Below are 57,671 nucleotides of genomic sequence, written 5' to 3' on the forward strand. Positions count from 1 at the left end.
TTGAACGTTTTGCTCAAGCAAAAAATTTCCCTATTATTCCCTGTAATCTTTGTGGCTCTCAACCTAACTTACAGCGCCAAGTGATCAAAGAGATGCTAAGAGATTGGGATAAACGTTACCCTGGGCGCATTGAAACCATGTTTAGGGCAACCCAAAATATTGTTCCGTCGCATCTATGTGATACCCAATTATTTGACTTTGCTAATATCAAACAGGGTGATGAGATTATTAACGGCGGTGATCTAGCATTTGATAAGGATGATATTCCAACAAGCCCTATTCTTTCCGATGATGAAGATGAGCGTCCTGATTTTAGCCAAGCTAGATTGGATGTTGTTGAGGTAAAATAAGCATAGCCAGTATTATCCCTAGCAAACCATCGTCGTTGCGCTGGGGTTTAATATGCTTTACTTATGACGAAAATAATAAGCAAAAAAAAACCGATGTTTATTTAACATCGGTGTAATAATGGTCAATTATTCTGTATTAAGAACTCAATATGAGAAAAACTACAATTATGGAGCACAACGTTCATCGCTCAACGTTGTATTCACCTGCGAGAGTTATAATGCCAGATGTTGGCATTTAAAAAATTGATATATCTCAAACAGAGTTAGAGAATTCTTTTTTAAATCCATTTAGTTACGATTAATTTGCTGAAATTTCACAACCACCTACTACGCTTTAACCACCAAGCAACAATCACAATCAAGAAAAACAGTGAAAAGCAAAATATAGCAAAGCCATAAGGAAATTCATTACCGGGGATCCCCCCTAAATTAACCCCAAATAGTCCTGTCAAAAAGGTCGTGGGCAAAAATAGCATCGCCATTAATGACATGGTATATGTTCGCCTGTTCATCGCATCTGCCATCATTGAAGTAATTTCATCAGCAATAACGGCTGTACGAGAAATACTACTATCTAAATCTTCTAATCGACGCGAGAGACGTTCTGATATTTCAACCAAGCTAATGCGATCACTGTCGCTCATCCAAGGTAATTTTTCGATAGAGAGTCGGGAGAATACATCACGTTGTGGCGCCATATAACGACGTAACACAATCAGTTGCTTACGTAGCAATGCCAATTCACCTCGAGCCGGAATTTGCTGATCGAGGATCATATCTTCCAACTCAATTAATTGGTCATGAAGTGTTTCAACAAAATCACCTATTTCATCTGTCACTGCATCGGCCATAGTGATCAACCAACTACCACTATTTTCTGGACCATCACCCACTTCTAAAGAGTGGATCACCGAATCAACGGAATTAACGCGACGATGTCGGCTCGAAATAATCATTTGACCATTAATATAAATACGATACGCAATCAGTTCATCCGGCCGATCATCGGGGTTGTTATTAATCGTTTGCAAATTAATAATAACCCCTTCCCCGATACGCTGTGCCTTAGGTCGAACATTTTCAGCTAAAAGCACATCTTTTGCGATAGGAGGAAGTAACTCAGTCTGATTAATCCACTGATCACTTTTGGGTTTACGATAATCGAGATGAACCCAAAAAGGCCTTTCATTACTTGCTATGCTATTAGCCGTGATCGGCATAATTCCGCCATGCCCATTAAGCTGAGCCATATAGATAGCATCAGAATCTTCGATTATAGCGTTATTGACACTTTTCATTATTCGTCCTCCTTGATACCATCATTTAAAATATAATTTTATGCTTTTTTCTAAAATCATGTAAACAATCAATAATATTGCCTTTATTTGATTATGTTGCAAGAGGTTAAATCAAGCCACTATTTAGCCTAGATTAACGCCATCACATCCTTCCATCTACAACAACATTATTGAGTAAAATATTTTCTACTTTAAGATTTTTACACTAAAATAAGCATTAATTATTAGGTTATGATAGATTTTTCAATATATGCCTATATTTAGGTTATCGATTAGCACTAGATATTAGTCATAAAAATGAAATTTACTTAAAATAAACGCAAATATTTAATTAATTTGTCGCCCCTGAAATAAGGCTACTAATATGAAAAAGTTTCTCACCATTCCTTTATTTTTACTTTTAGCAGGATGCAATACAGCGACAGGAACCAACACCCAAGTTATGAACGATTCGACAAAAACACTACTTATTGACTCTCAGCTTTATGATTGTGTTGGTGTTGCGCCAATGAAATGCATGAAAGTAAAAGAATTACCTGCTGGTGAATGGTCTCTCTTCTATCAAAATATCGAAGGATTTGATTACCAAGCGGGAACGCAGTACAAAGTAAAAGTCAAAGTTACAGATATTCCTAATCCTCCTGCGGATGCACCAAGCATCAAATATACACTGGTTGAGATCTTAGATAAAAAGTAAGTAACTCACTAGCTAAACAATGGATTTTCGGATCCATTGTTTATTTCGCTATTATTACGCTTTCCTTTAGCTATAAATTATAAATAAGATCCAATAATAATAACGATTATTTATAAAATATCTTATATTATCTAAAATTATAGTAATTACCCTTCTATTAATACCAAAATAATTTCTTTTAACTCAATAAGAATGCTAGTTTTTTTTAAGAATCATTCCAAAGAAATTAACTTGAAATATGTTATTAACTCACTAAAAATATCGCCATCTCCAACAAATTAGATACGCGATAATGAAAAAAAATCTTATTTTATTTATAAGCTTTATTTTACCTTTCTCTCCATCACTACATGCTTTTGAGAATAATCAGGCAATTTATGGCGGTTACATATATGGAAAAATAAAAAACCACAAAGCAAATGGTGCAATAATAAGTTATCACTATGGATCCGATATTCACTGGGGAATGTTACTTTCATTACTGCATATCAAGTCAACACATCAAAGCCATTTTATAGACGCTAGCTCACTTAAGCTAGGCACAAAAGATGAACATGCAAAGGTTTCTGCATTATTAATAGGCCCAACGTATCGAATTACACCTTCTTTGGCTATCTACGCCCAAATGGGGCCTAAAAAATTAAAATATCGAGTTGATAAAAGTTATTCAGGCGTTGCGGTAACCGATACCATTATCGTCGACACCACCAATGTGATGTTTCAAGCGGGTATTGATTATAGCCTTAGAAAAAATGTAGGCATTAATCTTGGCTATTTACATTCAGATACTGAGTCAAACAAACATAATATTAGACTAAATAGTATCCAATTATCCTTAGGCTATCGTTTTTAATGTTTTATAAATATGCGATAACATAAGTTAAAAATAATCTTATCAATTTTATTTGTTGTTAAAATACGTTTACTGACCACTGAAATTATAATTATAAAGCTATATTAAGTAGTTATACCTATAAATAAAAAGTATAAATTTATACTTTGCATCAACTGCACGATTAGTCAAAACATTCATGCAAAATTATATTAACATAATTTTGCAATGTTTATTCCTTTTGAGTCTCCTTCTGTTTCATAACAGAGGGATTTTTTTTCTCTATCTCTCTTCCCCTAAAAAAAAGTACGCAATAATCATTACGTACTCTTTGCTAATATTTTGGCTTTCTTATCTTATTGCCTGTAACACTTATTTAATGCTTTATAACATACAGCATATGGCTATAAGCGACATCTTCAGGATTCTCAATGGGATAACCTTTTAGCCAAGGTTTGATTAGACGACCATTAGTATACTGATAGATAGGGGCAATAGGCGCCTCTTCCGCAATAACCTGTTCTGCACGATTATAGAGACGATTTCTTTCCTCTTCATCTGTCGTCATATTGGCTTGGACTAAAATCTCATCATATTGCTGGCTCTGATATTTTGGGATATTTCCAGCATGCTTAGAACCTAATAAAGATAAAAATGTGGAGGGTTCATTGTAATCGCCTATCCATGACGCTCTTATCACATCAAAATCACCTGAATTACGACTATCAATATAAGTTTTCCACTCTTGATTGCGTAAGTTTACCTTTACGCCTAACTTTTTCTTCCACATAGAAGCGACAGCAATGGCGATCTTTTGATGATTTTCTGAATTATTATAAAGCAGAGAGAGAGTTAAAGGATTATGAGGACCATAGCCGGCTGCTGATAACAATATTTTTGCTTGGCTATCTAATTCATCCTGACTGTATTCATCATATAGTGTTGGCTCAGGCGTAAAATTAGCCGTCACATCAGGAGTAAAGCGATTCGCTGATTTTTCTCCAGTACCAAGGACTTTGTCAGTAATAATTTTTCTATCAATTGCCATAGCTAACGCTTTGCGAACCCGAATATCTTTGGTAGGCCCTGCTTGTGTATTAAATGCATAATAGTAAGTACCTAACTGCTCAGGGATATACACTTGATCAGGAATATCTTTCATCAATTTGTGATATAAGTGTTTAGGAAAAGACTCTGTAATATCAATATCCCCAGCTAAATAACGTTTAGTCGCTTGTGATTCATGATTAATAGGCACAAAAGTGACTTTGGTTAACACCGTATTGTGGTGATCCCAATAGTAAGGGTTTGGCGTTAACACAATTTTCTCATTCACAACGCGATCTTTTAGTATAAAAGCCCCATTGCCGACTAAATTACCTACTTTGATCCATTCTGAACCGTATTTTTCGATTGTGTGTTTAGGTACAGGATAAAGTGAAAAATTGGTCGCTAAACTAGGGAAATAAGGAACAGGTCGTTCTAAGGTAACTTTTAACGTTTTTTCATCAATGGCTTCCACACCTAACGCGGTTGGTTTTAATTTACCATCAATAATTTTTTGGGCATTCTCAATAGAAGCTAGGGATGCATACCAAGCAAAAGGAGAAAGATTTTTTGGATCAACTAATCTTTGCCAACTATAAACAAAGTCAGAAGCCGTCACCTTTTCGCCATTTGACCATTTAGCATTATCACGTAATGTAAAAATCCAAACCCGGTTGTCTTCTGTTCGCCATGATTGTGCCACTCCAGGAATGGGACGCCCTCGCTCATCTTCTATCACTAATCCTTCAAATAAGTCTCGTTGAACTTGAGCCTCCGTTAAACCTACGGCATTAATGGGATCAAGTGATGCGGGTTCATCTTTTAAATGTCGCACTACTTCCTGTTTTTTGTCGAGTATCGTTCCTGATGGCACCACTGCCGCATTAGCCTGTGATATGAGCAATCCTTGAACGACAAGTGCACATGATATAACGAATATTTTGCGCATGTCTGTTTCGTCCTGTAGTCTATAAGCGAGTTAACTTAATAATTATAAAAGCCTGATAAAAAGGCACAATCACTGATTGCAAAAATTTTATCAATTTTACCGTTTTCACTCTTTTATTTTAGAGATGTAGACAAATTTTAATCATGGTTACGCATTAACGAATATTATCGTTAATAATTTAGTATTAATAATGGTTAGTTCAATAAGTAACAAAGGAGAACAACAATGGCACATCAAGTGACTTTACAAGGTAATGCGGTGACTTTAGCTGGAAATTTCCCCACTGTAGGCCAAAAGGCAGCCGATTTTTCTTTAGTGGGTAAAGATCTAAATGATGTTTCTTTAGCGCAATTTGCCGGCAAACGTAAAGTATTAAATATTTTCCCAAGTGTAGATACTGGTGTTTGTGCAGCGAGTGTTCGCCAATTTAATAAAGTCGCCAACGAATTAAATAATACCGTTGTACTGTGTATTTCAGCAGATTTACCTTTTGCTCAAGCGCGTTTTTGCGGTGCTGAAGGTTTAGATAATGTTGTCACATTATCAACAATGCGTGGTGCGGAATTTAAAGAAAACTATGGTGTCGCGATTACGTCAGGTCCTTTAGCGGGATTAACTAGCCGTGCTGTGATTGTACTTGATGAAAGTAACAACGTTATCTACACCCAATTAGTTGATGAAATCACCACTGAACCTAATTATGACGCAGCATTAGCTGTACTAAAATAATTGACAATAACGTTATTCATACCGAGTAATGTAAAAAACAAACGGGCTAATATAGCCCGTTTATTTAAATAAAAACCATTAACACATTGTAATATAATATTATTTCTCTGTTTTATCCGCTTTTTTACTTGTTAAATCATATTCACGTAATTTATTTGCGATCGCGGTATGAGAAATACCTAAACGTTTAGCCAGTTTACGTGTACTTGGATAATCACGATATAAACGCCTTAAAATAGAAGCTTCAAATCGCTTAGTCATTTCATCTAACGAGCCTTCAAGCAAATCTTCATCAAATAAAGTATCCGCAGTATGCTCAGGCAAGGCGATATCTTGAGGTCGCAATGTATTGCCTACTAACTGAGCCATGGCTTGATAAATTGTATTTCTTAATTGACGAACATTACCAGGCCAGCCATATTGTACTAAATAAGCAGATAAATCAGGGGAAATAACAGGTTTTGATGCTTTCTGCTCTAAACAATATTGATTAATAAAATGCAGTGCTAACGGCATGATATCCGCTTTTCTTTCCCGCAACGGTGGTAGAGTTAATGTCAATACATTAAGTCGATAGTAGAGATCTTCCCTAAATAGCCCTTTTTGTACTAATTCCCATAAGTTTTTTTGTGTTGCACAAATTATTCGAACATCAACTTTAACTTCGTGCTCTTCACCAACACGACGGAAAGTACCATCATTTAAAAAACGCAGGAGTTTAATTTGCATTTGTGGCGACATTTCGCCAATTTCATCCAGCAAAACAGTGCCTCGATTGGCTTGTTCAAAAAAGCCTTTTTTACCTTCGATAGCATTAGGATATGCACCTGCCGCATAACCAAATAACTCACTTTCAACCACATCATCAGGCATAGAGGCACAATTGAGGCCTAAAAATGGCTCTCTGGCTCGAGGACTTAATAAGTGGCAAGCCTTAGCAAATAGATCTTTGCCCGTCCCCGTATCCCCCACTAATAATAAAGGATCATCCATTTTTGCCATTTTCTTAGCGCGTTCAACTAATTGTTTCATGGGGGTGCTAACAGCAATAACTTGTTCAAATCCCGAATTATCATTAACAATTAATTTCGGATGCTCATGAATTATTCCGCGATATTTCAATAAAATGAGTGCACCAACACAATGATTAAACTGATTATCATCAGTCAGTTTTATTGGCACAATCTCCATATCAAAATGTTGTTTTTTTAATTTGATGGAGATAATTTCAGCATGAGGATCTTTTTGTTCTAACCAGCGATGGATATTAAAGTTAGGTATCAGTTGGTTAAAAGATTTTTCATTTTTATCATTTTCATCTAATTCAAACAGATGCCGTGTAGCTGGGTTTAATAACTTAATTTGACCTTTGGTATTAATAGAAAAGACAGGGACAGGTACTGATTCTAATAGTGTCCACATAGCTCGATGCTCTTGCTCTGATGGCATAAAAGCCACAGTACGAACATCGATAACCCCCTCAATTCTTCTGATTTCAGCCATTAAAGGTTGAAATATATTAAAATCGATTTGCGAAAAATTTAGATAAATAAGACCAATAGGAAAGATTTCAATTCCACGCAAATCGATATTTTTTAATACAAGCAGATCGAGTAATTCGCGGGTTAACCCGATGCGATCTTTACAGGTAACTTCTAAGCGCATTTTAAACCTTCTTAATACTGAGTGCCCCTGAACTAATTGCTGATATTATACATTAATATCAATTAAATAAAGGGCTTTGTCAGCAAAAGTTGACACTATTAGCATTTATTTTTACACAAAAGAGGTGATATTTTGATTATAAATGCTTTTTTAACGCTTTTAAAAAATTAAAACAGAAAAATGTTGAAGGTTGAATGATCTCTTTTAACTCATAAGCGATAAAATGCTTGATCCTTTCCAATAAAAACATAAGTTCTCTTCTTATAAATTTTTTGATTGTACAACAACCATGAGAAAAACAAAAAATGAGATAATCTAGTGCATATATCGCTGCTTTCTTTTTATTATTGTTTTTTACATACTCAAAGATCTGTGCCGTTTCTTTAATTGGTGATAATAGAGCTTGCTTTTGTTGTGCATATTTTATTTTATCAATTGCATCATCCAAAATAGGCGTTAAAAAGGCCAATTGACGGTTAATATGAGTAATATTCAAAGAAGAACCAATATAAAACTTGCGTCTTTGTTTTGAAAGTTTTTTTATTGTTCCAATCTTCATTTTTCTTTCCTCGTACTTTAGATATAAACTAATATAAAAACACTATTATATAAAATACTAACCAGCTAATAATTTAATATTAAACATCATGGCAGTTATACATTTATATTATGTTGACGCTATTTATCATACTAAAGTAAATAAGCTTTACTATCAAAAAAAGAAAAAACGTTAGCTAAATGTTAAAAAAAGAAATAAAAACAAACAAATACAATGAGTTAACCAAGCACCTTAAAGCTATTAATCTTTACTTATAACTATTTTTTTACCAATGTAATACCAACTAACTTTACAACAATAAAATGTATATTTTTTGATAGAAATAGATTATTCCCTTGCACTCATGCACACATCACTTTTATATACACTAACAATTAATTTAGCGATAAAAAAACCTCAACAATAATACTTATTGTTGAGGCTATTCAATTTATATTGAATTAAAGAATATATTGATAGGTAACTCACTCTTTCTTCTTATTACCTAATGTATTTTTTAATTGACCGATAAGCTCTTTTCTAAAGTCACTCAATTTAGGCTTATTATCAATCCAGGGTAATGGACGGCATAACTCCATTGCTTTAATTCCCAATCGGGCAGTTAATAATCCAGCGCCAATACCTTGAGCAGCACGCGTGGATAACCGAGCAGCCAAATCTTGTGAAAGCCAATCCATTCCCACTTCTCTCACTAATTCAGTCGCCCCAGCAAACGCAATATTGACGAGTACCAAGCGAAATAGCTTTAGTCGGCTATAGTAACCAAGTTCAATACCATATATTTGTGCAATACGATTAATTAACCGAATATTTCTCCAACCAATAAACGCCATATCCACCATTGCTAATGGACTTACTGCAATCATAAGGGTTGATTCCGCTGCAGAACGACTAATTTCAGCCCGTGCTTGCTTATCTAAAATCGGTTGTACTAATTGGCTATATAATTCTAAAATTTCTCTATCGTTATGCGTATCATGTAATGTACTTTGCCAACGAATATAAGCAGGATGTTGTGAATTAATACCTGCTTGTTTGGCTAAATCTTCACAAAAAGGGCGACCATTCCCTATTGCATGACTATAGAGTAATTCTCTCGCTTTATCACGCTCGTCAGCCCGTTGGCGTAAACGATAAATACGACGCCACTCAGTAATTACCGATCCCATACCCGCAATAACAATTAATCCTCCCGCACTGGCTGCGCCTAAAGCAATCCAATCAGAATTTATCCATGATTGATAGATCCACTGTCCCGCTTGAGCAATAACACTAACACCTAAAATAGTACTCGCCACTGTTATTAAGCGTTTCCATAAACTTTTTCTAGGCTTTAGGGCCGATTGGATCTCACCTTCTAAACGCCCTTCATTTTCCTGTGCCTCTAATTGCGGATTGTAGGGAACAAATTGTTCATCTTGATTGAAATCAAGCCCTTTTTTTAAGCTAATTTCTTCGTTTTGTAAGGTTGATTGTTTAAAATCAATACGTGATTTTAATGGCTCATTCATTTTAGTTTATCCCCTAATAAAAACTCCAAGGCACTATCCATACGAATATGGGGAACGGCACTGTCTCTCGATATTTGTTGAGGCCGGAAAGATTCAAAACTAAATCCTTGCTTTTGCCAAAATGCCTTTTCAGGCAATCTCTTAGGAACTTCTCCTGGAAAATAAACGAGCGGCTGATTATCCGTTAGTCGGTAGCCTTTTACGGCTGGGATTTTTTCACCATGATGATCGACAATGCCACTTTCTGTGGCAGCAATAGAAGCAAGCCCCATACAATCAATGCTTATTCCTTCAAAAATAGCATTCTGTTTCGCATCTTGAATAAGTTGCTGTAACAAAGAGACTAAATTTTCATGCTGATCTGGCGTGATATGGTCAGCCTTAGTGGCTGCAAATAGCAGTTTATCAATACAGGGGGAGAATAAACGTCTTAATAAGGTTCGTTTGCCATAATGAAAGCTGCGCATTAATTGTGTGAGCGCTTGTCTCATATCATTAAAAACATCCGCACCTTGATTTAGGGGTTGTAGGCAATCGACTAAGACAATTTGTCTGTCAAACCCTTGAAAATGGTCGCGATAAAATCCTTTTACAATATGTTGACCATAATATTCATAGCGCTTTTTTAACATACCAATATTCGTTTTTTTATCGGCATTTTTTAATTTAGCACTATCGTATTGCGTTAAGTCAGCCCAAGGGAAAAATTGTAAAACAGGCGCGCCGGATAATTCCCCCGGTAAAACAAAGCGTCCCGGTTGAATAAAATGTAATCCCTGTTTTTTACAGGCTAATAAGTATTCAGTATAAGCTGCGGCGATCTCGGCTAACAGCGTTTCATCAGCAGGGGCAAAGGGATCACATTTTTTTATTAACGACTGCCACTGTTGCACAGGTGCCGTTCGTTGTTGATTAACTCTATTCATCTGCTCAGACCATTCAAAATAGTCTTGCTCAAGCATAGGTAAATCAAGTAACCATTCACCGGGATAATCAACAATTTCTAAATAGAGCGATGAAGTTTCTTTTATAAAACGCGTTAAAGACTCATGAGAGCGATAGCGTAATTGCAAACGTATTTCACTGACACCCTTAGTGGGAACAGGCCAACTAGGTGGCGTATGGTAAAGTGACTCCATAGCTTCATCATAAGTAAAGCGTGGAATACTTAAGTTATGTTGCGGTATACGTTTAACCCCTAATAACTGTTGGTTGCGTGCCGCAGAAAATAAAGGTAAACGCGCCCCACTATGTACATTGGTGAGTTGATTGACTAAAGAGGTAATAAAGGCTGTTTTACCACTGCGGCTTAACCCTGTAACAGCGAGGCGTAAATGCCTATCTACGCCTCGATTAATCAGTGCAGTTAGTTCATTTTGTAAGCGTTTCATGTTTCTCCCAAGACACGTGACGCGATAACTTATCTAGCCCCATTTTTATCATAGGCTCAGCTATCAATAGAACCAACCAACGTAACGGTTTATAACTCACACGTTTTAATATACCGCCGGTTATTGCGGCTGGCCCAAATAAAGTTAATAACGTTAAAGCAAATGTTACCCCTTTTTTCGCCCATTTAGTGAGTTTATTTGTTTTAACGGTTGTCGGTATCAAAGTGGAATTCATCATTCCTCCTTAATAAGCAAATGGTTTATATCCAAATAAAGACGCTCCTAGTATTGGAGCGTCATATTAGATTAAGTGGCAAGAAAATTATAAATCTTGAAAGCGTTTATTGAGCTGATAAGTCGAAGAAGTAATATAACGTTCCATTTGTTGTAAACGTTTTTCACCTTTTGTTAATTGACTATCCACTTCTTTTAAAATAGCTTTTAAATCCTCTTGCTGTTCCTGATGTTGGTTATAATTATCAGGTGCAGGCTCCATAAAGAAACTTAAAACAAGATAAACAACAATGGTTAAGCCAAAAAAACCAGCAAAGAGTGCAATCACCGCAATAACCCTGACTAATAGCACAGGAATATTAAAATAATGGGCAAGCCCAGCACATACGCCACGGATCATGCCTTCTTGTGGCAAGCGATACAATGATTTGCTCTGCATCGTCATTATGATTGCCTCCAGTTAGGATGTTCTGCATCAAGAATATCTTCTAATGTCTTAATGCGTTCCTGCATTTGCTGAGCTTTATCCACCAGCGCGCTCAGTCGCTGCATTTCTTGTTGGGTTAACTGAACCTTCCCTCCCCCTTTTTGGCTGTTATAGTGCAACCATAACCAAATAGGAAGAATAAATAACACAAAAATTGTCAGTGGTATTCCCAGAAATATATAGCCCATTACATATCCTTTATAAGATGGTTATTACGCTTGCTGTTACTCTTTATTAGTATTGATTTTAGCTTTTAATGCCGCTAATTGCGCGCTAATTTCATCATCGGCTTTCAGCTCAGCAAACTGTTGTTCTAATGATTTTTCTTTACCTAATCCATAGCTTTGCGCTTCGCCTTCCATATGATCAATTCGACGCTCAAATTGTTCAAAGCGCGCCATTGCCGCATCCATTTTACCGCTATCTAATTGACGACGAACCTGACGTGAAGAGTTTGCAGCTTGGTGGCGAACCACTAATGATTGCTGTTTAGCACGCGTTTCTGTCAGTTTATTTTCTAATTCACTGATTTCACCTTTAAGGCGATCTAATGTTTCATCAATGATGATTAGTTCATGTTTTAAGGTATCGCACATTGAAGCAATACGTTGTTTTTCAATTAACGCCGCACGTGCTAAATCTTCTTTATCTTTAATCAGCGCGAGTTCCGCTTTATCTTGCCAATCTTTAATTTGTTTTTCTGCTTGCTCAATACGACGCTCTAAGCTTTTTTTCTCTGCTAGCGTACGTGCAGAAGTTGTTCTGATCTCAACTAACATGTCTTCCATTTCTTGGATCATTAAGCGGATCATTTTTTCAGGATCTTCTGCTTTATCCAGCAAAGAAGCGATGTTGGCATTAATAATATCAGCAAAACGTGAAAATATACCCATGATGTTATCCTTAATAGCTATGATAAATAATAGCCTTGAGTGTTGATTAAATAGCGTTATTAACAATAACGCCCAGTTGCTATAGTTAATACAATTTGCGTGCCAACTTTTCAAAACAACTTAACACATTAATAAATAACATTTTATTTTTCCTCGCCTATTTTTTACACTACTGATAGACTGGTGAGAAATACCTCAATATGGTGATTTTAACCAATGCAAGAGAATTTAGAGACAATAATTGGTGTTGATAGTCATTTTATCGATGTTTTAGAACAAACCTCAGCCCTCGCTCAACTCAAAAAACCAGTATTGATTATTGGTGAACGTGGTACAGGTAAAGAGCTTATCGCTCATCGATTACACTATTTATCACCTTGGTGGCAAGGACCATTTATTTCCATTAACTGTTCGGCATTAAACGATAATTTGCTTGATTCAGAGCTGTTTGGTCATGAAGCGGGGGCATTTACCGGAGCGAAAAACCGCCATCAAGGACGTTTTGAGCGTGCCGATGGCGGCTCTCTTTTTCTTGATGAACTAGCCACTGCACCGATGCTGGTGCAAGAAAAGTTGCTACGCGTTATTGAGTATGGCCATTTAGAACGAGTGGGAGGTAGTCAATCGCTGCATGTCGATGTGCGCCTTATCTGTGCCACTAACGCAGATCTACCGGCAATGGCGGACGAGGGTAAATTTCGTGCTGATTTACTGGATAGATTGGCCTTTGACGTAATTCGCCTGCCCCCTTTAAGAGAGCGTAAAGCCGATATTATGCTACTGGCTGAAAACTTTGCGATTGCTATGTGCCAAGAGTTAGGGTTGCCCTTTTTCCCCGGTTTTAGTGACAATGCCCGCCAAATTCTTTTAGATTACCGTTGGCCGGGGAATATTCGCGAACTAAAAAATGTGGTTGAACGTTCTGTTTATCGCCATGGCACCAGTGAGCGTGAACTGGATAATATTATTATCGACCCTTTTGCGCGCTTTTCGTCTTCAACCATAGCTGAGCAACCTCAGCCTCAAAAGGAGATGATCTTTTCATTACCGCCATTACCGCTAGATTTACGCCAGTGGCAACATAGCACAGAAAAAAACTTACTAGAGCAAGCATTGAAAGAGAGTCGTTATAACCAGAAGATGGCGGCAGAAAAATTAGCATTGAGCTATGATCAATTACGCGGATTAATAAAAAAACATCACATAAAATTGTCGGTCTAGTTTTGTATAAGATGAGCAAAGACAGAATGAAATACAGACAAAAAAAAAGCCAGCACCCGAGCTGGCTAGTAAAATAATACTGGAAGCAATGTGAGCAATGTCGTGTCCTTGTGCGAAAAACCTCTATCGCCAAAGGACAATACGGATGATAATCTTTATCATTAGCGTTTGTAAAGCTTTTTATTGAGAATTTTTCTCAATTTGTTTTTTTTGACAATTTTGGGCTAGCCAGTTTTTTAAGTTACAATAGCCAAATCGTTTATCTAAAAGACATAATTATGCGCCCTATTTTACTTATTAGTACTATGCTACTGGCTTCAATAAGTATGACTTGTATGGCAGAGATAGCTACCAAAGCTACAGAGCTATCTGTCGCGCAAGAGCCTACAAACATTCATCAAAATGGCTTTGTCTATTGTGTTGATGGCAGTGTAAATACCTTTAATCCTCAACTTTCGAGCAGTGGATTAATTATTGATCCCCTAGCCGCGCAACTTTACGATCGTCTTTTAGATGTTGACCCTTATACCTATCGTTTGATCCCTGAAATTGCCGCTCGTTGGGAGTCTCTCGATAATGGCGCAACTTATCGCTTTTATTTGCGTAAAAATGTGTCATTCCAGACAACACCTTGGTTTACGCCTACACGTAAACTCACCGCAGACGATGTTATCTTTAGTTTTGAGCGCATGTTTTCTGCCAATAATCCTTATAATCAAGTTAATGGTGGTAAATACCCCTATTTTGATAGTTTAAGTTTGGCGGATAATATCAAATCAATTAAAAAGTTAGGCAAATACACCGTTGAATTTAATCTAAAATCTCCTGATGCTTCATTTTTATGGCATTTAGCAACCCATTATGCGCCTATCCTTTCAGAAGAATATGCCAGTAACCTTGAAAAATCGGGTAATCAATCGCAACTTGATTGGAAACCTGTAGGCTCAGGGCCTTTTTATCTTGATGAATTTCAGCCAGGCCAATTTGTTCGATTACTGAGAAATGAGCAATACTGGAAAGGTCAGCCCAAAATGCAACAAGTGGTTATAGACACGGGTGCAGGCGGTACTGGACGTATATCTAAACTCTTAACGGGAGAGTGTGATGTTTTGGCCTATCCTGCGGCAAGCCAATTAAAGGTCTTACGTGATGATCCTCGTTTACGCCTTACATTACGTTCAGGAATGAATATTGCTTATCTTGCGTTTAATACTAATAAGCCACCGTTTAACGATCTAAAAGTGCGTCAAGCCATCGCTTATGCGATTAATAATGAACGACTAATGGGATCTATTTATTACGGTACGGCTGAAACAGCCGCATCGGTTTTACCTCGTGCCTCTTGGGCTTATGATAATCGCGCTAAAATTACCGAATATAATCCTGAAAAATCGAAGCAAATATTAAAAGAGTTGGGACTTGAAGGACTTAAATTAAACCTTTGGGTCCCCAGTGCTCCGCAATCTTATAATCCCAGCCCGTTAAAAATGGCTGAGTTAATTCAAGCTGATTTAGCCCAAGTAGGTATCCAAATGAATATTCGACCTATAGAAGGTCGCTATCAAGAAACCAGTTTGATGGATAGAACTCATGATATGACTTTATCAGGATGGTCAACGGACAGTAACGACCCCGATAGTTTTTTCCGCCCATTATTTAGTTGTGCGGCTATTAGTTCGCAAACCAATTTAAGTCATTGGTGCTCACCGGCATTTGACAATGTGCTACAACAGGCGCTTTATAGCCAACAACTGGCCTCTCGTATAGACTATTATCACCAAGCACAAGATATTTTAGCGCAAGAGCTACCGGTTTTACCATTAGCTAATTCTTTACGTATGCAGGCTTATCGTTATGATATTAAAGGACTTGTATTAAGTACATTTGGTAACGCTTCTTTTGCCGGTGTGTATCGCGAAGCAGAAGTTGATGAGGATAGTCACAACCAAGAGGCTACAACAAACCCATGATTATCTACTCGATACGTCGCTTACTGTTATTAATTGTGACGCTCTTTTTCTTGTCACTGGTGAGCTTTAGTCTCAGCTATTACACACCCAATGGGCCGTTAAGTGGTGCTTCTTTATTTGATGCCTACTTTTTTTATACCCACAATATGTTCCATTTTGATTTTGGAATTTCTTCAATTAATGGCGAACCCATTAAAGCACAACTTATTGAAGCATTTCCTGCCACTATGGAGTTATGTGCACTGGCATTTATCTTTGCCCTGCTTATCGGCATTCCTGCGGGGATCATCGCGGGTGTATGGCGCAATAAACCTGCAGATACTTTTATTAGTCATCTCGCACTTTTGGGCTTTTCAGTTCCGGTCTTTGGTCTTGCATTATTACTGACGCTTTTCTTTTCATTAAAGCTAGGTTGGCTACCTGTTTCAGGCCGTATTGATTTACTGTATAACTTACAGCCTATAACGGGGATCGCAATCGTTGATGCTTGGCTATCGGATTCGCCTTATCGTCAACAGATGATCATAAACGTTTTGCAACATTTAATTCTACCTGTGACTACACTAGCTATTGCTCCTACTACGGAAGTCATTAGGTTAATGCGTAATAGTACAGAAGAGATCATGGTCGAGAATTATGTGAAAGCAGCGGCAACCCGTGGCTTATCACGCTTTACTATTATTCGCCGTCATATTCTACATAATGCATTACCCCCTATTATTCCCAAATTAGGCTTACAGTTTTCTACCATGTTAACACTGACGATGGTGACCGAAATTGTTTTTAACTGGCCAGGATTAGGCCGTTGGCTAGTAACGGCCATTCGCCAACAAGACTATTCGGCTATTTCAGCCGGTGTTATGGTTGTTGGTTCAATGGTTATCATCGTCAATGTGTTATCAGATATTGTCGGTGCGATGAGTAATCCAATGAAACACAAGGTGGGATATGCCTTTAGATAGCCAGTTTTATAAAGAGAAAAAAACACCATCACCGGCTGCGGTGATTTGGCAATGTTTTTCTAAAGATATTCTCTCCATGGTGGGCTTTTATGGTGTTATCTTCCTGTTAATATTAAGTATTGTTGGTCCTTATATTGCGCCTTATGCACTCGACCAACAATTCTTCGGTCATCAATTAACACCGCCTTCTTGGTATCAAAACGGTAATGTCACCTTCTTTTTTGGTACTGATGATTTAGGGCGCGATGTCTTTAGCCGTATTTTAATTGGTACGAGTATGACCTTTGGTGGCGCTTTTATTGTCACCTTTGCGGCGACACTGATGGGATTAATTATGGGTTGCCTTGCAGGAATGACCCACGGCCTAAAATCCGCAGTGTTAAATCATATTTTAGATACACTGTTATCCATTCCATCACTCTTATTAGCCATTATTGTGGTCGCTTTTGTAGGGGCAAGTTTAGAGCACGCCATGATAGCAATTTGGCTAGCACTACTCCCCCGCTTAGTGAGAATGATCTATTCAGCGGTAAATGATGAATTAAATAAAGAGTACGTTATTGCCTCACGTCTTGATGGTGCATCAAATATCTCTATTTTATGGTATACCGTATTGCCGAATATTACCCCAGTATTGGTTTCTGAATTAACTCGGGCTTTTTCTATCGCAATATTAGATATCACGGCATTAGGTTTTCTGAATTTAGGCGCTCAATTACCTTCACCTGAATGGGGGGCGATGCTCGGCGATTCCCTAGAGTTAATCTATGCTGCACCTTGGACAGTCCTTATCCCCGGAGCCACCATTATGATCAGTGTATTACTTGTCAATTTATTAGGGGATGGCTTACAACGTGCCATTAATGAGGGGGTGGAATAATGCCGTTATTAGACATACGCAACCTAACTATTGAGTTTATGACACCCGATGGCCCAGTAAAAGCGGTAGATCGCGTTTCCATTACCCTCAGTGAGGGAGAAGTAAGAGGTTTAGTCGGTGAATCTGGCTCCGGAAAAAGTTTGATCGCTAAGGCAATTTGTGGCGTGACTAAAGATAATATTAAAGTGACTGCGGATCGCTTTCGGTTTGATGATATTGATTTACTTAAATTGTCACCAAGAGCACGTCGTCGGGTAATTGGTCATAATGTGTCGATGATTTTCCAAGAGCCTCAATCTTGTCTTGATCCGGCGACCAAAATTGAACACCAGCTTATTCAAGCAATCCCTGGTTGGACATTTAAAGGCCACTGGTGGCAACGTTTTCATTGGCGAAAACGCCGTGCAATTGAGTTACTTCATCGGGTTGGTATTAAAGATCATAAAGATATCATGCGTAGCTATCCTTATGAGTTAACCGAGGGTGAATGCCAAAAAGTGATGATAGCCATTGCCATTGCTAACCAACCCCGTTTACTGATTGCCGATGAACCAACTAATGCGATGGAGCCGGCAACGCAAACACAAATATTTCGTTTACTCACCCGTTTAAATCAAAATAATAATATGACTATTTTGTTAATTAGCCATGATTTGCAGTGGATGAGTAAATTAGCCAGTAAAATTACGGTCATGTATTGTGGTCAGACCGTGGAAACCGCCATACCTGAAGAACTATTGGTTACCCCCTATCATCCTTATACACAAGCCCTTATCCGCTCTATTCCTGATTTTACTAACTCTTTGCCTCATAAAAGCCGTTTAAATACGCTACCCGGTGCGATCCCCTCTTTAGAGCACCTACCTGTTGGGTGCCGTTTAGGCCCCCGTTGTCCTTATGCACAACGTCAATGTATTGAAGCACCTCGATTACGTACATTTAAAAATCATGCGGTGGCTTGTCATTTCCCATTAAATGTGGAGACGACAGATGTTCGATAAATTACTTGAAGTCAAAAACTTATCAAAAACATTTCGTTACCGTACAGGATTATTCCATCGCCAGCAGTTGAAAGCGGTAAAACCGGTGAGTTTCACTCTTGAACCGAAGCAAACACTGGCGATTATTGGCGCTAATGGTTCAGGTAAATCAACATTAGCTAGAATGTTATCCGGCGTTACAGAGCCAACGGGGGGTGATATTTTTATAAACGGTCATCAATTAAGTTTTGGCGATTACTCTTATCGTAGTCAACGCATTCGGATGATATTTCAAGATCCCACAAACTCACTCAATCCACGTCAGCGTATTGGGCAAACATTAGATTTACCATTACGACTTAATACCGAACTTAGTGGCATAGAGCGAGAAAAACGCATTTATCAAACTTTGCGGCAAGTAGGACTATTACCAGAACATGCTAATTACTATCCACATATGTTTGCCTCAGGACAACGCCAGCGGATCGCCTTAGCTCGTGCTCTTATTTTACAGCCACAGGTGATTATAGCGGATGAAGCTATTGCCTCTTTAGATATGTCTTTACGTTCACAAATTATTAATTTGATGTTAGAGCTACAAGAGACACATGAAATTGCCTATATCTATGTGACACAAAATTTAGGAATGACTAAGCATATTAGTGATAAAGTCATGGTGATGGATAATGGTGAAGTGGTCGAGCGTGGTAACACCGCTGAGGTATTAGCATCACCTTTACATGAAGTGACTCGTCGATTAGTGGCTAGTCATTTTGGGGAAGCACTTACGGCAGAAGCTTGGCGACAAGATTTACCTTAATATTAAACAGCATTAACATCATATTAATTGTTTATTATTTCACCCTTTTCCTTCAACTCCTCGGAGGTGCAAGGGAAATTAAACAAATTTACAAATGTCGTGGTAGAATCAGCCACGATTTATTAACAATAAGCGTGATAACCTAACAGATAAATAAAATTCTGCATGATGTTATTATCGCAATTTACGAACAAACAAGGATACAGCTATGGGCTTTATGACCGGCAAACGCATTCTGATTACTGGTGTTGCGAGCAAATTATCAATTGCTTATGGTATTGCCAAAGCCATGCATGATCAAGGCGCTGAACTGGCTTTTACTTATCAGAATGAAAAACTCAAACCTCGCGTTGAAGAGTTTGCAGCCTCATTAAATTCTAACATCGTATTAGAGTGTGATGTGTCAAAAGATGAAAGCATTGACGCAATGTATGCAGAGCTAGCAAAAGTTTGGCCTAAATATGATGGTTTTGTTCACTCTATCGGTTTCGCACCTGCTGACCAATTAGATGGCGACTATGTTAACGCTGTCACTCGTGAAGGCTTTAAAATTGCCCATGACATCAGTGCATATAGCTTTGTTGCAATGGCAAAAGCAAGCCGTGCAATGTTAAATCCAAACTCTGCATTATTAACGCTGACTTACCTCGGTGCTGAGCGTGCAATTCCTAACTATAATGTTATGGGGTTAGCTAAAGCTTCTCTAGAAGCAAACGTACGTTATATGGCAAATGCTATGGGTCCTGAAGGTATTCGTGTTAACGGTATCTCTGCAGGTCCAATTCGTACCTTAGCGGCATCTGGTATCAAAGATTTCCGTAAAATGTTAAATCATTGCGAATCCGTCACCCCTTTACGTCGCACAGTCACTACTGAAGATGTGGGTAATACTGCAGCTTTCTTATGCTCTGACTTATCTGGCGGGATCACCGGTGAAATCATTCACGTAGACGGTGGTTTTAGCATTGCCGCAATGAATGAATTAGAGTTGAAATAATTTCCCTTTATTTCATTACATTCTTTCTAAAAACCTCGAAATTCTTCGAGGTTTTCTTTTTTCATGAATAAGTTGTACTGTTCACAGATTTACAAAAGCCTATTTTATTTGCCAGATTTGCGTTTGCTAAATTCTTATAACGCCTTATTATCTAATGTTAGTGAGGATATTTCTTATCTTCACGGGTATCACCACTCATTGATAGGGAGTTATTTAAGATGAAATTGTACTACACGCCGGGTAGTTGCTCGCTTTCTCCTCATATCGTTCTACGTGAAACGGGTCTCGACTTTTCTATTGAGCGCATTGATTTACGCACCAAAAAAACAGAGTCAGGGAAAGATTTTCTTGCCATCAACCCTAAAGGGCAAGTTCCGGTTCTTCAATTAGATAATGGTGATATTTTAACGGAGGGTGTTGCTATTGTGCAGTATCTTGCCGATCTGAAGCCAGATAGAAATCTTATTGCCCCACCAAAAGCATTAGAACGTTATCATCAAATTGAGTGGCTAAACTTTCTTGCCAGTGAAGTTCATAAAGGCTACAGCCCTCTATTTTCATCTGATACGCCTGAAAGTTATCTCCCTGTGGTAAAAAACAAACTAAAAAGTAAATTTGTTTATATTAATGATGTACTAAGCAAACAAAAATGTGTTTGTGGTGATCACTTTACTGTGGCGGATGCGTATCTGTTTACGTTAAGTCAATGGGCACCTCATGTGGCGCTAGATTTAACCGACTTAAGCCATTTACAAGACTATCTAGCACGTATTGCACAACGTCCTAATGTGCATAGTGCACTAGTCACGGAAGGATTAATAAAAGAGTAAGATTGCTATAAAGGCGAGTCTCATTAATAAACATAAAAAGCGGAAATTAATGACTTCCGCTTTATATTAACAATATGATTAATCTAACTGCGTTGCACAGAAGTTATGGGTTGGGTGCACCATTTGATCTTGAGCGGCGACGAGTTGTAACTCGTACTCATTCATCTCTTTAGTTTTTAACATCACTTCATAAACAGCAGCAGCAACATGCTCTAATGCCGTTTTTAGCTCAACACCTTTTAGTAAATCCACCAGCATTAAACCACTGGTTAGATCCCCGACACCAACAGGCTGACGTTCACCAAAATCAACCAGCGGTCGGCTCACGTGCCAACTGTGATCTGCAGTCACCAGTAACATTTCAAAGCGATCATGACGAAAGCCTGCTCGTGATAAATGTTTTACTAATACAATTTTAGGCCCTTGCTGGCATAATTGACGGGCCGCTTTTACACATTGGTCAACATTATGCAGCGTTGCTCCACCAGCTAATGTTTCAAGTTCTAATAAGTTGGGTGCAATAATATCACTGATGGGCAAAGCATCTTCACAAAGTACGCCAGAAACTTCTGGAGGCACAATACAACCTTTTTCAGGATGTCCCATAACCGGATCACAAAAGTACCATGCGTTAGGATTAGCTTGTTTGACTTTTTTTACAATATCAACAATGCGTCGGCCTTGCTCTGCCGAGCCAAGATAACCACTTAATACCGCATCACACTGTGCTAATTTACCAATAGCAGCGATACCATCAACGATCTCAGTGATATGCTCTGCCGACATCACACAACCCGTCCATTTTTCTGGATATTGTGTGTGGTTGGAAAATTGAACCGTATTTAAAGGCCAAACATTTACCCCCATACGGCGCATTGGAAATTCAGCAGCGCTATTACCTGCGTGACCAAAAACTACATGAGATTGAATAGAGAGTATATTTTTCATGACATAAACCGATTATTGTGAATACACACAACACCCAAGCTTTATTATCATAGGCGAGGTATACACATTTATTTATTGTTATCAAAAAAGGGCAACCTACTGTTGCCCTTTTGTTGTCAATTATTTCCAGATAACAAGGCAGTAATGTTTTTTACCGCGACGTAAAATGGAATAATGACCAAATAAGAAATCTTTTTCTTCAAAGACGTATTCAGGATTATCCTGTTTTTCGCCATTAATAGATACTGCGTTAGAGCCAATCATTGTACGAGCTTGACCACGAGAAGGAACTAATTCTGCATTGACCAGTGCTTGTTGTAAATCATTGCCTTTTTCTAACTCAATAGTTGGCATACCATCTTGCGCTAATTGTTCAAGATCAGCTTGCGTTAAATCTGCAATAGCTCCTGAAAATAGGCTATCGGTAATACGTTTAGCGGCAGTTAAACCTTCTTCACCATGAACTAAACGTGTAACTTGTTCTGCTAACACACGTTGGGCGCGAGGTGCTTGACCGCTGTTTTTATCTTCCTCTTCCAGTGCATTAATCTCCTCAATGCTCATAAAAGTGAAGAATTTTAAGAAGCGATACACATCCGCATCCGCGGTATTGATCCAGAATTGGTAGAATTTATATGGGCTCGTTTTCTTCGGATCTAACCAAACAGCACCACCTTCTGTTTTACCAAATTTAGTACCATCAGATTTGGTAATTAAAGGTACTGTCATACCAAATACTTGTTTTTGGTTGAAACGGCGAGTTAGATCAATACCCGAAGTAATGTTACCCCACTGATCTGAGCCACCAATTTGTAACTCGACACCGAGGTTTTTGTTTAATGACGCAAAGTCATAAGCTTGTAACAGATTATAAGCGAATTCAGTAAAAGAGATCCCCACATCGTCACGGTTTAAACGCTGTTTAACCGCTTCTTTGTTGATCATTTGGTTCACAGAGAAGTGTTTACCGATATCACGCAGGAAGGTTAGCACATCCATTTGACCAAACCAGTCATAGTTGTTTGCTAATTCCGCACTGTTTTCACCACGGTCGAAATCTAAGAAAGGTGACACTTGTTTACGAATTTTTTCTACCCACTCGTGAACAGTATCTTGGGTATTCAGTTTGCGCTCGGTGGCTTTAAAACTAGGATCACCAATAAGACCCGTTGCACCACCCACCAACGCCACAGGCTTATGCCCGGCTAGTTGGAATCGTTTTAAACACAGCAAAGGAACCAAATGCCCCAAGTGCAGGCTATCAGCGGTAGGATCGAAGCCACAATAGAGAGCGATAGGACCTTGCTCCAAACGCTCCACTAAAGCTGCCTCATCCGTGACCTGAGCGATAAGCCCACGCTCCTGCAATTGTGTGATTAGGTTCTTGCTAGACATCAATGACTCCATCGGTTTATTGTTTTTTGTCTATTTAAAATATAAGTGAAACACAAGTGGTATAGCATAAAGCGCCACTACATTAAGTACCAGTAGAAAAAGCCTTTTTGATACAAATTTATTAGCCCAATTAAGGTGCTAAACGTTCAATAGACCATCCTTCTGGTGATTTTTGGTATATAAAGCGATCGTGTAGACGATTTTCTCTACCTTGCCAAAATTCAACAGAGTCAAAAGTGACTCGATATCCTCCCCAGAAACTGGGTAGAGGTACTTCTCCATGTTGAAATTTTTGTTTTAACTCCAAAAACTTACTTTCAAGCACCCCACGGGCAGAAATGCGAGAAGATTGTTTTGATGCCCAAGCTGCTATTTGGCTATCTTTAGGACGGCTATGGAAATATTTTACGACTTCAAATGCTGAAAGTTTCTCAGCTTTCCCTAAAAAACAGACTTGTCGCTCTAAAGGATACCAAGGGAAGAGTAAACTGACTCTTTGGTTATGTTCTAAATGACTCGCTTTACGGCTACCTAAGTTGGTATAAAAAACTAAACCTTTTTCATCAAAGTGCTTTAACAGCACAATACGTTGATAAGGTTGTCCATTTTCATCAACGGTTGCCACACACATGGCAGTAGGATCACTTAAGCGAGCTTCACAAGCTTGCTTAAGCCATTTTTCAAATAAAACTAATGGCTGTTCGGTTAATTCATGACGGCGTAATCCACCTTTCATATATTCACGTCGAAGATCAGCAACATCAATAAAATCCAGATCTGTCATTTTTCACTCTCTCTTTTGAGATACTGTGCTCAGCATATCACGCTTATCGAGGATTTGTAGGATAAATCGCCCCTAAAATTGTTTCTCGTGATGCCCCTGTAACAGAAGGTAAATTGCCGGGTTCATTTGCCATTGTTCGTGCGGCCAACCACGCAAAAGCTAATGCTTCCATATCATCGCCACTAAGACCATATTTGTCCGTTAACGAGACTTCTGTACCCGGTAATAAACTAGCAAGACGATGCATAATTTGACCGTTTTTTGCCCCGCCACCACACACCAATAAACGCTCACATCCACCATTGAGTTGTACTTGCTGTGCAATACTGATAGCGGTTAGCTCTACTAAAGTTGCCTGTACATCCTCTGGAAATACATTGGGTACTTTAGCCAAATGATAATGTAACCATTGGGTATTAAAATATTCTCGTCCCGTACTTTTTGGCGCTGAACGAGAAAAATAGGGATCTGCCAGCATTTCCTGTAATAATTGGGTATTCACATTTCCAGTTGCTGCCCATTGCCCATTATCATCATAGGCTGTCTGATTATGAACCCAGTTCCAACTGTCTAACAGCATATTGCCAGGGCCTGTGTCATATCCTTTCACTGCAACGCCAGGTAATAGCAGCGAAATATTGGCAATACCACCAATATTTAACACAATGCGTTTTTCTGTAGGATGACCTAATACTGCAAGATGAAATGCAGGAACCAATGGTGCACCTTGCCCACCATATGCCATATCACGACGACGAAAATCCCCGACAGTGGTTATTCCTGTCAAGGCAGCCACTCTATTGTTATCACCAATTTGCATGGTAAACGGGATATCACTTTCTGGCTCATGCCAAATTGTTTGACCATGACATCCTATCGCCGTGATATCAGCAGCACTTAATCGCGCTTTCGCTAATAATTCCATAATAGCTTTTGCATATAGCTCACCCAGTTGCGCATCTAATAAGCCTAACTCATGCAACGTCACAGGTTGGCCTTGGCAAACGGCTAAAATGCGTTGACGCAAGGTTTGAGGATAAGGTAAAAAATGGTTGGCTTGTTGGGCAACCAGTTTATTACTAATGGCGGCCAATACCACATCAACACCATCTAAACTTGTACCAGACATCACACCAATGTATCGCCCTGCTTTCATGTCCTTTTCCTTATAATCAAGATGATGCAACTTTTTAACATATAATGTTATATTCTTTTTTTCGGAAATCTCTTCAGTGTTTACTTGCGCTCTTTACTATATAGTAAGAGGTATACGATTAAAATCAGTGTCGACATATGCAAAAAATAAGCTATAACTGATATTAAATTAAATTGATATAATCTGAAAAATTATTATCAGATTTCCATTAGGAGTAATTATGTTTAAGCATTTACTTGTTGGTCTTTTTGCTGTGACAACGCTGGCTGGTTGTGTAAATACAAGCTCTTTATCAGGTGATACTTATACAGCAAGTCAAGCTAAACAAGCACAAAACGTAACTTATGGCACCATTGTTTCAGTACGTGCAGTAAACATTCAAGCCGGTAGTGATGAAAATGTTCTTGGTGCTATCGGTGGTGCCGTATTAGGTGGTTTATTAGGTAATACAATTGGTGGTGGTACAGGCCGTAACCTAGCAACCGCAGCGGGTGCTATTGCTGGTGGTATGGCTGGACAACAAGCACAAGGTGCTTTAAACACAACCAAGGGTGTGCAATTGGAAGTACGTTTAGATAGCGGTAAAACTGTGGTTGTCGTACAAAAAGCAGACAATACTGCCTATAGACAAGGTCAACGTGTTGCTGTGATTGGTAACGGCAATAATCTCACCGTTTCTCCACGCTAAGTTTATTTACTTGAGGTGTGTGATAAGCAAAACAGGCAACCATTCTAGTTGCCTGTTTTATTAATAGAAATTATTTTACTTATAATAACCAGTTTTATAACTTATTAATTAATTCAAACATTGCATTATCTATCTTTAATTAATGATAAAAATCACTCGTCTTTTATCATCAATTATTAATTGATAACGCTTTTATTATAAGATCAACAATAGACTTCATAGATAAAATCATCTTATCTACCCTCTAGTAGAATTATAATAAATCCTTTGAAATTAAATAATAAATAGAATTATTACAAATAAAACCATTAGAAATAAAATTGCTGTAAATTAGCCCAATTTAATTAGTCATGTAATCTAATTATATTTTTCTCTAGCTTTTTAATAAGATAAATCAAGTTGTCTATTTCTTCCTTCTTTATACCACTTAATATTTCTTGACGTGTCTTCTCAATAACTGCATAAACTTCTGAAATAAAAGGTTCTGATTCTTTTGTTAACGTTATACGCTTTGCTCTGCGATCACTTGAACAAGTATGTCTACAAATCAATTTTTTTTCTTCTAACTGATCGAGAGTTCTCACTAATGATGGTTGTTCAATACCAATTGCTTTAGCCAATTGGATTTGAGATTGTTCTGGAGGCAGTTGACTAATATTATACAACGTTACCCAATGAGTTTGGGTCAATTTTAATGGCTTGAGTCGGTGATCAATTAAGGCACGCCATAATCGAACTAAACGCGCTAAATCAGCTCCTAATGTTGATTCCACTTATCCCTCCTTAAATTCGCTTTTCTTTCAGCTTTTACAAAGTTTAGATATGTTCTTTAAAAACACTATTTTGTAAATTACATTATTTATTGATTGATGAGCCGACCTCTTTATCTTATTTTTATAATATTAGAATCCTATTTATTAGATAGGAAATTATTTTTAAGATCCAATTATGTATATTTATCGCCACGAATGAATCTCTATAAAGAATAACCTTGTTATAAAAACTAATCTATATTTTTTTACATAATAATCATTATTATTTCACAAGAAAAGCCGAGAAAACAAAAAAACCTTACAATTCACGGAATTAAAAACCATTAACAAAACAAATATTTACAATGAATATTATTTACCTTAAAAATTAAATAAAATGAACTAACTAAATACAATCAATAAACTAATTAAATTATATTAAAACGTTAGTTTTATTTTAAAATTTAAAAATAAATAATAAATTTAAAATAAATCCAGCTGTTCATTCTCTTTTTCTGTTTCAGACACTGTTTTTTGTTGAGCTCTTAAATATCGTTGTCGACAAAGTCTCAATACATTTCGTTTTTCTTGTTGACTCATCGTTGACCAACTAAAGCGTTCTTGACGACTACGGTAACAACCAATGCAATACCCTTGTAAATTAGATTCACATCGACCAATGCAAGGGCTTGGGATATCGAAGAATTCTAATTGTTCTTGCATTGATTATTCTCCCCAATTATTTGTTACTATAGAGTATAGTAAAAAGAGATATTATCTGCCCATTTACTACAATACTGATGAGTAAAGCGTAAATTGAACTATAGGGCTGTAACGCGTTATAGTACAACACCATCAGTTTATACTGTCGGGTGTCATATTTAACAAACACGAGAGGTTTATATGCGAGTACTTCATACCATGATCCGTGTAGGCGATTTACAACGCTCTATCGATTTTTATACCAAAGTTTTAGGTATGCAACTTCTACGCACCAGTGAGAATGAGGAATATAAATACTCGTTGGCTTTTGTTGGCTATGGTGATGAAAGTAGCGGTGCTGTTATTGAATTAACCTATAACTGGGGTGTGACTAGCTACGAAATGGGGACTGCATTTGGCCATGTTGCATTAGGGGTTGATGATGTAGCTGCAACTTGTGAGGCTATCCGTCAAGCGGGGGGTAACGTTACCCGTGAAGCAGGCCCTGTTAAAGGTGGTACAACAATTATCGCCTTTGTAGAAGATCCTGATGGATATAAAATTGAATTAATCGAAAACAAAAGTGCCAGTCAAGCTCTGGGTAACTAAATATTAGTAAAACCAGAAAGGCATTGTATTGCTTTTCTGGTTCCTGATTATTATTAATTTCTGATGTGCTATTTTCATCGGATAAGTACAGTTTAATGCCTGATAAAATAAACCCTAATGAATTATGTAACCGCTTTCGAGGTTACTATCCAGTCGTTATTGATGTTGAAACGGGTGGATTTAATGCCAAAACAGATGGCTTACTTGAAATTGCTGCTATCACTTTAAAAATGGATGAGCAAGGTTGGTTAAAACCTGATAATACATTGCATTTTCATGTCGACCCCTTTGAGGGCGCAAATTTAGAGCCAGCGGCGTTAGAATTTACCGGAATTGATCCTACAAATCCTCTTCGTGGTGCTGTCAGCGAATATGAAGCGTTACACGCCATTTTTAAAATGGTACGTAAAGGAATGAAAGACGCCAACTGTAACCGTGCGATCATTGTGGCTCATAATGCTAATTTTGATCATAGCTTTGTTATGGCGGCAGCTGAGCGAGCAGGTTTAAAGCGTAACCCTTTCCACCCTTTTGCTACTTTTGATACTGCGGCTTTAAGTGGTTTAGTACTAGGACAAACTATTTTAGCGAAAGCCTGTATTACTGCAGGTATCCCCTTTGATAGTAAACTCGCTCATGGGGCTTTATACGATACCAATCGTACATCATTACTGTTTTGTGAATTAGTTAACCGCTGGAAAAAATTAGGTGGTTGGCCACTACCAACGCCCTAATCAAACTTATGTGTTTGGCTGTGCCATATTAAGCGACAAAAAAGAAGCCAGTGCAAATAATGTACTGGCCTCTTTTTTTAATTACGGTCAATTTAAATCATGGTGAAAAACGCAATGGGGATTATGCTTCTTCTTCACCACGGTATTTATCTGCAGTCTCTTTTAATAACTTCTGCAATTCACCGCGCTGATACATTTCTAAGATAATGTCACAACCACCGACTAATTCGCCATCCACCCATAATTGTGGGAAAGTTGGCCAATGAGCATATTTTGGTAGCTCTGCACGAATATCAGGGTTTTGCAAAATATCGACATAAGCAAAACGCTCACCACAAGCAGAAATCGCTTGAACGGCTTGTGCAGAAAATCCACAGCTTGGTAATTTTGGTGATCCTTTCATGTATAACAGGATGGGATTTTCTTTGATTTGGCGTTCAATTTTTTCGATAGTCGTCATTTATTAAGTCCTTACAACCTTTTTATATTCAGTATGTTTTATATTGAGGAAAACATGAAAGAAGAATACCACTTTATATAAGAAAGCTCTATATAAGTTTAGTTATGTATCTAAATCAATAAATTACGGATAAATCACCCTATAATTGATGAGAAAACATACGACAAGGCATGACGATCTGGGAACAAATAAAATAAGATTAATGTTGGCTTAGCGAAAAACGCCGTAAACCCTCGCCCAATGTGAAGTGCCCCCATAAAAAGCACCTAAATAAGTGTATAAATGCACATTACAGTAAAGAACACCAGATAATGTTTTAGTCGACGGATATCTGATGTCCCTGATCACACAAATTTTCAACGTCAATATCAATATCTCGTTAAATTGGATATTGATAAATTTCGTTATTTAATAGGCTTAACAATAATATCCCAACCTGTAGTACCTGAAGCGTGGTAATAATAACCGGCTTTTAATTGCTCTGGTTTTTTACTTGGCCCTTCAGCAACTAAAGTAGATTTCGTTGAGTTATTATCAATACGAATTACACCACCGCGAATACGATCTAATTCATTACCATTGAACAAGGTAATTTGTGGTGAGAAATGCGCATCACTTAAATCAATATGGATAAAAGTGTGCCCTGCATCATAAGCGGCTTTTAATTCTTTATCTGTAATGTCTTTACCATTCTCAAAGGGTAAGTCAAAAAATGCTTTTGGATCAATTTTAGCAGTCATAAATACTCCTTTTTATGAATAAACATCAATCATTAGTTCAATTTAAATTATAGATAATAATTAAACATTCTGATAAATATCCTGCTCACGCTCTGTAAGATATATATAAATTATTTATATATTCAATAAATTAACTTACCCATCTTTTGTTTTGCTTTTATTCAATAGAGATAGAACAATAAGTAAAATTAACTAATTGTTTATATATATAAAAATGAGATGTTATTTCTAATAGGGATCTGCCATTATCATGGACTCGTCAAAACTCGCATATTTAAACTTATGAGTATTTAGTAATGGAAATGATTTTACTGTTTCTGATTGTGGGATGTATAACTGGATTTTTTGCCGGATTGTTAGGAATTGGTGGTGGAGCCATTATTGTTCCTATTGTGATGTATGTTGTTAGCCAACAAGCTATCCCTGCAGATATGGTAATGAAAATCGCCCTCTCAACCTCTTTTTCTGTCATTATATTTTCTACCGCCTCTTCTGCTTATTCGCATAATAAACATAAAGCGATTTTATGGTCACAATTTCCGCTCCTCGCTGTAGGCACTCTTCTCGGTATGCTAGTTGGGACATTCCTAGTACAAAAACTCTCAAATACCCTATTACAAATTATCTTTTGTATTTTTATGGCCTATACCATATATGGATTACTGACCAAGAAAAAAGAAGCTGAACGTGTTGAGAATGCCCAAGATCCGGTGGTTTCAAAACCAGCACTGACAACCGGTGGTAGCTTAGTGGGTTTTATTTCAAGTTTTATTGGTATAGCGGGTGGCACCATAACAATACCGCTATTAAGCCACTGGGGGTTTAATACCCGTAAATGTATTGCAACATCATCAATGCTGGGTGTGATTATCGCCACTATTGGGACTGTTATGGGGATCGTTTATGGTTGGCAACAAACTGAATTAGCAGACTATTATTTAGGTTTTGTCTATCTACCTGCTTTTATTGGTATTAGTATTACCAGTATACTTACAGCCCCTATCGGCGTAAAAGTTGCCTATAAACTACCTATTGCCAGAGTACGCCAAATATTTGCCCTATTCTTATTAATCGTCATGGCTAAAATGTTATATACCCTGATATTGGGATAGTGTTTTAACACTTTACCTCTATCTTAGTGAGAGATACTCTTATCAATATAACTAATCTATATGTTCTATACTAATAGATAAAAGATATTTAGCTGTTATTTCAATGAATTTTTGTTAAAATAATTAGCAAAATAGTAACAACTTAGTGAGTTCATTTGCCTCATTTTATCAATTCAGTTGAATTAGATGGAATGGTTTAAGGCACAAAACCCGAAAATGATAGGATAAAGGAGTACGCAATGTCTTTCGAATTACCAAAATTACCTTATGCGTTAGATGCTCTTGAGCCACATATCTCTAAAGAAACATTAGAATACCACTACGGCAAACACCACCAAACTTACGTAACCAACTTAAATAACTTGGTTAAAGGTACTGATTTAGAAAATAAATCTTTAGAAGAGCTCATCAAAACTACTGAAGGTGGTATTTTCAATAATGCTGCTCAAGTTTGGAACCATACATTCTACTGGAATTGCTTAGCACCAAACGCAGGCGGTGCACCAACAGGTAAAATTGCAGAAGCAATCAATAAAGCGTTTGGCTCTTTTGAAGAGTTCAAAAAACAATTTAATGATGCAGCTGCAAAAAACTTTGGTTCAGGTTGGACTTGGTTAGTGAAAAAAGCAGATGGCTCATTAGCCATTGTTAATACATCTAACGCTGCAACACCTGTTTCTGGCGAAGATAAACCACTGTTAACTGTTGACGTCTGGGAGCACGCTTACTACATCGACTATCGTAATGCACGTGTGAAATACTTAGAAGAGTTCTGGGCACTGGTTAACTGGTCATTTGTTGAAGCAAATCTTGCTTAATTGACTGTTTCAGAGATGGGAAAACCATTTTTGATAATCTAATAACAAAGGGCCTAGTGCCCTTTGTTATATTGATATATTTGATTGCTCACTTTGGATAGCTAAAATTTAAGTAAATAATTAGCAATTAACAATCAAAACAATAAACTTGCATATATTACGATCATAACCAGTGCTGCTACTGCGGTACTTAAACCAAATTTCAGATCCGTATCCATCTATTTCTCCCTCAAAATGATTATAATACTCAGATTAAACCATAATCTTGTCATGGTTAATTATTATTACATATCAAGTTTTGCTAAAATAGCGACTAGAGCACAATTTATAACATTGATTAATACTTTCACTTTTGAGCTAGATCATACAAAATTCACAGCTAATCGCTAAATTATTGCCAGTGTTTGCCCTATATATGACTATACTGGCAGTTAAACCATAAAATGAATTAAAAGAGACCAATGAAGGTCAGGAGTTTTCCACACCATGGCAACAATAAAAGACGTGGCAAAACGCGCAGGCGTATCAACCACGACTGTTTCTCATGTGATCAACAAAACTCGTTTTGTTGCTGAGAACACAAGAGCGGCAGTTTGGGCTGCGATAAAAGAATTAAATTATTCGCCGAGTGCTGTCGCACGTAGTTTAAAAGTCAATCACACTAAATCTATTGGTTTATTAGCCACGTCCAGTGAAGCACCTTACTTTGCTGAAGTGATTGAAGCTGTTGAAAATAGTTGTTATAGCAAAGGCTACACGCTAATTTTATGTAATTCACATAATAATCTTGATAAACAAAAAGCTTATTTAGCTATGTTGGCACAAAAACGTGTTGATGGTTTATTAGTCATGTGTTCAGAATATCCCGATCATCTTCTTTCTCTCTTAGAAGGTTATCGTAATATTCCGATGGTCGTAATGGACTGGGGAAAAGCCCGCGGTGACTTTACTGATACCATTATTGATAACGCATTCCATGGTGGCTATATAGCCGGTCGTTATCTTATTGAACGAGGTCATCGTGATATTGGTATTATCCCCGGCCCTCTAGAGCGAAATACCGGAGGCGGTCGTTTACAGGGCTTTTTAAAAGCCATGGAAGAAGCGAAAATTACGGTAAAAGAAGAGTGGATTGTACAAGGTGACTTTGAACCTGAATCTGGTTACAAAGCCATGACCCAAATGCTCAATCAAAAGCAACGCCCTACTGCCGTATTTTGTGGCGGTGATGTTATGGCGATGGGAGCAATATGTGCAGCTGATGAGTTAGGATTACGTGTTCCTGCCGATATTTCCATTGTCGGCTACGACAATATCCGTAATGCACGCTATTTCACACCAGCTTTAACCACGGTTCACCAGCCGAAAGAGCGTTTAGGACAAATGGCTTTTTCCATGTTACTCGACCGTATTGTGAATAAACGCGAGGATGCACAAACTATCGAAGTACACCCGCGCCTAGTAGAACGTCGCTCTGTTGCCGATGGTCCATTTATTGATTATCGCCGCTGATCTCCTTCATTAACGAAGCCATTCCTCATTTAAGGTTTGGCTATCGCCTAGATAATCTAATAGCCAAGTTAATGCCGGCGATTCGCTTTTATCAACCCATGTTAGACAGCACGGACTGTCTGGCAAGGGTTGTGCTAAGGTAAGGGTAACCAACTTACCTTGTTCGATTAATGGCTCCGCTCGGTGCCAAGGCACCATACCAACACATAATCCTGCTAATAAACACTCAAGCCCCATATCCCATGAAGGTACTATCATTCGGCGCTGATTATTTAATGCCCAAGTATCTCGTTTTGGTAAACTACGTGAGGTATCTTCTAAACATAAACTAGGATAAGGCCGTAGTTCATCATCGGTTAATGGATGTGCCGCGCTTGCAAGAGGATGATCAGCATGACACACACATCGCCACGGCATAAAGCCCATATCTTTAAAACTATAACGTTCACCAATAGGTGAAGCTCTAGTGGCACCAATAGCCAAATCAACACGCCCGTTCACTAATGAATCCCAGACACCGTTAAAAACTTCAGGATAAACATAGAGTTCGATATCAGGAAAATGGCGATAAAAGTCCAGAATAAGTTGCTGTGTTCTAGCCGGTTTGACAATACCATCCACGGCAATGCTAAACTGCCCCCGCCAGCCATTTGAGACTTGCTGGCACATATGGCGAGTGTCATTCATTTTTTTGATAACAGAACGGGCTTCTTTAATAAAGATCTTACCCGCATCGGTTAATTCAACATCACGATGCCGGCGTTCAAACAAAGGAACGGCAAGCCATTCTTCTAATTGTCTCACGGTGTAACTCACCGCGGAGGGTACTCTGTGCAATTCTTGAGCGGCTGAGCTAAAACTCCCCGTTCTAGCGACAGCATCAACGACCTCTAGCGAGTATTCTGACCACATAATATTTATTCCTTTGAATTTTTTTCACAGCATTAACCAAATATTCCCGTTTCACAAGTAAAATCACTCTTAGCTACAATATATAAAATGTTTTACATCACATAACATAGAAAATTAAAATGACTTTAAAGAATTCCACACAATCAAAAACACCTTCTCTCTTTATGGTGTATCTCGCCTGCCTTAGTATGCTGGGCTATTTAGCTATCGATATGTATCTGCCTGCATTTGGTATGATGCAACGCGAATTATCAATCAGTGAAGGCGCCGTCAGTAACAGCTTAAGTATCTTTCTATTTGGCTTTGCTGTCGCTCAACTACTTTGGGGACCACTCTCAGACAAATTGGGGCGTAAGCCTATTTTACTTATTGGGCTAAGTTTCTTCTCCCTAGGTTGTCTAGGTATGCTTTGGGTAGACAGTGCTGCCGGTTTACTAACCATGCGCTTCTTACAAGCCTTTGGCGTCTGCTCTGCAGCCGTTATTTGGCAAGCACTAGTGATAGACCGTTTTGATGAGTCTCGCGCTCAACACGTTTTCGCATCAATTATGCCATTGGTCGCCCTTTCCCCAGCCTTAGCGCCACTCATTGGTGCTTTTCTGTTAAACCACGGTGGCTGGCGCATGATTTTTATGTTGCTGATGGCAATTACTCTTGTATTAATGCTACCCACATTGATGCTAAAAAATATTAAACAAAAATCAGTTATTGATGCAGGCCCATCTACAGTATCATTTTTAACTTTGCTTAAGTCACCTATCTATGCCGGTAACGTATTAGTTTACGCGTCCTGTAGTGCGGGTTTCTTTGCTTGGTTAGCAGGCTCTCCGATTATCCTTGAGAAGATGGGTTATTCACCACAAGATATCGGCTTAAGCTATATTCCACAAACCATCGCATTTATGGTAGGTGGTTATGGTTGTCGCATTTTATTATCAAAAATGTCGGGTAAAACACTATTACCTTTATTGTTAATTGGCTACGCAGTGAGCATGACAGCGTTGTTCTTAGTCGCCAAATATACACACCCAACATTAACAACAATTTTAATTCCATTTTGTATTATGGCTGTGATGAACGGTGCTTCTTATCCCATTGCTGTCTCTAATGCGCTATCAGCCTACCCGGAAGTGAGTGGTAAAGCTGCTGCATTGCAAAATGCGCTACAATTAGGTCTATGTAGTTTAGCAAGCTTTATTGTCTCAGCCTTTATTAGCCAACAGCCATTAATTAATACCACAGCGATTATGGCACTCACGGCTATTCCAATGGCGCTGGGTTACTTTATTCAACGTAATAAATCCGTTAGCAAACACACAGTTCAGGCGACAGAATAACGCCATACCCTGTTTTTAGGAAAATTCTTAAAAAAGGCCATTTATATAAAATGGCCTTTTTATTTTCTAGAGAAAACCTATTTACATCTCTATACTTGTTCAAACGCTTAAGCGTTTTATTCATTTTTCTTTCGGATTTTGAGGCATTAAACAGATAATTTGCTGATTATGTCAGATTAGTTCTCTTAATAATTTTATTCATTCAATCTGTGTTGAATTCAATATTGTTTTAACTCTACCAATCTGCATTATCCTTTCTTGCTTCATGCCTCAAAACCCGCTTAGTTTACGCCGGAGAGTATATGAGTACATCTTGTGTAGAAGAAGGCCGAAAGACCTCCAATGATCCTTATCAACGGATCGCATCAGAGCTGCTCGCTCAAGCAGACATTCATATCAATGGTTCTGAACCTTATGATATCCAAGTGCATAATAAAGATTTTTATAAAAGAGTATTACAACAAGGCTCATTAGGTCTCGGTGAAAGCTATATGGATGGTTGGTGGGACTGCGAACGTCTTGATATATTCTTTCATAAAGTTTTACGAGCAGGTCTTGAAAATAAATTGCCAAGTAACTGGCGCGATATTTTAAAAATAGCCATGGCACGCATTTTTAATTTACAAACACAAAAAAGAGCGTGGATGGTGGGTAAAGAGCATTACGATTTAGGTAACGACCTCTTTACCGCAATGTTAGATCCTTATATGCAATATTCCTGTGGATATTGGAAGGATGCGGATAGCTTAGAAGTTGCTCAACAGCACAAACTCGACCTTATTTGCCGTAAGTTAGAGCTAAAACCAGGTATGACATTGCTTGATATTGGCTGTGGCTGGGGTGGTCTTGCTGCTTATGCTGCCAAAAACTATGGCGTTTCTGTTACAGGGGTGACCATCTCAGTTGAACAACAGAAATTAGCACAAGAGCGCTGTAAAGGTCTTGATGTCAATATCATCTTAGAAGATTACCGTGACTTAAACGAGCAGTTCGACCGTATCGTTTCTGTTGGTATGTTCGAGCATGTTGGCCCGAAAAACTATGCCACTTACTTTGATGTCGCTCGTCGTAATATCAAAGAAGATGGATTATTTTTATTACATACCATTGGTTCTAATCACAATAAAGTTAATGTCGATAGTTGGATAAGTAAATATATTTTCCCTAACGGTTGTTTGCCGTCTATTCAAAAAACCGCTGAGGCAATGGAAAATAAATTTGTTATGGAAGATTGGCATAATTTTGGTGCCGATTATGACAAAACCTTAATGGCATGGTATGAGCGTTTTTTAGCTAGCTGGCCTGAAATTGAATCTAACTATACACCTCGTTTTAAACGCATGTTTAGCTACTACTTGAATGCTTGTGCGGGTGCTTTCCGCGCCAGAGACATTCAATTATGGCAAATTATGTTAAGCCCGAAAGGTAGAATAGGTGGATTACGCACACCTCGCTGATTTTTAGCTATCAATAGAGGTAAAAATCCCGTTTTCCATAGACTGAAAAACGGGATTTTTTAATTCTAGTCGTCTGATAACAGACTATATTATTTTTCGTTTTCTTCTTCGTGTGTTGCTTGAAGCTTAACCGTTAATGCTTGTTGCGCCATAACACGCTCTACGGTATCAACAATCGCCTGAGTCTGTGGATCTAACTCAATATTAACTTTATCCCCCAAACGCTTACGACCTAACGTCGTTCTATCGCGAGTCTCAGGGATCAGATGGACACAGAAACGATTATTAACCACATCACCAATAGTTAAACTAATACCATCAATGCCAATAAAACCTTTATGCAAAATATACTTCATCAATGTCTGATCAAAAATACGAAACCAGATCTGTAAGTTATTTTCTGAAGTAATAATTTTCGCAATTTCAGCCGTAGTGACAATATGACCAGACATCACATGACCACCAATTTCATCGCCATATTTGGCCGCTCGTTCAATATTAACTTCTGAACCAACCGTTAACTCGCCCAAATTAGTTAAGCGCAGCGTCTCTTTCACTAAATCGAAACTAATTTTATTGCCATCGATTTTTGTGACGGTTAGGCAACAACCATTGTTAGCGATCGAAGCTCCTGTTTCTAAGTTATTGACTAACTCGGAAGGTAATTCAATGATATGGGTACGGAAATCACCTTTATCTTCAATGGCAATAACACGTCCTTTTCCCTGAACAATACCTGTAAACATCTCACATCTCCTTGGACTGATAAGCGAGTTTATCTTAATTAATTTAGTGTAATCAGGATAACATAAGTGATATTACACAAAGGGATCATTATTGCCTTCTCCCCTTATGATGTTTGCCATCAAATATAACGTAAAACCACTTATTTACTTATCAAAATTCTGTGGTTGAAAAACGTCATATCTTTCATTGATAATTAAACATTTATCATTAGAATATGTTTGCTTAAGGATTATTTTACGCCATATTAACATGTGACGTTCTTTCCTCCCTTCCGTCTTATTATAATGAATAAAGGTGTATGCGTGCAGAAGTATATAAAAGAAGCGCGTAGCTTACTTGCTCTTGGTATCCCTGTTATCATCGCTCAATTCTCCCAAACTGCTATGGGAGTAGTTGATACCGTGATGGCAGGTGCTGTCAATGCCACAGAAATGTCTGCGGTTGCTGTAGGTACGTCGATTTGGTTGCCAACGATTTTATTAGGTCAAGGTATATTAATGGCATTGACCCCCATCGTTGCACAATTAAATGGTTCAGGACAACGAAAGCATATTGCTAATCGTACACAGCAAGGTTTTTGGCTTGCCACTTTTTTATCCATCATGGTCATTGCCATTCTTTATAACAGCCGTTTTATTATTGAAGCGCAACATGATATCGAGCCTGAGCTTGCAGAAAAAGCCATTGGATTTATTCATGCCATTATGTGGGGGGCTCCTGGTTGTCTCTATTATCAAGTGCTAAGAAGCCAATGTGAGGGATTATCAAAAACAAAACCAGGCATGATCATCGGCTTTATTGGATTATTAATTAACATTCCTGTTAACTACGCCTTTATTTACGGTAAATTTGGTGCCCCACAATTAGGTGGGATTGGTTGTGGTGTGGCAACCGCCTCTGTTTTTTGGGCGATGTTCTTAATGATGCGCTACTATGTGCGTCGAGCACCAACACAACGGGATGTTATGCCCAAAAAACGCCTAGTGTTACCTGAATTCCACACAATAAAACGTATTACATTGTTAGGGTTACCTGTAGGGCTAGCACTATTTTTTGAAGTAACACTGTTTGCTGTTGTGGCATTATTAGTTTCACCATTAGGTGTAACGGCTGTTGCAAGTCACCAGATAGCCCTTAATTTTAGCTCATTAATGTTTATGTTCCCTCTTTCCTTGGGAATAGCTGCAACAATTCGTGTGGGTTATAACCTTGGGCAACGTTCTACAGAGCAAGCTCGTACTTCAGCCATTACAGCCCTTGCTGTCGGATTAATGCTGGCAAGTTGTACCGCTATTTTCTCTATTATTTTTAGAGAAAAAATTGCTTTAATGTATAACGATAATATTGAAGTGGTGACATTAGCCTCTCATCTTATGTTATTCGCCGCACTTTATCAGTTGTCAGATTCCGTACAGGTTATTGGTTCAGGGGTATTACGGGGTTATAAAGATACTCGCTCTATCTTTTTTATTACCTTTATCGCTTATTGGGTAATTGGTTTGCCTTCCGGATATCTCTTGGGACGAACGGATTATATTGTTGAAGCAATGGGGCCGGCGGGGTTCTGGATTGGTTTTATTTTAGGTTTAACCGCTTCTGCAATTATGATGGGAACACGTATTTGGTGGATCCAGCGTCAATCTGATGAGGTTGTCTTATTACGCTCGGAGCGTTAATACTTCCATTAAAGCGTTATTTTTTGGCAAAGGAATGACACAAATATCAACAAATAGCTTTAAATACGAGCAGTTGAATACAAATTTGTGTTTTTCCTCTTGCCAGAAGCAAATCATCTCGCTAATATTCGTCTCCGTTGTCACCCAGAATAAAGAATGCGTCCATAGCTCAGTTGGTTAGAGCACCACCTTGACATGGTGGGGGTCGGTGGTTCGAGTCCACTTGGACGCACCATTTACTCTGAACAACATTTCAATACAGTGCGTCCATAGCTCAGTTGGTTAGAGCACCACCTTGACATGGTGGGGGTCGGTGGTTCGAGTCCACTTGGACGCACCATTTCTCTTTCTTAATTCTTGTTATATTTCGTGTTACCTCCCCTACACAACAACAAAATGATTACGCAAAATTTAATTGCGCAACAAAACGCTTAAAAAACAAGCAATCAGAGCCCTATTTTGATCACATCACTTAAATTTACCTTTTTTCGATTTTCTTCATGGAAATTAACCTCTATAATACAAAACATAATTTTGTTGAAAGGTTTCAGCGTATTGATTTACAGGCATCTTTAGAAAACAGAACAAATGAATCATGATAGACTATAATGTAAGATGTCTAGCAATCTTTTATACAAAATAGTGACAAAATTTTTATCATGTTGTTGGAGCCACTCACATGTTGCGCAACTTATTAGCTAGAAATGAATGCACTTATCGTGTTTCGCACTGTTAAGATGATTGATATAACCCAACAACATTAATCCTTATTCATCCATTACAATAGAATCATTAATAGACTGCCATGAAAAAGACAAAAATTGTTTGCACCATCGGGCCAAAAACCGAATCTGAAGAAAAACTGACTCAATTACTGGACGCAGGCATGAACGTAATGCGTCTAAACTTCTCTCACGGTGACTATGAAGAGCATGGCAACCGTATCAAAAACCTGCGTAATGTCTGCGCAAAAACAGGCAAAAAAGCAGCCATTTTATTAGATACTAAAGGACCTGAGATCCGCACCATTAAATTAGAAGGTGGTAACGATGTCTCTTTAGTTGCAGGTCAGACTTTTACCTTTACAACAGATACTTCTGTTGTTGGTAATAAAGATCGCGTTGCGGTCACTTATGACGGTTTCGCAAGAGACTTAACTGTCGGCAATACCGTATTAGTCGATGACGGCCTTATCGGTATGAAAGTCATTAAAGTCACTGATACTGAAGTGGTATGTGAAGTACTCAACAACGGTGATTTAGGCGAAAATAAAGGCGTTAACTTACCAGGTGTTTCTATCGGCTTACCGGCATTAGCAGAAAAAGATAAACAAGATCTTATCTTTGGTTGCGAACAAGGCGTTGACTTTGTTGCCGCTTCTTTTATTCGTAAACGTTCAGATGTTGAAGAGATGCGTGCTCACTTAAAAGCACACGGTGGCGAAAACATCATGATCATCTCTAAAATTGAAAACCAAGAAGGTTTAAATAACTTTGACGAAATTTTAGAAGCCTCTGACGGTATCATGGTTGCACGTGGTGACTTAGGTGTTGAGATCCCTGTTGAAGAAGTTATCTTTGCACAAAAAATGATGATCGAAAAATGTAACGCTGCGCGTAAAGTGGTTATCACTGCAACACAGATGTTAGATTCCATGATCAAAAATCCACGCCCTACTCGTGCAGAAGCTGGTGACGTTGCCAATGCTATTTTAGATGGTACTGATGCTGTTATGCTATCCGGTGAAAGTGCGAAAGGTAAATATCCAGTAGAAGCTGTGACTATTATGGCGACTATCTGTGATCGTACTGATCGCATCATGAAATCACGTTTAGAGTCTTACCAATTAGGTGCTAAATTACGTGTAACAGAAGCTGTTTGTCGTGGTGCTGTAGAAATGGCGGAGAAATTAGATGCTCCTCTTATCGTTGTAGCAACTTATGGCGGTAAATCAGCGCGCTCTATCCGTAAATATTTCCCAACAGCGCCTATCTTAGCATTAACAAATAATGAAGAGACCGCACGCCAATTACTGTTAGTAAAAGGTGTAACAACACAATTAGTTAATAAAATTGCTTCTACTGATGACTTCTACCGTATCGGTAAAGATGCAGCATTATCAAGTGGCTTAGCCCATGCAGGTGATCGTGTTGTTATGGTTACAGGTGCACTGGTTGATAGTGGAACGACAAATACTTCATCAGTACACGTTCTGTAATACTCGATTATAGCTAATTTGTAATTAAAAAATTTAAGCCATCCGTTTTAACGGATGGCTTTTTTATCGCTACTTTTTTATAAAAAACATCACATTGAACTACTGCCAAAGAGATTATTTCTGTTGCTGACTATCATGATCTGTTTTATCTATTGGCACTAAATAATGCGTTGAACGAGCACGAGGATGGATAAAAAAGTGTCCTTTCGGTGCATTATGACTCTTAATGTGGATCATCGATACATTGGCTTTATTGCCTTTGCGAGAGCACGCATAAATAATAAAAGGTAAAGCAAAAATAATAATAAAACTCACCACTAGCAATGAAACATACGTTGTATCACTACTGCCCCCCGGTAAAGAGCTAGGCGGGAAGAATGAAACAACAAAAGCTAAAATAGACACAATCAGACCGACAACGGCCACTAATAATTTAACACCTTTACCACCGGGAATATTAAATGCACGTTTCTTATCAGATTGCTTGCAAACCAAATGCATATAGCCAATAAACAGCATGAAGTAGCTACATAGATAAATCACCACTGTCAGCGCTAAAGCAATAAGAAATGACATATTGCCCCCACCACCGGTGTTAGTCAGTACCACTATAGCAATAGTAGTAATAATTAGCTGAGTGATCACTAAAGCTACCGGTACACCATTTTTATTTACTTTAGCCAGTGTTGGCGGAAGAATACCTTGTTGTGCAGCCACAAACATTCCCCGTGAAGGCCCAACGATCCACGACGCAATTTCAGCCAAGACGCCAAGCAATAATAGTGCAGCAATAATTTTAACCGCCCAAACTAATCCGCTACTAAAATGGCTGACTAAAACACTAAAGGTTTCAACCACCCCCGCAGATAAGTTGATTTCGTTATGAGGGATCACTGCCGCAACAGATAAACCGCCAATAGAGCTTAAGCATATTGCCACAATCATTAATAAAAACATGGCAAGCGGATAATCACGGCCCGGATTTTTCATTTCGTTGACGTGAGTGGCTGAGGCTTCAACGCCCATATAGCTTAAAATAAAGGCCACAAAAACCACTAAAGTACCAATCTGAGTAAAATCAGGGAAAAAGGTTTTACTGCTGATTTCTATTGCTAAAGGCGCACCACTGACCAGATAACTAATAGCTAAAAGCACTAAAATGATTGCTGGTAATAATATCCCCGCGAAGAAACCTAATTTAGCAATAGTAGCCGTGTATTTAGTTCCGCCAAATTGAGTTAAAGCTAATCCCCATAAAATCACTAATGCGGCAATCGTTTTGGTGAGCGGATCGGTATTTAACTCAGGCCAATCAAGAATATAAGATAATGCTCCTAATACGAAATAAAGCATTGGAATAAAACCAATCGCTATTTGTAAATAACCAAAAGAGATCGCCGCAAATCCCCAGCGCTCCCCTAGCGTATTAGATACCCAAGCAAATACGCCCCCTTCTTGCCATCCTTCAACGGTTGCCATTTCAGCTGCACATAATGCAACAGGAATAAACCACAACAAACCGCCTAGTAATAAGAAAAAGACTAGACTAAAGCCGGAAGTTGCAAAAGTTGGATACTCATAGACCGCCATCACCATGGATGCAGTTATAGCAAAAAAACCTAATAATGTGAGCTGTTTTGAGGCAGAACTTGTTGCAGATGTCGCCATGCTCATTCTCCTACGTGTATGCAATGAAATAATGGTGTGCAGATAATCAAGGCTGGAGAAAAAGAGTCTATTTCTCCAACCTATTACCAAATAAAAGAGCCTGTTTAGCTGTGGTTAAAGCCACCGCCGTCCTCTTCAGATAAAGGTGTGCTGACAGGATGTTTTTCGAAATAATCGAGAGTACGTTTCATATCTTCTATCAGTAATGTCGCCAAATCTAAACTCACACCATGACGAACAAGAATACGTTGAATAACTAAATCTTGGCGATCAGCAGGCATAGAATAAGCGGGTACTTGCCAGCCACGGCTACGCAATTTATCAGCGATGTCATATAAGGAGTAGCTTACCTTAGCCTCTTTTTTCAGTTTCCACGCTAATGCAGGTATTCCTTTTTGACTATCACCACTGAAGATCATTTCAAAAGGCCCTAGCTTTTCAATTTCTCGAGCAAGGTATTGCGCGGTGTGATAACAGGCATTGTGGATCTTCGCATACCCTTCTCTGCCAAGACGCAAGAAATTATAGTATTGAGCAATAATTTGCCCACCGGGACGTGAGAAATTAAGCGCAAAGGTTGGCATATTACCGCCAAGGTAGTTCACATTAAAAATAAGCTCTTCCGGTAAGTCTTTGGCTTCACGCCATACTACCCAACCAGAGCCCAATGGCGCTAAACCAAACTTATGGCCTGATGAGTTAATGGATTTAACACGCGGTAAACGGAAATCCCATTCTAAATCAGGTGCACAGAAAGGCGCTAAAAAGCCACCACTCGCACCATCAACATGAATAGGAATATCAAGTCCGGTCTCTTTTTGTAGTTGGTCGAGTGCATCATGTACCGCTTTTACTGGCTCATAAGTACAGGTGAAGGTCACCCCTAATGTTGGCACTACACCGATAGTATTTTCATCAACACGTTTAATGACCTCTTCAGGACTCATCATCAAGCGATCACCTTCAAGCGGGATCTCTCTGAGTTCAACGTCAAAATAACGGGCAAATTTATGCCAACAGACTTGAACTGGCCCACAAATAAGATTAGGTTTATCTGTCGCTTTTCCAGCAGCAAGGCGTTTTTTACGCCATTGCCATTTTAATGCAAGTCCCCCCAGCATTGCCGCTTCAGAGGAGCCAATGGTTGAACAACCTAGGGTATTGAGTGGATCGGGTGAGTGCCATAAATCAGCAAGCATATGAACACAACGGTTTTCAATTTCGGCCGTTTGTGGATATTCATCTTTATCTATCATGTTCTTATCGATAGATAAATTCATCAAATCACGGATCTCATCATCTACCCAGGTTTGACAAAATGTGGCCAGATTTTGTCTTGAATTGCCATCTAGCATCAGCTCATCCCTTACAGCATCAAAAACATGACGAGGATGGCTCTCTTGTTGCGGAAAATGTGTTTTCGGTAAGGATTGTGATAAATCAACCGATGCATAAACATCATCGAGTGAGCTATAACTTGGCGTTTTTTTATTCATCTTGAAATTACCTTTACTAATTATTATTACATTAGTGACTAAATGATTTTAAATACCTACTTTAAAAGATAGTCTAATAATTCCAGTAATGAAAAATTTTTTATATTTTATGAAAACAACGAGAGTATATTTATCAAATCAGCTTTAACACTCCACAAGAAATAACAACTCATTGATTTTAAATGATATTAATAATATTCCACTTGCTTTTATGTTAATTTATTTATGTACATTTAGAATAAAATATTTGTACTATAATAAAACTTGAATTATGAGAAATAACCTTTATAGCATTAAGTAATAACACTTAATTTAAAATATAAATGTAAATGAAATTTTAAATCTAAGTTTTAAAATTAATAATTATTTAATTTAGATTTGATTTAATAAGGAACAAAAAAAGATGATAGAAAATAACCGACACCCCTTCGCTTGCACAACACTTGCGATTACTGACAAGAAAAAACGTGTTTATCATGGTCGGACAATGGAGTTTTCTTCTGATGAGCCAACGTCTATCTTAGCTTATTATCCACAAGGTCATACTTTTCAGCAAAATGCCCCTGATGGAACCCCCGGATTAAAGTACAGCGTTAAATATCCTTTTATGGCTATTACCGCTCCTATTAACTTATCGGGTACCAAAGATGTACTTGAAGGTGTAAATAGTCAGGGACTCTCTTTTAGCTTAAATATGCTACCTAACTCTAAGTTAGATGATCTCGATCCCCAATATTACGCAAGCTCTGTTCCTATTGCTGCTATTGGTGAGTGGGCATTAGGACAATATGCGACGGTTAAAGAGTTAAAAGAGATTATCCCCCAAACCCATTTTTGGTCACAAAAGCTATTATTGTTACGTAACTTACCAAGCCCTTTCCATTACGCATTTTATGATAAAACCGGTGATTGTATTGTTGTCGAAGTCTCTGATGGTAAATTACATATTTATGATAATCCTACCTATTGCATGACCAATGGCCCTATTTTCCCGTGGCATTTAACTAATTTAAACAACTACACTCATCTTTCTAATATCAACGTTTCCAGTAGCACATTAGGTCGTATTAAAATCAACCAACCTGATAGTGGTATTGCATTAGCAACATTACCTAGCTCAGATACTTCTGTAGATAGATTTATTCGTGCAGTTTATTATTCAACCTATTACCACAAAGTTTCTGATCCTGATAAACAGCTTATTGAGCTTGCCCATATCATGAATCGCTTCGATCGCCCTAAAGATGCAACCATTGATCCACTATTAGGTAATGATACGCTAACTAAACTTCATACTAGTGAATTTTCTGTCTGGACGGCGCTAACTGATTTAGAACGGGGGATCTTTTTCTTCAGAGGCTACAACAACTTAAACTTTCAAAAGTTCACACTTGAGTCATTTAAAAATGAAAGTAGCGCGGTTTTTATTAAGGTCAATTTGGAAGAGGCATTGTAAAATGCTTTAGATAGAAACTAAAATAGTTTAGCACGGAGAAAATTTTTTTATATCAGACTTTTACGAATAAAAATCTTTTGTGAAATAACACGCATTTTTTATACTGGTTATTTGCTTGTTGTAGGTTATTTTTCATATTGTCATATAAAGAGTAAGTAGTTATAGCTAGTTATAAATAAATTCTGTATTTTCTTATAACTGTGCCATACTTACTAGTGGCTTCATACAAAATGCTACTTGTTCCTTTAAACAAACTAATAATAGAGGTTGTCACAATGAAAGCAAAAATTGTACTAGGTGCGGTAATTCTGGCTTCAGGCCTATTAGCAGGTTGTTCTTCTAGCAACAACGCACAATTAGACCAAATCTCTTCTGATGTAAACCGTTTAAATACGCAAGTTCAACAACTAAGTAGTGATGTTCAATCAGCTAACGCTCAAGCAAAAGCCGCTTATGATGAAGCAGCTCGTGCTAATCAGCGTCTAGATAACCAAGTAACTACTTATAAAAAATAATTTGACTGCTTAATAAGCTGAAAACGTTAAGTCAGCTTTAATTAATAATAAAAAGCAGATACCTATGAAGTATCTGCTTTTTTTCATCATTGAATATCTATCATCAATATGCGGTTACATCGACCGGTATACCTGAACGACGAATAGTTTCTGCATCCACTTTTGCTTTATCCACTTTGCCACTTTCATACCAAGCCGTAAATTGTTTAGTAAACGTTAGGGGCATCGTCTGGGGATCGTCATCTTCATTTTGTGAGAGTGGTTGGTGCACTTCAATAAATTGCTTACCATCTGCAGTCTCAGTAAATTTAATTGGTTTATTGATCACTTGAACCCGACTGCCTTTGGGTACCACATTAAACAGTGTTTCAATATCATCAGGACGTAATCTAATACAGCCAGAACTCACTCTTAAGCCAATACCAAAATCGGCATTAGTACCATGAATAAGATACTCACCACGACTGTGTGCTAATCTTAACGCATATGCACCCATTGGATTATCTGGCCCTGCTGGTACCACTGCCGGTAACGTGATCCCCTTAGCCGCATAATTTTTACGAATATTGGCTGTCGGCGTCCAAGTCGGATCTTTAATCAATTGAGAAACAGATGTCACCATTTCAGGCGTTTCCCGCCCTAATTGGCCAATACCGATAGGATAGACATCAACGGTTCCCCCTTCTTTGGGATAGTAATAGAGGCGCAATTCTGCCAGATTAATGACAATACCTTTACGCACGGTATCAGGTAAGATCATCTGTAAGGGAATTTGTAGTGTTTTGCCCGCTTCGGGTAATAGAGGATCAATACCTGGGTTGGCTTCCATCATATTTAGCAAACCCACTTGATATTGTGCAGCGATCGTTTCTAAAGAACGTTTATCATCAGGAACGGTGTAAGAAACATTTTCCCCAATGATACGTGAACCATCCGTAGGTAGCAGGTATTCATGTGCATAAGTTAAGTGACTGCTCATCCCTAACAGCGATGCACCCAATAAGGTTAACCATTTCTTCATTGTTGATCCCGTGTGTTAGCAATAAAATAAACTGACTATTATCATGATAACATTCTCATCGTTATGATTATCATATAATAAGTCAGTTTAGAACATTAATATGGGATCGGGTAACATTTATGCTACAGTGTATTCCGAAAAGCGTTTCATTAACCGTGTTACCATAGCGTGTAACCCTTGAGTACGAGATGGCGTCAAATGACTTTCCAGTGCTAATGTCGAGAAATAGTGGTTAACATCAGTGGCGAGAGCTTGCTCTACCGTTTTACCTTGAAAAAGAATAATCACTAATGCCACTAATCCTTTAACAATACCTGCATCGCTATCACCGGCTAAGATCAGCTGTTTATGCTCATCTAATTCAACCGCTATCCAGACTTGGCTCTGACAACCTTCAATAAAATTAGCCGCCGTTCTTTGTTCATCTGTTAATGGTGGTAAGCGTTCTCCTAGCTCCATCATATAGAGATAGCGTTGCTCCCAATCCTGACAACGAGAAAAATTGCGTAATAATTTTGCTTCATCAGGCAAAGCCGCAATTGCCATGAATAACCTCTTTTTTAATTGTTAGCCTAATAGTTTTTCAATGCGTAACAACGCATTAACCAGTGCATCAATATCCGCTTTATTATTGTATAATCCCAACGAAGCGCGACACATGGCAGGAACCTGATAATAGTCCATAATTGGCATCGCACAGTGATGACCCGTACGAATAGCAATACCATAGTTATCAAGAAAAGTTCCCACATCATAAGCGTGATGCTTACCTAAATTAAATGCTATCACACCTTGACGCGCTTCATTACCATAAAGCGTTAATGATTTTACTTTGGTTAATTGTTGTTGTGCATATTGCATTAAGCTATTTTCATATGCAGCAATCTTATCCATACCAAATTGAGCAAGATATTCCAATGCTGCCCCTAAGCCAATGATACCGATAATATTAGGCGTTCCAGCTTCAAATCGCCACGGCGCATCCGCGTAGGTAATATCACCATTGATATGCACATGTTTTATCATAGCGCCCCCCCCTTCCCATGGAGGTAATTCATCAAGTAGCGCTTTTTTGCCATATAGCAAACCAATCCCTGTCGGACCATAAAGTTTATGGCCACTACATACAAAAAAATCACAATCTAACGCACTAACATTGATAGCTTGATGCATCGCACTTTGTGCCCCATCAACTAAAATATGTAACTCACCCCCTTGCTGAGCCGAATACTCTCTAGCTTGGCAAATAATTTCAGCAATAGGATTGACGGTTCCCAGTACATTAGACTGATGAGTGATCGCCAGTAACTTAGTTCTGTTATCAATTAATTGGGGTAATTGCGCTAAATCGAGTTGCCCATTAGCAAGCAGAGGAATAACACGGACATGAAAACCATACTGTTTTGCTAACATATACCACGGCACTATATTCGCGTGGTGTTCCATTTCAGTAATGATAATGTTATCACCATCATTTAGGAAACGATGGCTATAACTGTAAGCGACTAAATTGATCCCTTCTGTCGTTCCTTTTACAAAAACGATTTCTTCTTCGCTCTTTGCACCTAAGAAATGTGCTGCTTGCTTACGAACATTCTCCACTAAGGTGGTGGCGTTTGCACTTAATGTGTGAATGCCGCGGTGAACCGCGGCATATTGTGTTAAGGCAAACTGTTTTTCACGCTCCATGACACAAGCGGGTTTTTGCGCACTTGCGGCACTGTCGAGATAGACTAAAGGTTTTTCTTTCACTTGCTGGGAAAGAATAGGAAAGTCATCCCGCGCTTTTTCAATGGAATGTGTCATCATGCCTTTTTATACCTCTGATAAGCGTTGATTTATTCTCTCTAGAACATGAGTTTTGATCACACTATTTTCTAATGATTCTGTTAATTCGGCAGCAAATGCATGAATGATCATTTTGCGAGCTTCACTTAACGCAATACCTCGTGAACGTAGATAAAATAGTTGCTCATCATCAATACGCCCAACCGTTGCACCATGACTACATTTCACATCATCAGCATAGATCTCAAGTTGTGGCTTAGTATCAATTTGTGCTTTATCACCTAATAACAAGTTGTTATTGGTCATTTGACCATCTGTTTTCAGCGCTTGAGGGGTGACTGTGATCATGCCATTAAATACGGCTTTCCCTGCATCCATTGCAATACTTTTATGTAATTGACGGCTTAGGCAATTTTTCTCACCATGCACGAGCCAAGTACGAGTATCGGCAATTTCGTTCGCTTTGGGTAATACCACACTATTCATTGATAGCTCACTGTTCTCACCCGTCAGTGCAGCGCTAGTATGATGACGACTCAGTTTATTCCCCAACAAGAATGCATAACTATTAACACGAGCATCTCGTCCAATGCTTAAATCGTTATGGGCAAAATGTTGGCTAATGCCATTTTCAAAACCAAGTTTAATATGGTTGAACGAGGCATTATCACCAATAGTGGCGGTTAATCTCGCCCCGGTAAAATGACGGTTTTCACCATCACTACTAATATAGTGTTCAATCACTTGCATCTGAGCATTAGCGCCAACATCAAGATGGAAACGATAGTTAGCACTGTTAACTTCTTGCCCTGCATGACCTTGTGTAATATTAAGGATATAAAGCGGTTTATCTGCCACTACGCCTTTTTTCAAGGTAATGAATAGCGGCTGTTGCGCTAAACTTTCAACTAAATGCAAGAACACTTCACCATTAATGGCTTGCGGTAATTCACTTTGGTTATCCAGTAATGTCACTTGGTATGGACCAAAATCTTGACTACTTTCAGCCGGTGAAAATGCACCATTAACCATCACGATACGGTAGCAATCAAATGAGAGCGCCCGTTGCTCAATTAAATCTTGTACCTCAAAAGGTGGCAACATTTGATATTGCTGACTGAGCGTCTCATCTAATGGCGTATAATGCCAATCTTCGTGTCGATAAGCTGGAAAACCCACTTTTTCCACTTGTAGCCAGTGATTACGTGCATTTAAATTATCTTCCCCTTTACGCTGTTGATATAGCGCAGAGAATTGTTTTAATGCCTGTTGATTACGCTGTTCTACTTGATGCTGTTTTTCACGTTTCTCATTGAGGGTCAATAAGCCAGCCATAACCTTGTTCCTCCAATTTTTGTGCTAATGAAAAATCACCTGATTTAATGATTTTTCCTTGGTAAAGCACATGCACATAATCAGGTTTAATATAATCAAGGATACGTTGATAGTGAGTCACCACGATAAAGGCGCGTTTACCATCACGTAAGCTATTGACACCATTAGCGACAATTTTTAACGCATCGATATCAAGTCCTGAGTCGGTTTCATCTAAGATACACAGTTCAGGTTCAAGGGCAGCCATTTGCAAAATATCGTTACGTTTTTTCTCACCACCAGAAAAACCTACGTTAACAGAACGAGTTAACAAATCTTGAGGCATATCCAATAGTTTGATTTTATCTTCAATAAAATCTTCAAAATCAAAGCGATCTAACGGCTCTTGGCCTCGATATTCTCTTACCGCATTGACTGAGGATTGTAAGAAAAACTGGTTACTGACACCGGGGATCTCTACTGGGTATTGAAATGCCATAAAGATACCTTCACCCGCTCGCTCTTCAGGCTCTAATTCCAGTAGATCTTTGTTTTTAAAAGTCACACTACCTTCATCAACTTCATACTCTTCGCGACCTGCTAAGGTTGCGGATAATGTACTTTTACCTGAACCGTTTGGCCCCATGATAGCGTGCACTTCGCCGGCACGTACTTGCAAATCTAATCCTTTAAGAATTTCATTGCCTTCAACACTGACATGTAAATTTTTAATATCTAACATAATATATGCCTTCGGTATTTTTATACCCAGAATTTGGTTAATGGTTAACCAACGCTATGTTCTAAGCTGATTGCTAATAATTTTTGTGCTTCTACAGCAAATTCCAGCGGTAATTCTGAGAACACGTCCTTACAAAATCCATTGACAATCATTGAGATTGCATCGTCTTCACTTAATCCACGTTGACGGCAGTAAAATAACTGATCTTCACCAATACGTGACGTTGTCGCTTCATGCTCTAATTGTGCTGAGTTATTCATGACTTCAACATAAGGGAAGGTGTGAGCACCACACTCTGTGCCAATTAACATTGAGTCACATTGTGTGTAGTTACGTGCATTCTGCGCACCAGGTAACACTTTCACCAAACCGCGATAACTATTTTGACTTTTACCCGCAGAAATACCCTTAGAAATAATAGTTGATTTGGTATTTTTACCGATGTGGATCATCTTGGTTCCCGTGTCAGCTTGTTGGTTACCATTGGTCAGTGCCACTGAGAAAAATTCAGCCGTTGAATTATCTCCTTTTAAGATAACACTTGGGTATTTCCAAGTGATCGCTGAACCTGTTTCAGATTGAGTCCACGACATTTTAGCGTTCTCACCTTCACAAAGGGCACGCTTAGTGACGAAGTTAAGAATTCCGCCTTCGCTATCACCGCCAGAGAACCAGTTTTGTACCGTGGAATATTTCACTTCGGCATCTTTATGAATGATAACTTCAACAACGGCAGCATGCAGCTGATAGCTATCACGTACAGGTGCTGAACACCCTTCGATGTAACTGACGTAACTTCCTTCATCCGCAATTAAAATCGTACGTTCAAATTGGCCTGTTTGTGCCGCATTAATACGAAAATAGGTGGATAATTCCATAGGGCAGCGAACACCTTTAGGAATATAAACAAAGGTACCATCAGAAGCGACCGCCGCATTAAGTGCCGCAAAATAGTTATCGTGGCTAGAAACAACTGTACCTAAATATTGGCGTACTAATTCGGGATATTCTTGAATCGCTTCACCGAAGGAGCAGAAAATAACACCATGTTTAGCTAGCTCTTCACGATAAGTGGTAGAAACCGATACTGAGTCAAAAATAGCATCTACAGCCACTGACTGCCCTTCTCTTACTGGCACGCCTAACTGATTAAATGCGTCTTCAACTTCTTTAGTTAAATAATCTTGGGTTTCTTGTGTTGAGACAGCTTCATTGTTACCACTAGCACAACTGCCATTGGCACAACAAGCACCGCAAGATGGCGCTGAATAATAACTATAATCTTGATAATTCAGCGATGGATAATCTGCTTTTAGCCAATGAGGCTCTTCCATCTCTAGCCAATGACGATAAGCATCAAGACGAAACTCTAGCATCCACTCTGGCTCATTTCTTTTAGCTGAAATAGCTCGCACAACCGCTTCATTCAACCCTTTATCTAACGTATCGGTTGAGATATCGGTATAGAACCCTTCTTTATAGTGATGATCACTGAGCCAGCCTTGAACTTCATCACCAATTTCAACATTGCTCTGAGACATAATCTGACTTCACTATGTTATACCCCAAAGCTCTCACCACATCCGCAGACGTTCTGAGCTTTAGGATTATTAAATTTAAACATCTGATTAAGTCCTTCACGGACATAATCAACAACTAAACCATCAATGAATGGCATGGCTTTTAATGCAACGAATAACTTGGCACCATTATGTTCATAGACAAGATCGTCCTCTGAGGGGCCTGCAGCAAGCTCAATAACATAACCATAGCCCGTACAACCTGATGGCTTAATACTTAAGGAAAGTCCCTGACTTTCAGGGTTTTTCTCCACTAATTGGCAAATATGTTTCGCTGCACTATCAGTCAGCACAATGCCTTGCCAAGCAGTATCATTTAGAGAAAAAGTTTCAACATTGTTTGTCATTACTGACCTCATTTCGAAAGGAGATTAATATCTTTCCTGACTCTAATGGTAATGATAACCCTTATCACTTCAACCCTGTCTTTTGAAAGGATATTATAAAATCGTTTAAAAATTGCTCTTTTTTTGCTTTTTAATTGTTAAATATAGCGCTTAATAAATTGAAATGTAACAATTTTTATCTTTTTTCATTACAAAAATAAAACTTTTTTAAATTCCTTTATTTCGCACAATACGCATAAAAGTTGCAAAGCAAATACATTTTATACCTTTGTCACTGAAATGTAGAGAAAAAGCATAAAAAATCAACAATTGATAATCGCAAAATATTTTCTTTTTATGCTTATACTGATAGGTAAGATAGCACCACTTTTGTGATAACTTCTTATTGTATTGTGTGCTTTTATGACTTATTGATTGATACTAATTGAATTCACATACCTATTAGTACAATCAATAACTTCTTGATTATTATTACTTTTATTTTCAGCAATAAATTGTAATTGCCATACACGATTTGTGTTAGTATCCGCAATTAATACCCCTTCATAGCTCACTTTTTGATTAGACAACTTTCCTTCAAAGAAAATTTGTCGAGCTGGCATTTCTGACACTGTGAAAGGCTTTATTGTTGTTGAAGTTTCTTTCATACCATCAATAGTGGAAATATTATCAACGATACCCTGTGCTCCTGAATCAATATCATAACTCATCATATCGTCAAGTTTAAAATAAACTAAACGAACTTCTGATAACTGGCATACTGGTTTGGCTTGATAAACTAACATCTGTGATGTGACATCTTGGACATGATCAGGTAATAATTGAAAATAGTGTTCTGTATCATCTCTATTTAATGAGAATGAAGTTGGATACGCGATATTAAACCCCGACATAGTACGTACAGGATAATTTATTATCTCTTCACTCTTATTGTGAGTTGATTCGTTATCACATGCTGTAAGTAATAAACTACCGATTAAAATAAAAACGCTTTTATAATTTAGAATGGTTGATGTCATTTTTTCTTACTATTAATAATAATGAAGATAATAATTATCATTAAAATTTAAACTTAAATAAAGATAATTTTTTCACATGACCTCATTTCAATAAATAAAAAACGCCTAAAGTGAAATAATAACCTTAGGCGTCTATTATTAATTAACGAATTAAACAATAACCGCAGTTGTTAAACGTGAAATACAAACTTTACGGTCAGCGTCATCAAAAATTTCTATTGACCATACTTGATGTGTACGACCTAAATGAATAGGTTTACAGACACCTTTTACAACCCCTTCTTTTACTGCTCGCATATGGTTGGCATTGATTTCTAAACCCACCACTTTTTGTTCACCTTTTGTGCATAAATAGCCAGCAATTGACCCTAAGGTTTCAGCTAATACCACAGAGGCCCCACCATGTAATAAACCAAAAGGCTGTTTAGTACGCTGATCTACTGGCATGGTGCCTTCAAGATAGTCCTCACCCAGTGCGGTGAGTTCTATACCAAGGTGCCCCACCATATTATTTGGGCTAATATGATTAAGTTGTCCTAATGTTGTTTTTCGTTTCCATATCATTGCATAATCTCCAAAAGCGCCTGTAATGGATGTTTTAACTCAATATTATCAATACGTTTTACTTGGCTACGACAAGAATATCCGGTACTCAAGCAACGTGCTGTAGGGAGTGTTTTCAATGCATTTCCCCATGACAGTTGATAAATTCCCAATGAATTTTTATAGTTATTCACTTCATGCCCATAAGTGCCCGCCATACCACAGCACCCCGTAGTTACCACTTCAAGTGGTTGACCATAACGTTGGAATATCGCTTGCCACTGTTGCATACTTTGCGGTAATGCCGTTGACTCAGTACAATGACTAAAAAGATACCATTTTTCAGCATCTTCGCAGATCTCAATTGGCTCACTGACTAACTGATTTAGCCACTCATGAACCAGTTGAACCTTAAAGTTACCGCGTTTATCCCCTAATATCTCCCGATATTCATCGCGGTAGCAAAGAACTAAAGCGGGGTCGACTCCTACCATTGGAATGGACAACTGTGCAACTCGATTAAGCATCGTTGCTGTTTTTTGTGCAGTTTTACTAAATTGCTGTAAAAAGCCCTTAATATGCTGTGCTTTTCCGTTAGGTGAAAAAGGCAATAGCACAGGTTTAAAACCAATTTTTTCAATCAACTTAATAAAGTCAGCAACTACTTTAGCATCGTAATAACTGGTAAATGGATCTTGTACCACGATAACATAATGGCTTCGTTGCTTTTCTGATAACTGCTCTAACTCTTCCAAGGTCATCGTTAACGCGCTATGTCCAGCTAACTGCTGCTTTAATGTCGGAGATGACAATAGAGGCAGATCTACCATACCAATAGTACGTTTACTCAACGATTGCACCAATGGTTGCTTAATAAAGAAATTAAACAGACTTGGTACTTTTGCCATTAACGGTGTGGTGAGTTCGACATTTGCCACAATATGATCTTTTAGCGGACGTAGATAGCGTTGATGATATAACTGAGTAAATTTGGCTCTAAATGATGGCACGTCAATTTTAATCGGGCATTGTGTAGAGCACGCTTTACAGGCTAAACAACCATTCATTGCTATTTTAACCTCATGAGAGAAATCATATTCTCCACGTTTAGCTTTCCATGTATTGCGTGTTTTTTCAATCAGTCCCCGTAAGCTAGGTTTGTTATTTGTAAGACTTGTTTCTAACTGCTGAGGGCTTACTCCTTGCTCTGTAAGTAGACGTAACCACTCTCTGACTAATGTCGCTCTGCCTTTAGGTGAATGAATACGTTGTCCAGTTATTTTCATAGAAGGACACATTGGACTTTTAACATCAAAGTTAAAACATAATCCATTACCATTACACTCTAATGCACCGCGAAAATCTTCGCGAACCGATACAGGAATGGTGCGATCAAATGTGCCGCGTTTAATAGCATCGACCTGTTTCATTGGCGCCTCAACCTCGAGAGGAGGACATATTTTCCCTGGGTTAAGTCTATTTCGAGGATCGAACACCGTTTTTATTTGACGTAATTCGTGATAAAGGGTTTCGCCAAAGAATTCTGGACTATATTGCGCTCTAAAGCCTTTTCCATGCTCCCCCCATAGTAAGCCACCATATTTCGCCGTTAATGCAACAATTTCATCAGAAATGGTTTTCATGAGTTGTTCTTGTTGCGGATCACACATATCTAAAGCAGGTCTCACATGCAATACGCCAGCATCAACATGACCAAACATACCGTAATTGAGCTGATAACTATCAAGTAATGCCCTAAATTCAGTAATATAATCCGCTAAATGCTCTGGTGGCACACAAGTATCTTCAACAAAAGGAATGGGTTTAGCATGCCCTTTAGCATTACCTAATAGCCCTACTGCTTTTTTACGCATGGCATAAATACGGTTAATATCGGCGAGATTATCACATACCTGATAACCGATAACGCCCCCTTCGCCATTCTTCATCAGCTTATCTAAGCGCTGACATAAATCCTCCACTTGTGAGGCAATCAGTGTTTTATCATCACCGGCAAACTCAACAATATTTAGCCCTTGCATATCTTTATCGGGCACATCCGTAATCAATGCATTAACGGAATGCCAGACAATATCTTCTCGAGCAAGGTTTAATACTTTGGA

57 protein-coding genes and 2 tRNA genes (2 of these 59 only partly in view) are annotated in these 57,671 nt (G+C 38.2%); 26 read left to right on the forward strand and 33 right to left on the reverse strand.

What is annotated here, in order from left to right:
• Positions 1-350: the 3' end of a tRNA 2-thiocytidine(32) synthetase TtcA gene (gene ttcA, locus PMI_RS06580; protein WP_004243086.1), read on the forward strand. 571 nt of this gene lie to the left of the window's left edge; only the last 350 of its 921 coding nucleotides appear in the window; the start codon falls outside the window, past its left edge; the stop codon is at positions 348-350.
• Between the two features lie 314 nt (positions 351-664).
• On the opposite strand, the gene zntB is transcribed toward ttcA, so the two are convergent.
• Positions 665-1,648, reverse strand: a complete 984-nt coding sequence (gene zntB / locus PMI_RS06585; protein ID WP_012367976.1) for a zinc transporter ZntB — start codon at positions 1,646-1,648, stop codon at positions 665-667.
• Positions 1,649-2,012: 364 nt separating this feature from the next.
• Here zntB and PMI_RS06590 point away from each other — a divergent pair, with 364 nt between their 5' ends.
• Both PMI_RS06590 and PMI_RS06595 read left to right on the forward strand, forming a co-directional pair.
• Complete coding sequence (locus tag PMI_RS06590; RefSeq protein WP_004248145.1) at positions 2,013-2,345, forward strand: DUF4377 domain-containing protein; 333 nt, start codon at positions 2,013-2,015, stop codon at positions 2,343-2,345.
• A 292-nt stretch (positions 2,346-2,637) separates the two neighbouring features.
• Complete coding sequence (locus tag PMI_RS06595) at positions 2,638-3,198, forward strand: outer membrane beta-barrel protein (RefSeq protein ID WP_004243090.1); 561 nt, start codon at positions 2,638-2,640, stop codon at positions 3,196-3,198.
• A gap of 355 nt (positions 3,199-3,553) precedes the next feature.
• Here the strand turns inward: PMI_RS06595 and PMI_RS06600 are convergent, their stop codons facing one another.
• Entirely contained in the window at positions 3,554-5,173 is a 1,620-nt protein-coding gene (locus PMI_RS06600) for a peptide ABC transporter substrate-binding protein (protein ID WP_012367977.1), read from the reverse strand.
• A 225-nt stretch (positions 5,174-5,398) separates the two neighbouring features.
• Between PMI_RS06600 and tpx the strand changes: the two genes are divergently transcribed.
• On the forward strand, positions 5,399-5,902 hold the full coding sequence (gene tpx, locus PMI_RS06605) for a thiol peroxidase (RefSeq protein WP_004243092.1): 504 nt from the start codon (positions 5,399-5,401) through the stop codon (positions 5,900-5,902).
• Between the two features lie 99 nt (positions 5,903-6,001).
• On the opposite strand, the gene tyrR is transcribed toward tpx, so the two are convergent.
• The 8 genes from tyrR to pspA form a co-directional block, all read right to left on the reverse strand.
• A complete protein-coding gene (gene tyrR / locus PMI_RS06610; protein WP_004243093.1) occupies positions 6,002-7,567 on the reverse strand; it encodes a transcriptional regulator TyrR in 1,566 nt (521 codons plus the stop codon).
• A gap of 136 nt (positions 7,568-7,703) precedes the next feature.
• Complete coding sequence (locus tag PMI_RS06615; RefSeq protein WP_012367978.1) at positions 7,704-8,126, reverse strand: hypothetical protein; 423 nt, start codon at positions 8,124-8,126, stop codon at positions 7,704-7,706.
• Positions 8,127-8,590: 464 nt separating this feature from the next.
• The gene (locus tag PMI_RS06620; protein ID WP_004243095.1) at positions 8,591-9,637 is read right to left on the reverse strand and encodes a YcjF family protein; all 1,047 of its coding nucleotides are present in this window, start codon (positions 9,635-9,637) and stop codon (positions 8,591-8,593) included.
• Entirely contained in the window at positions 9,634-11,028 is a 1,395-nt protein-coding gene (locus PMI_RS06625) for a YcjX family GTP-binding protein (RefSeq protein WP_004243096.1), read from the reverse strand. Before PMI_RS06625 ends, PMI_RS06620 begins: the two co-directional genes overlap by 4 nt.
• Positions 11,009-11,263 carry a phage shock protein PspD gene (gene pspD, locus PMI_RS06630; RefSeq protein ID WP_232504910.1) on the reverse strand — a complete coding sequence of 85 codons (255 nt, stop codon included), beginning with the start codon at positions 11,261-11,263 and terminating at the stop codon, positions 11,009-11,011. Before pspD ends, PMI_RS06625 begins: the two co-directional genes overlap by 20 nt.
• Before the next feature lie 87 nt (positions 11,264-11,350).
• Positions 11,351-11,707: an envelope stress response membrane protein PspC gene (gene pspC, locus PMI_RS06635; protein WP_004243099.1), complete on the reverse strand. Its 357-nt coding sequence runs from the start codon at positions 11,705-11,707 to the stop codon at positions 11,351-11,353.
• Positions 11,707-11,937: an envelope stress response membrane protein PspB gene (pspB, locus tag PMI_RS06640; protein ID WP_004243100.1), complete on the reverse strand. Its 231-nt coding sequence runs from the start codon at positions 11,935-11,937 to the stop codon at positions 11,707-11,709. Before pspB ends, pspC begins: the two co-directional genes overlap by 1 nt.
• A gap of 36 nt (positions 11,938-11,973) precedes the next feature.
• Positions 11,974-12,642 (reverse strand): phage shock protein PspA, encoded by a 669-nt coding sequence (pspA, locus tag PMI_RS06645; RefSeq protein ID WP_004243102.1) that lies wholly within the window; start codon positions 12,640-12,642, stop codon positions 11,974-11,976.
• Between the two features lie 216 nt (positions 12,643-12,858).
• On the opposite strand from pspA, the gene pspF reads away from it, so the two are divergent.
• From pspF to gstA, 8 genes are all read left to right on the forward strand, one after another.
• A complete protein-coding gene (pspF, locus tag PMI_RS06650) occupies positions 12,859-13,863 on the forward strand; it encodes a phage shock protein operon transcriptional activator (RefSeq protein ID WP_004248148.1) in 1,005 nt (334 codons plus the stop codon).
• Between the two features lie 278 nt (positions 13,864-14,141).
• Positions 14,142-15,833, forward strand: coding sequence for an ABC transporter substrate-binding protein SapA (sapA, locus tag PMI_RS06655; RefSeq protein ID WP_004243105.1), 1,692 nt, complete (start codon positions 14,142-14,144; stop codon positions 15,831-15,833).
• Positions 15,830-16,795 (forward strand): putrescine export ABC transporter permease SapB, encoded by a 966-nt coding sequence (gene sapB, locus PMI_RS06660; protein WP_004251015.1) that lies wholly within the window; start codon positions 15,830-15,832, stop codon positions 16,793-16,795. Before sapA ends, sapB begins: the two co-directional genes overlap by 4 nt.
• A complete protein-coding gene (sapC, locus tag PMI_RS06665; protein WP_004243108.1) occupies positions 16,782-17,675 on the forward strand; it encodes a putrescine export ABC transporter permease SapC in 894 nt (297 codons plus the stop codon). Before sapB ends, sapC begins: the two co-directional genes overlap by 14 nt.
• On the forward strand, positions 17,675-18,676 hold the full coding sequence (gene sapD, locus PMI_RS06670) for a putrescine export ABC transporter ATP-binding protein SapD (RefSeq protein WP_004243109.1): 1,002 nt from the start codon (positions 17,675-17,677) through the stop codon (positions 18,674-18,676). The genes sapC and sapD overlap by 1 nt, the downstream gene beginning before the upstream one ends.
• On the forward strand, positions 18,666-19,475 hold the full coding sequence (gene sapF / locus PMI_RS06675; protein WP_004243110.1) for a putrescine export ABC transporter ATP-binding protein SapF: 810 nt from the start codon (positions 18,666-18,668) through the stop codon (positions 19,473-19,475). The genes sapD and sapF overlap by 11 nt, the downstream gene beginning before the upstream one ends.
• A gap of 208 nt (positions 19,476-19,683) precedes the next feature.
• Positions 19,684-20,472, forward strand: coding sequence for an enoyl-ACP reductase FabI (fabI, locus tag PMI_RS06680; protein ID WP_012367980.1), 789 nt, complete (start codon positions 19,684-19,686; stop codon positions 20,470-20,472).
• 218 nt (positions 20,473-20,690) lie between these two features.
• On the forward strand, positions 20,691-21,302 hold the full coding sequence (gstA, locus tag PMI_RS06685) for a glutathione transferase GstA (RefSeq protein ID WP_004248152.1): 612 nt from the start codon (positions 20,691-20,693) through the stop codon (positions 21,300-21,302).
• 78 nt (positions 21,303-21,380) lie between these two features.
• Here the strand turns inward: gstA and pdxY are convergent, their stop codons facing one another.
• The 4 genes from pdxY to anmK all read right to left on the reverse strand — a co-directional run bounded on the left by pdxY (position 21,381) and on the right by anmK (position 25,585).
• Complete coding sequence (gene pdxY, locus PMI_RS06690) at positions 21,381-22,250, reverse strand: pyridoxal kinase PdxY (protein WP_004248153.1); 870 nt, start codon at positions 22,248-22,250, stop codon at positions 21,381-21,383.
• 120 nt (positions 22,251-22,370) lie between these two features.
• On the reverse strand, positions 22,371-23,645 hold the full coding sequence (tyrS, locus tag PMI_RS06695) for a tyrosine--tRNA ligase (protein WP_004248155.1): 1,275 nt from the start codon (positions 23,643-23,645) through the stop codon (positions 22,371-22,373).
• Positions 23,646-23,775: 130 nt separating this feature from the next.
• Positions 23,776-24,429 carry a pyridoxamine 5'-phosphate oxidase gene (gene pdxH, locus PMI_RS06700; RefSeq protein ID WP_004243118.1) on the reverse strand — a complete coding sequence of 218 codons (654 nt, stop codon included), beginning with the start codon at positions 24,427-24,429 and terminating at the stop codon, positions 23,776-23,778.
• A 43-nt stretch (positions 24,430-24,472) separates the two neighbouring features.
• Positions 24,473-25,585: an anhydro-N-acetylmuramic acid kinase gene (gene anmK, locus PMI_RS06705; RefSeq protein ID WP_004243120.1), complete on the reverse strand. Its 1,113-nt coding sequence runs from the start codon at positions 25,583-25,585 to the stop codon at positions 24,473-24,475.
• Between the two features lie 220 nt (positions 25,586-25,805).
• On the opposite strand from anmK, the gene PMI_RS06710 reads away from it, so the two are divergent.
• Entirely contained in the window at positions 25,806-26,273 is a 468-nt protein-coding gene (locus PMI_RS06710; protein WP_004243121.1) for an outer membrane lipoprotein, read from the forward strand.
• Positions 26,274-26,617: 344 nt separating this feature from the next.
• Here PMI_RS06710 and slyA read toward each other — a convergent pair whose 3' ends face one another.
• Positions 26,618-27,046 carry a transcriptional regulator SlyA gene (slyA, locus tag PMI_RS06715; protein WP_004243123.1) on the reverse strand — a complete coding sequence of 143 codons (429 nt, stop codon included), beginning with the start codon at positions 27,044-27,046 and terminating at the stop codon, positions 26,618-26,620.
• A gap of 462 nt (positions 27,047-27,508) precedes the next feature.
• Positions 27,509-27,748 (reverse strand): DUF1289 domain-containing protein, encoded by a 240-nt coding sequence (locus PMI_RS06720; protein ID WP_004243130.1) that lies wholly within the window; start codon positions 27,746-27,748, stop codon positions 27,509-27,511.
• 180 nt (positions 27,749-27,928) lie between these two features.
• On the opposite strand from PMI_RS06720, the gene gloA reads away from it, so the two are divergent.
• Positions 27,929-28,336, forward strand: a complete 408-nt coding sequence (gloA, locus tag PMI_RS06725) for a lactoylglutathione lyase (RefSeq protein ID WP_012367981.1) — start codon at positions 27,929-27,931, stop codon at positions 28,334-28,336.
• A gap of 95 nt (positions 28,337-28,431) precedes the next feature.
• On the forward strand, positions 28,432-29,070 hold the full coding sequence (gene rnt, locus PMI_RS06730; protein ID WP_004243132.1) for a ribonuclease T: 639 nt from the start codon (positions 28,432-28,434) through the stop codon (positions 29,068-29,070).
• Positions 29,071-29,191: 121 nt separating this feature from the next.
• Here the strand turns inward: rnt and PMI_RS06735 are convergent, their stop codons facing one another.
• Positions 29,192-29,530 carry a Grx4 family monothiol glutaredoxin gene (locus PMI_RS06735; RefSeq protein ID WP_004243134.1) on the reverse strand — a complete coding sequence of 113 codons (339 nt, stop codon included), beginning with the start codon at positions 29,528-29,530 and terminating at the stop codon, positions 29,192-29,194.
• Positions 29,531-29,934: 404 nt separating this feature from the next.
• Positions 29,935-30,270, reverse strand: coding sequence for a hypothetical protein (locus PMI_RS06740; protein WP_004248163.1), 336 nt, complete (start codon positions 30,268-30,270; stop codon positions 29,935-29,937).
• Between the two features lie 296 nt (positions 30,271-30,566).
• On the opposite strand from PMI_RS06740, the gene PMI_RS06745 reads away from it, so the two are divergent.
• Together PMI_RS06745 and sodB are read left to right on the forward strand one after the other, a co-directional pair.
• The gene (locus PMI_RS06745) at positions 30,567-31,382 is read left to right on the forward strand and encodes a sulfite exporter TauE/SafE family protein (protein WP_004248165.1); all 816 of its coding nucleotides are present in this window, start codon (positions 30,567-30,569) and stop codon (positions 31,380-31,382) included.
• Between the two features lie 239 nt (positions 31,383-31,621).
• Positions 31,622-32,200 carry a superoxide dismutase [Fe] gene (gene sodB, locus PMI_RS06750; protein ID WP_004243139.1) on the forward strand — a complete coding sequence of 193 codons (579 nt, stop codon included), beginning with the start codon at positions 31,622-31,624 and terminating at the stop codon, positions 32,198-32,200.
• A gap of 134 nt (positions 32,201-32,334) precedes the next feature.
• Here sodB and cydH read toward each other — a convergent pair whose 3' ends face one another.
• Positions 32,335-32,418 carry a cytochrome bd-I oxidase subunit CydH gene (gene cydH, locus PMI_RS19780; RefSeq protein WP_096043109.1) on the reverse strand — a complete coding sequence of 28 codons (84 nt, stop codon included), beginning with the start codon at positions 32,416-32,418 and terminating at the stop codon, positions 32,335-32,337.
• Positions 32,419-32,686: 268 nt separating this feature from the next.
• Here cydH and purR point away from each other — a divergent pair, with 268 nt between their 5' ends.
• Positions 32,687-33,712, forward strand: coding sequence for an HTH-type transcriptional repressor PurR (gene purR, locus PMI_RS06755; protein ID WP_004243141.1), 1,026 nt, complete (start codon positions 32,687-32,689; stop codon positions 33,710-33,712).
• A gap of 9 nt (positions 33,713-33,721) precedes the next feature.
• Here purR and punR read toward each other — a convergent pair whose 3' ends face one another.
• Positions 33,722-34,624 (reverse strand): DNA-binding transcriptional activator PunR, encoded by a 903-nt coding sequence (punR, locus tag PMI_RS06760; protein WP_004243142.1) that lies wholly within the window; start codon positions 34,622-34,624, stop codon positions 33,722-33,724.
• A 119-nt stretch (positions 34,625-34,743) separates the two neighbouring features.
• On the opposite strand from punR, the gene punC reads away from it, so the two are divergent.
• Both punC and cfa read left to right on the forward strand, forming a co-directional pair.
• Positions 34,744-35,961 carry a purine nucleoside transporter PunC gene (punC, locus tag PMI_RS06765; protein WP_004248166.1) on the forward strand — a complete coding sequence of 406 codons (1,218 nt, stop codon included), beginning with the start codon at positions 34,744-34,746 and terminating at the stop codon, positions 35,959-35,961.
• A 302-nt stretch (positions 35,962-36,263) separates the two neighbouring features.
• On the forward strand, positions 36,264-37,418 hold the full coding sequence (gene cfa / locus PMI_RS06770; protein ID WP_004243144.1) for a cyclopropane fatty acyl phospholipid synthase: 1,155 nt from the start codon (positions 36,264-36,266) through the stop codon (positions 37,416-37,418).
• 89 nt (positions 37,419-37,507) lie between these two features.
• Here the strand turns inward: cfa and PMI_RS06775 are convergent, their stop codons facing one another.
• A complete protein-coding gene (locus tag PMI_RS06775; protein WP_004243145.1) occupies positions 37,508-38,164 on the reverse strand; it encodes a riboflavin synthase in 657 nt (218 codons plus the stop codon).
• Between the two features lie 303 nt (positions 38,165-38,467).
• Between PMI_RS06775 and PMI_RS06780 the strand changes: the two genes are divergently transcribed.
• The 4 genes from PMI_RS06780 (at position 38,468) to pykF (ending at position 42,059) form a co-directional block, all read left to right on the forward strand.
• On the forward strand, positions 38,468-39,841 hold the full coding sequence (locus tag PMI_RS06780; RefSeq protein WP_004248167.1) for an MATE family efflux transporter: 1,374 nt from the start codon (positions 38,468-38,470) through the stop codon (positions 39,839-39,841).
• 158 nt (positions 39,842-39,999) lie between these two features.
• Positions 40,000-40,076, forward strand: a tRNA-Val gene (locus PMI_RS06785).
• Positions 40,077-40,104: 28 nt separating this feature from the next.
• A tRNA-Val gene (locus tag PMI_RS06790) sits at positions 40,105-40,181 on the forward strand.
• Between the two features lie 465 nt (positions 40,182-40,646).
• Positions 40,647-42,059: a pyruvate kinase PykF gene (gene pykF / locus PMI_RS06795; RefSeq protein ID WP_004248168.1), complete on the forward strand. Its 1,413-nt coding sequence runs from the start codon at positions 40,647-40,649 to the stop codon at positions 42,057-42,059.
• A gap of 114 nt (positions 42,060-42,173) precedes the next feature.
• Here pykF and gadC read toward each other — a convergent pair whose 3' ends face one another.
• Positions 42,174-43,727: a glutamate/gamma-aminobutyrate antiporter gene (gene gadC / locus PMI_RS06800; RefSeq protein ID WP_004250983.1), complete on the reverse strand. Its 1,554-nt coding sequence runs from the start codon at positions 43,725-43,727 to the stop codon at positions 42,174-42,176.
• Between the two features lie 104 nt (positions 43,728-43,831).
• A complete protein-coding gene (gad, locus tag PMI_RS06805) occupies positions 43,832-45,223 on the reverse strand; it encodes a glutamate decarboxylase (RefSeq protein ID WP_004243150.1) in 1,392 nt (463 codons plus the stop codon).
• Between the two features lie 403 nt (positions 45,224-45,626).
• On the opposite strand from gad, the gene PMI_RS06810 reads away from it, so the two are divergent.
• Positions 45,627-46,679 carry a linear amide C-N hydrolase gene (locus PMI_RS06810; protein WP_004248170.1) on the forward strand — a complete coding sequence of 351 codons (1,053 nt, stop codon included), beginning with the start codon at positions 45,627-45,629 and terminating at the stop codon, positions 46,677-46,679.
• Between the two features lie 275 nt (positions 46,680-46,954).
• A complete protein-coding gene (locus tag PMI_RS06815) occupies positions 46,955-47,194 on the forward strand; it encodes an Lpp/OprI family alanine-zipper lipoprotein (protein ID WP_004248171.1) in 240 nt (79 codons plus the stop codon).
• 103 nt (positions 47,195-47,297) lie between these two features.
• Here PMI_RS06815 and PMI_RS06820 read toward each other — a convergent pair whose 3' ends face one another.
• From PMI_RS06820 to ydiJ, 10 genes are all read right to left on the reverse strand, one after another.
• Positions 47,298-48,215: a L,D-transpeptidase family protein gene (locus tag PMI_RS06820; protein WP_012367982.1), complete on the reverse strand. Its 918-nt coding sequence runs from the start codon at positions 48,213-48,215 to the stop codon at positions 47,298-47,300.
• A 117-nt stretch (positions 48,216-48,332) separates the two neighbouring features.
• Positions 48,333-48,761, reverse strand: a complete 429-nt coding sequence (gene sufE / locus PMI_RS06825; RefSeq protein ID WP_004243158.1) for a cysteine desulfuration protein SufE — start codon at positions 48,759-48,761, stop codon at positions 48,333-48,335.
• Positions 48,762-48,782: 21 nt separating this feature from the next.
• Positions 48,783-50,024, reverse strand: a complete 1,242-nt coding sequence (sufS, locus tag PMI_RS06830) for a cysteine desulfurase SufS (protein WP_004243160.1) — start codon at positions 50,022-50,024, stop codon at positions 48,783-48,785.
• A 6-nt stretch (positions 50,025-50,030) separates the two neighbouring features.
• Entirely contained in the window at positions 50,031-51,338 is a 1,308-nt protein-coding gene (sufD, locus tag PMI_RS06835) for a Fe-S cluster assembly protein SufD (RefSeq protein ID WP_004243162.1), read from the reverse strand.
• Positions 51,313-52,059 (reverse strand): Fe-S cluster assembly ATPase SufC, encoded by a 747-nt coding sequence (gene sufC / locus PMI_RS06840; RefSeq protein WP_004243163.1) that lies wholly within the window; start codon positions 52,057-52,059, stop codon positions 51,313-51,315. The genes sufD and sufC overlap by 26 nt, the downstream gene beginning before the upstream one ends.
• A 44-nt stretch (positions 52,060-52,103) precedes the next feature.
• Positions 52,104-53,600: a Fe-S cluster assembly protein SufB gene (gene sufB / locus PMI_RS06845; protein WP_004243165.1), complete on the reverse strand. Its 1,497-nt coding sequence runs from the start codon at positions 53,598-53,600 to the stop codon at positions 52,104-52,106.
• A 17-nt stretch (positions 53,601-53,617) separates the two neighbouring features.
• Positions 53,618-53,986: a Fe-S cluster assembly scaffold SufA gene (gene sufA, locus PMI_RS06850; RefSeq protein WP_004248176.1), complete on the reverse strand. Its 369-nt coding sequence runs from the start codon at positions 53,984-53,986 to the stop codon at positions 53,618-53,620.
• 407 nt (positions 53,987-54,393) lie between these two features.
• Entirely contained in the window at positions 54,394-55,005 is a 612-nt protein-coding gene (locus PMI_RS06855; protein WP_004243168.1) for a hypothetical protein, read from the reverse strand.
• Positions 55,006-55,155: 150 nt separating this feature from the next.
• Positions 55,156-55,569: a hotdog fold thioesterase gene (locus tag PMI_RS06860; protein ID WP_012367983.1), complete on the reverse strand. Its 414-nt coding sequence runs from the start codon at positions 55,567-55,569 to the stop codon at positions 55,156-55,158.
• Positions 55,566-57,671 carry the 3' portion of a D-2-hydroxyglutarate dehydrogenase YdiJ gene (gene ydiJ / locus PMI_RS06865; RefSeq protein ID WP_012367984.1) on the reverse strand. The gene runs 951 nt beyond the window's last position, so only the last 2,106 of its 3,057 coding nucleotides appear in the window; the start codon falls outside the window, past its right edge; its stop codon occupies positions 55,566-55,568. The genes PMI_RS06860 and ydiJ overlap by 4 nt, the downstream gene beginning before the upstream one ends.

This window comes from Proteus mirabilis HI4320, assembly GCF_000069965.1.
In the GTDB taxonomy this organism is placed as follows: Bacteria; Pseudomonadota; Gammaproteobacteria; order Enterobacterales; family Enterobacteriaceae; genus Proteus; species Proteus mirabilis.

What these genes read in the sequence shown, in the direction of transcription:
- pspA (WP_004243102.1), bottom strand. Translation starts at nt 12,642, where the DNA reads ATGGGTATATTTTCACGTTTTGCTGATATTATTAATGCCAACATCGCT.
- zntB (WP_012367976.1), bottom strand. Translation starts at nt 1,648, where the DNA reads ATGAAAAGTGTCAATAACGCTATAATCGAAGATTCTGATGCTATCTAT.
- cfa (WP_004243144.1), top strand. Translation starts at nt 36,264, where the DNA reads ATGAGTACATCTTGTGTAGAAGAAGGCCGAAAGACCTCCAATGATCCT.
- PMI_RS06815 (WP_004248171.1), top strand. Translation starts at nt 46,955, where the DNA reads ATGAAAGCAAAAATTGTACTAGGTGCGGTAATTCTGGCTTCAGGCCTA.
- gadC (WP_004250983.1), bottom strand. Translation starts at nt 43,727, where the DNA reads ATGGCGACATCTGCAACAAGTTCTGCCTCAAAACAGCTCACATTATTA.
- sapB (WP_004251015.1), top strand. Translation starts at nt 15,830, where the DNA reads ATGATTATCTACTCGATACGTCGCTTACTGTTATTAATTGTGACGCTC.
- sufA (WP_004248176.1), bottom strand. Translation starts at nt 53,986, where the DNA reads ATGACAAACAATGTTGAAACTTTTTCTCTAAATGATACTGCTTGGCAA.
- gstA (WP_004248152.1), top strand. Translation starts at nt 20,691, where the DNA reads ATGAAATTGTACTACACGCCGGGTAGTTGCTCGCTTTCTCCTCATATC.
- PMI_RS06855 (WP_004243168.1), bottom strand. Translation starts at nt 55,005, where the DNA reads ATGACATCAACCATTCTAAATTATAAAAGCGTTTTTATTTTAATCGGT.
- pspC (WP_004243099.1), bottom strand. Translation starts at nt 11,707, where the DNA reads ATGACGATGCAGAGCAAATCATTGTATCGCTTGCCACAAGAAGGCATG.
- purR (WP_004243141.1), top strand. Translation starts at nt 32,687, where the DNA reads ATGGCAACAATAAAAGACGTGGCAAAACGCGCAGGCGTATCAACCACG.
- PMI_RS06775 (WP_004243145.1), bottom strand. Translation starts at nt 38,164, where the DNA reads ATGTTTACAGGTATTGTTCAGGGAAAAGGACGTGTTATTGCCATTGAA.
- sufC (WP_004243163.1), bottom strand. Translation starts at nt 52,059, where the DNA reads ATGTTAGATATTAAAAATTTACATGTCAGTGTTGAAGGCAATGAAATT.
- pspB (WP_004243100.1), bottom strand. Translation starts at nt 11,937, where the DNA reads ATGGGCTATATATTTCTGGGAATACCACTGACAATTTTTGTGTTATTT.
- sufS (WP_004243160.1), bottom strand. Translation starts at nt 50,024, where the DNA reads ATGATGACACATTCCATTGAAAAAGCGCGGGATGACTTTCCTATTCTT.
- sodB (WP_004243139.1), top strand. Translation starts at nt 31,622, where the DNA reads ATGTCTTTCGAATTACCAAAATTACCTTATGCGTTAGATGCTCTTGAG.
- punR (WP_004243142.1), bottom strand. Translation starts at nt 34,624, where the DNA reads ATGTGGTCAGAATACTCGCTAGAGGTCGTTGATGCTGTCGCTAGAACG.
- rnt (WP_004243132.1), top strand. Translation starts at nt 28,432, where the DNA reads ATGCCTGATAAAATAAACCCTAATGAATTATGTAACCGCTTTCGAGGT.
- pdxY (WP_004248153.1), bottom strand. Translation starts at nt 22,250, where the DNA reads ATGAAAAATATACTCTCTATTCAATCTCATGTAGTTTTTGGTCACGCA.
- PMI_RS06720 (WP_004243130.1), bottom strand. Translation starts at nt 27,748, where the DNA reads ATGCAAGAACAATTAGAATTCTTCGATATCCCAAGCCCTTGCATTGGT.
- cydH (WP_096043109.1), bottom strand. Translation starts at nt 32,418, where the DNA reads ATGGATACGGATCTGAAATTTGGTTTAAGTACCGCAGTAGCAGCACTG.
- PMI_RS06710 (WP_004243121.1), top strand. Translation starts at nt 25,806, where the DNA reads ATGTTTAAGCATTTACTTGTTGGTCTTTTTGCTGTGACAACGCTGGCT.
- gloA (WP_012367981.1), top strand. Translation starts at nt 27,929, where the DNA reads ATGCGAGTACTTCATACCATGATCCGTGTAGGCGATTTACAACGCTCT.
- PMI_RS06615 (WP_012367978.1), bottom strand. Translation starts at nt 8,126, where the DNA reads ATGAAGATTGGAACAATAAAAAAACTTTCAAAACAAAGACGCAAGTTT.
- pspF (WP_004248148.1), top strand. Translation starts at nt 12,859, where the DNA reads ATGCAAGAGAATTTAGAGACAATAATTGGTGTTGATAGTCATTTTATC.
- sapA (WP_004243105.1), top strand. Translation starts at nt 14,142, where the DNA reads ATGCGCCCTATTTTACTTATTAGTACTATGCTACTGGCTTCAATAAGT.
- PMI_RS06745 (WP_004248165.1), top strand. Translation starts at nt 30,567, where the DNA reads ATGGAAATGATTTTACTGTTTCTGATTGTGGGATGTATAACTGGATTT.
- punC (WP_004248166.1), top strand. Translation starts at nt 34,744, where the DNA reads ATGACTTTAAAGAATTCCACACAATCAAAAACACCTTCTCTCTTTATG.
- PMI_RS06590 (WP_004248145.1), top strand. Translation starts at nt 2,013, where the DNA reads ATGAAAAAGTTTCTCACCATTCCTTTATTTTTACTTTTAGCAGGATGC.
- sufD (WP_004243162.1), bottom strand. Translation starts at nt 51,338, where the DNA reads ATGGCTGGCTTATTGACCCTCAATGAGAAACGTGAAAAACAGCATCAA.
- PMI_RS06820 (WP_012367982.1), bottom strand. Translation starts at nt 48,215, where the DNA reads ATGAAGAAATGGTTAACCTTATTGGGTGCATCGCTGTTAGGGATGAGC.
- PMI_RS06810 (WP_004248170.1), top strand. Translation starts at nt 45,627, where the DNA reads ATGATAGAAAATAACCGACACCCCTTCGCTTGCACAACACTTGCGATT.
- PMI_RS06740 (WP_004248163.1), bottom strand. Translation starts at nt 30,270, where the DNA reads ATGACTGCTAAAATTGATCCAAAAGCATTTTTTGACTTACCCTTTGAG.
- PMI_RS06735 (WP_004243134.1), bottom strand. Translation starts at nt 29,530, where the DNA reads ATGACGACTATCGAAAAAATTGAACGCCAAATCAAAGAAAATCCCATC.
- PMI_RS06620 (WP_004243095.1), bottom strand. Translation starts at nt 9,637, where the DNA reads ATGAATGAGCCATTAAAATCACGTATTGATTTTAAACAATCAACCTTA.
- tpx (WP_004243092.1), top strand. Translation starts at nt 5,399, where the DNA reads ATGGCACATCAAGTGACTTTACAAGGTAATGCGGTGACTTTAGCTGGA.
- PMI_RS06625 (WP_004243096.1), bottom strand. Translation starts at nt 11,028, where the DNA reads ATGAAACGCTTACAAAATGAACTAACTGCACTGATTAATCGAGGCGTA.
- sapD (WP_004243109.1), top strand. Translation starts at nt 17,675, where the DNA reads ATGCCGTTATTAGACATACGCAACCTAACTATTGAGTTTATGACACCC.
- fabI (WP_012367980.1), top strand. Translation starts at nt 19,684, where the DNA reads ATGGGCTTTATGACCGGCAAACGCATTCTGATTACTGGTGTTGCGAGC.
- sufE (WP_004243158.1), bottom strand. Translation starts at nt 48,761, where the DNA reads ATGGCAATTGCGGCTTTGCCTGATGAAGCAAAATTATTACGCAATTTT.
- anmK (WP_004243120.1), bottom strand. Translation starts at nt 25,585, where the DNA reads ATGAAAGCAGGGCGATACATTGGTGTGATGTCTGGTACAAGTTTAGAT.
- tyrS (WP_004248155.1), bottom strand. Translation starts at nt 23,645, where the DNA reads ATGTCTAGCAAGAACCTAATCACACAATTGCAGGAGCGTGGGCTTATC.
- pdxH (WP_004243118.1), bottom strand. Translation starts at nt 24,429, where the DNA reads ATGACAGATCTGGATTTTATTGATGTTGCTGATCTTCGACGTGAATAT.
- sapC (WP_004243108.1), top strand. Translation starts at nt 16,782, where the DNA reads ATGCCTTTAGATAGCCAGTTTTATAAAGAGAAAAAAACACCATCACCG.
- sapF (WP_004243110.1), top strand. Translation starts at nt 18,666, where the DNA reads ATGTTCGATAAATTACTTGAAGTCAAAAACTTATCAAAAACATTTCGT.
- pspD (WP_232504910.1), bottom strand. Translation starts at nt 11,263, where the DNA reads ATGAATTCCACTTTGATACCGACAACCGTTAAAACAAATAAACTCACT.
- PMI_RS06860 (WP_012367983.1), bottom strand. Translation starts at nt 55,569, where the DNA reads ATGATATGGAAACGAAAAACAACATTAGGACAACTTAATCATATTAGC.
- PMI_RS06600 (WP_012367977.1), bottom strand. Translation starts at nt 5,173, where the DNA reads ATGCGCAAAATATTCGTTATATCATGTGCACTTGTCGTTCAAGGATTG.
- PMI_RS06595 (WP_004243090.1), top strand. Translation starts at nt 2,638, where the DNA reads ATGAAAAAAAATCTTATTTTATTTATAAGCTTTATTTTACCTTTCTCT.
- gad (WP_004243150.1), bottom strand. Translation starts at nt 45,223, where the DNA reads ATGAATAAAAAAACGCCAAGTTATAGCTCACTCGATGATGTTTATGCA.
- pykF (WP_004248168.1), top strand. Translation starts at nt 40,647, where the DNA reads ATGAAAAAGACAAAAATTGTTTGCACCATCGGGCCAAAAACCGAATCT.
- tyrR (WP_004243093.1), bottom strand. Translation starts at nt 7,567, where the DNA reads ATGCGCTTAGAAGTTACCTGTAAAGATCGCATCGGGTTAACCCGCGAA.
- sufB (WP_004243165.1), bottom strand. Translation starts at nt 53,600, where the DNA reads ATGTCTCAGAGCAATGTTGAAATTGGTGATGAAGTTCAAGGCTGGCTC.